We start from the raw sequence: 57,671 nt of genomic DNA on the forward strand, positions 1-57,671 counted from the left end.
TTCGAGGATAAAATTTTTCGTATAACGCCGATATTGGGCAAAACACCTCGTTTCCATGACTTAAATCACGGCCTGCAGTTCCGGTAACATGGGACCCAATTCCCGGGTCTGCGTAACCAGCTCGGCCATAATCTGGGCGAACTCGATGCCGTCGCTGGCACCGATCCAGGTCAGGTGCAGCCGCCGGCTGTCGATGCCGAAGCGGGGCAGGATCTCTTTGAGCAGTTTTACCCGGCGCCGGGCCTTGTAGTTACCGTTGATATAATGGCAGTCGCCGGGATGGCAGCCGCTGATCAATACGCCGTCGGCCCCTTCCAGAAATGCCTTGATCACGTACTGGGGATCGACCATGCCCGTGCACATGACCCGGATCAGCCGGATGTTTTTAGGATAGGCCAGCCGGGAGGTGCCGGCCAGATCAGCGGCGGTGTAGGTGCACCAGTTGCAGACAAAGGCGATAATTGTTGGTTCGAAAGGTTCCATAAAAATCTCCGATTTTTACTCAGTGTTAAGTGTAAAGTTTTAAGTGTTAAGTTAAGGATCGGATCATTTCTATAATCGACAGCATTCCTTCTCTTAAAACTTAACACTTAAAACTTAACACTCTCAGCCTACGGCTGAGAGTGCTTCCATAATCCCATCCAATTCCGCAAACACCTGCTTACCCCTGAAATGTTTCACCTGCGCCGCATTGGACGGACAGGCCGTGGAGCAACTGCCGCAGCCCTTGCACAGGGCGCCGTTGACCACACTGACCTGGCGGCGTTCGTCAAAACTGATGGCGCTGTAGGCGCACAGGCCGATGCACATCTGGCATCCGGTGCAGATTTCAGGATCGATCCAACTGATGGCCGACGGCACCTCGACCACCCCCCGGGTGGCCAGGGAAAGGGCCTTGGCCGCCGCGCCCGAGGCCTGGGCCACGGTATCGGGGATGTCCTTGGGCCCCTGGCAGGCACCGGCCAGAAAAACCCCGTCGGTGGCGGTGTTCAGGGGGCCAAGCTTGGGATGTTCCTCAAGAAAGAAGCCGTCGGCGCCCGGGTTGACGCCGAACACCCGGCCCACCTCCACGGTATCATGCCTCGCCTGCATGGCGCTGCACAGCACCACCATGTCCACGGGCACGCGGATGCGTTCGCCCAAAAGCGTGTCTTCGGCAATGGCCACCAGCTTACCGGCCTCACCGGCCGATTCGACCTGATCGGTGATTTCGGCCACCTTGCCGCGGATGAAGACCGTGCCTTCTTCCTGGCAGCGGCGGTAGAACTCTTCGTAGCCTTTGCCGAAGCAGCGTTGGTCGATGTAAAAATCATACACCTGGGCGTTATGGCCCACCTTCTCCTTGATCAGATGGCTGTACTTGAGCGCATACATGCAGCACACGCGAGAGCAATAGGGGTGGTAGTTGACATCGCGGCTGCCCACGCAGTGGACCAGGGCCACGCTCTGGGGCGGCTTGCTAAACTCGCCGTTTTCATCGCGCATGAGAATTTGCCCGCCCGTGGGGCCGGTGGCATTGCTCAGACGTTCGAATTCCAGGCTGGTAAACACATTGGCAAAGCGATCGTAGCCCAGCGGTTTGATGGGTGTGGGATCCAGGAGATCATAGCCGGTGGCCAGAATGATGCTGCCCACCTGCAGGATCTCCTCGGTGTCCGTCATGGTGTGGTCGATGGCCTTGGCCTCACAGGCCGCCACGCAGGCCATGCACTCGCTGCAGACGCCGCAGTTCAGGCAGCGGGATGCCTCTTTTTGGGCATCGGTCTCGGTCATGGCGGTTTCCACCTCGGTAAAGGTGGTCATGCGCGTATCCATGGGGATATGGGCCGGCTGCACCCGGGTTTGGGCGGGGGCGGACTCGGGAATCGGCGCCCAGTCGGTGCCCGGCTTTGGCGCGGCGGCCATGCTGCGGCTGACCGATTCCATGTCCTCGCCGTCCAGGAAACGCTGGATGGCGGTCACTGCTTTGCGACCGGCGGCCACGGCTTCGATGACCGTGGCCGGCCCGCTGACCGCATCGCCGGCGGCAAACACGTGGGGCAGGGAGGTCTGCATGGTGGCCGGGTCAACCACAATGGTGTTGCGTGCGGTCAGGTTCAGCTCGGGCAGGGATTCGGCCCAGGTGACATCGATCTGCTGGCCGATGGCCGGAATGACTGCATCGCAATCGATCACAAAGGCCGAGCCCTCCACCGGCACCGGACGGCGCCGGCCGGTATCGTCCGGTGGGCCCAGTTCGGTACGCATGCATTCGAATCCGACCACCTGGTCGTTCTCGGCCACAATGCGTACCGGCGCGGTAAGATAGGCAAACTCGATGCCCTCGTCCTTGGCGCCCTGGATCTCTTCGGCATAGGCCGGCATTTCCGTCTCGCTGCGGCGGTAGACCACGGTGACCTTGTCTGCGCCCAGGCGCCTTGCCACGCGGGCCGCATCGATGGCCACATTGCCCCCGCCCACCACGGCGATGCGCCGTCCGGGCGGCTGGCGGTCGCCCAGGTTAACCTCGCGCAGAAAATGCATGGCATCGATCATCCCCCGGGCGGTCTCTTCACCGGGAATGCCAAGGCGCATGGCCTTGTGGGCGCCAATGGCCAGGAACACCGCCTTAAAGCCCTGATCGGTCAGATCGTTTAAAGAAAAATCTTCTCCCAGGCGCACGCCGGTTCGGGTATCGATCCCATGGGCCAGGAGATGATCGATCTCCTGGTATAACACCTCCGGCGGCAGGCGATAGTCAGGGATGCCGACACGCAGCATGCCGCCCAAAACCGGCAAGGCCTCAAAGATGGTGACCTGGAATCCCTGCAGTCGCAGGTAATAGGCCACGGTCAGCCCGGCCGGTCCCGAGCCGACCACGGCGATTTTCTCCTCCCGGTCTTCGATTGCAGGAACCGGCAGTTCAGGTAAGTTGACCTGATCCGCGGCAAAGCGTTTCAGATCGCGGATGGCAATGGCACTGTCCACCTCTTTGCGGCGGCACTTGGATTCGCAAGGATGCGGGCATACCCGGCCCAACACGCCGGGCAGGGGCAGGCGCTGACGGATCAGGTCCACGGCCTCACGGTATTTGCCCTGGCCGATGAGCTGCACATAACCCTGGACGTTGATGCCGGCCGGGCAGGTGGTGGTGCAGGGGGCGCGATCCTTTTTGTCGATGGTGAAGGTGATCGGCACGGCCTGGGGAAATGAGCGGTAGACGGCCTTGCGGTCGGCCAGCCCTTCGTCCCACTCGGATGGCAGGCTCACCGGGCATACTTTGGCGCATTCGCCGCAGCCGGTGCAGACGCCCTCCTTGACATAACGGGCTTTGCGTTTCACGGTCACCTGATAGTTGCCGATGTAGCCCGAGACATCGGTGACTTCGCAATAGGTGAGCAGTTTGATATTGGCGTTCTGGGCCACCTCGACCATTTTGGGGGTGCCGATGCAGGCGGCGCAGTCCAGGGTGGGAAAGGTCTTGTCAAACTGCAGCATATGACCGCCCACGGTGGTCTGACGTTCCACCAGGTAGACGGTGTGGCCGGCGTTGCCGATATCAAGCGCTGCCTGCATGCCGGCAATGCCGCCGCCCACCACCATCACATCGGGATGGACGTCCACGGTGCGAGTGTCCAGCATCTGGTGAAAATTGACCCGGTTGATGGCGCCGGCGGCGAGTGTTTTGGCCTTGCGGGTGGCCTCATCCTCGTCAGTGGTTACCCAGGAAACCTGTTCGCGTACCGAGGCCATCTGAAACAGGTAGGGATTCAGCCCCGCCCGCTGACAGGCGCCCTGAAAGGTTTTCTCATGCAGCCGTGGTGAGCAGGAGGCCACCACCACCCGGTTGAGGCCATAGGTTTTGATGTCGTTTTCGATCATCTCCTGGCCCGGGTCCGAGCACATGAATTTGTAGTCGCGTGAGACAACGACATTTCTCAGCCCCCGGATATAGTCGGCCACCTCTTCAACCCGTACCTTGTGGGCGATGTTGATACCGCAGTGGCAAATGTAGAATCCGATTTTGATTTCCATGGATGGGCTCCCTAATAAAAATTAACAGCTATCTCCTAAACAAAGCCGATTGACGACAGCGAGCAACTCCTCCGCTTCCGGTGGTTTTTGCAAAAATGCTTCGGGTTCGGGAATGTGCCGGCCCGACGGCGTTCGTTTGGTGCCTGGCCAGCTGTAAAATGCACTTTCATCAAAGGTCGAGAGAATGACCACGGGAATATGGCAGAGCCGATCGTTGGTGCGCAGGCTCTGGTACAATCGTACACCTGCTTCTCCGGGCAACATGGCATTGATGATGACCAGATCCGGACACCGGTCAACGGCCATTTTCAGGCCATCGGACAATGTCGCCGCGCAGATGGGACAGAATCCATTGGCCGTAAGCAGGTTGGACATAAAAATACTCATATCCGGTTCATCGTCGACGACCAGAATGGTCTTGGTTTGTTTTTCCGATACCACTATTGCCTCCATGCGGCTTGTCTGAAGGTCAAAGCGAATAGAACTAGCGGCAACCAATTCGTTCGATGGGGCGAGTGCAACCAAACTGCGGGCCAAATTAGCATGGAGTGTGCCAGGGATGGTCAAAGGCGGGTAACTGGTTGTTTTGCCGTTAAAACAGAATAAATCTACACGATCGATGCATCAAATCCGGTTATTCATGTTGCAACATCTGCAACGCTGACGACCGGTACGAATTGATGTAAAGATCAACATTAAAAGAAAAGAAAGTTGACGGTTCTATAAAAAAATCCAAAATTCCAATTTGGCGTCATTCCTTTGCCGGCTGGCATCCAGTGTGTACAATAGGTCCTGGATGCCGGATCAGGTCCGGCATGACGAGGCAGGCCCTTTATACGCGTTCATCAACGTTGATCGGTGGAAAAAGATGTTGCAGAAACGTTGCACGATTGGGGGGCAACGGTTTACCGGACCTTGAACGGGCAAGTCGATAATTCGTGCGAAAGTTATTGTTAATCGGCTTCAATTTCAGGAATTGCAACGTCTTGCTCGCCCATGCGAATGGCCAGGCCATCGGCTCTTTCGATAAGATAATGGGACATGTCCATCAGGGTTCGTTCGGAGAATTTGATGATTTGTTCACCCTGGCGTTGATAGAGCTGGTCATCCTTTATAAAAAGCTGCGTTGGATCGATGGGAAGGGTTTGGCCGGTATTGAGTTGCAGCTGCAATGGATCGCCTTTGATGATACGAAAGACAAAAAGCGGTGTATCCGCGTAGGAAAAGTAGACTTTCTCACGGACCTGATCGCGAATCTGAGTGATGTAATACCCGTTTTTGTCATAAGCAATGGAACGGTTGAAATAATCGATGATGCGTTTGTGCTCGAATCGGCCGTGACGATTGTACCAGTGGCCATGCTCGTCCATCCAGAAAACGGCATTTTCCTTGGGGATGACGATTTCAGGCAGGGCGTTGTTTTCATCTTGGAAGGAATCTTGCTCCATTTTTACTTCCGTTTCTTGTTTAATTTTGGGAAAAACATGGGCACATTTTCCATGTAGATAATGTATTTTTCTCCAAACCGATCCTGCAGGAGTCTTTCTTCGAATTGAGAGATAAACACCAAAAATAAAACGGCGGTAATGAGAACCAACCCGGCAGCAATCGATAAGCTGAGGAACAACAGACCTGCGTAAAATAAGATTTCACCAAAATAGATCGGGTGGCGGACAATACCGAACACACCGTTACTGATGATAGCAGGCGGGTCCTGTTTTTCAAAAAATACCATCTTGAGACCGTTAAATGAGAAAAAACCAGACGCAATCAGAAAAATACCACCGAAGACACCCCGTATGGCGTATGGGATGATCTGATTTAAAAAAACAGTATATTTCAAGAAAAACGAATCAAGGATCCAGGTTGACATAAAAAGCACACAAAAAATCATTTGGCCTACATCGCCGATGGAGTGCTCTCCGGTTAGGTTATCTGGATCATTTATCTGCAGCTGCATCATTCCCTGTCCTCATTCATCCCACTATCCGCGCAATTACAGGCGTATGGCTTCAATAACTGTTATCAGCTAAAAAAAATTGGCAAATGGTACGCCATCCCAGCTTGCCCTGTCAACTGTCAGACTGAATTCACAGCAATTGTAATTATTCCATGTCGAGATTTACGATTACGAGCACCGCTTCGCTGAGCACGAGCACGACCGACGGGCATTTTCGATTTTCGTGCTCGTAATCGTAATCAATCGATGAAATTTCTGCTGAACACCTTCAAAATTACAATTTCTGCTGAATTCATCGGACAATAAAAAGTGACAAATGCGCATCAGACGCCCACACAAGAAACTGGTTAATTTGGCTACAATAGCGATTGCCAGTGATGCAAATGGCTACAATGACTTAACCGCATGATATAATATAGTAAAAAACAAATTAGATCGAGACGGGAATCTAAAACTGTAGCCATTTTAATCGATATGGGGGGCTGGATCAAACGTCGGCCGTATCCAGATGAATTTTGGGAAACAAAGAATTTTCAATGATATCAATATAAAACTATATTGCTGGGTGCGTCCGGAAAGAATGGCAGGCTCCTTGCTATATAAATATAAAAAAATTGAATTGGATTTGAACGAGGGTTTCATCAAGCCAAGGAGGTATTGCCATGAACACCATCGACAAGAACCATAGACGGACGGTTTCTCCCAAGAAACGGGTGGTCGGGTTCAATATTCTAGAGGACCGTTGTATCTGGATGAAGGCCGGGGTGGTTAACTACCGGATTTGTGACAACGCCTTTGACTGCAACGCCTGCACATTCAACAAGGCCATCCGCAAGGCCATGAACATCGACCCGGCTGCCGATAGCCGCACCGTGGCACCGAAATGGGTCGATTATCTGATCGAACGGTACGACGGGGCCAATCGGCCCTGCCGCCATGCGCTGACCGGTCGCATCAGTGCGCCCAAAATCTGCTCCAACAACTACGAGTGCTACCACTGCGCCTTCGATCAGATGCTGGACGAAACCGAATTGGCCGTGGATCTTAAAACACCGGCTTGCCATGAGGTGGCCGGGTATAAAATCGCCGATGACTATTACTATCATATGGGGCACAGCTGGGCACGGTTCGAGCATGGCGGGCGGGTGCGAATCGGTCTGGACGATTTTGCCGCCTGCGTGTTCGGTCATTTGAATCGCGTTGATCTTCCCCCGCTGGGGGCCGAGGTTCAGCAGGATCGGGTCGGGTGGTCGTTCAAACGCGGCGATCATCAGGCCGGGGTCCTGTCACCGGTGACGGGCACCGTGCTTGCGGTCAACCACCCGGCGCGGGAGCATCCCCAACTGGTCAATGAGGATCCTTACGGCAGTGGCTGGCTTTTCATCGTGGAACCGGATCTGCCCAAACGCAATCTGAAACGTCTGTTTTTCGGTCGTGAAGCGGTGCAATGGATCGACCAGGAAAACCGGCAATTGATGCATTTGATGGGCCCGCCTTACGAAAACCTGGCGGCCACCGGTGGATCGGTGGTGCGGGATATTTTCGGGACCATCGAGACCCTCGAGTGGAATGCGCTGGCTTCCCGTTTTCTGCATACGACCCGTAAGAATCGCACCTAACCTACTGCTGATACATACCTTCATGGGGCGATACCGAATCGGTGTCGCCCAAGATCGTATTCGTTGTCGTAATCGATTACGACAACGAATACGACAACGATTATGATGAGGATGGAGCTACCGCCCGGTGCAACGCCCGCCGACAGTAACGACAGAAATTAAACGGGGTCGAATCCAAGTGTTCGACCTGGCCGGAGAAATGCATCAAACAGCGATTGTCATCGCAGTGCAGCAGATTCAAAAGATGTCCCGTTTCATGCAGAGCGATTTTGGCGATCCGTTCCAGGACCTGCTGCTTAAGGGGCGTTTCACCGTCAACCGGCAATTGCAGACGGTAGAGCGAGACCAGGGCCACACGGCCGTTCTGGCGGGCCTCACCAAACACATGGGTAAAAAGGGGAATGAACAGATCCTCTTCGACCAGGGCGATGATCTTGAAGTAATCGGCAAGATCCATGGCCTCGATGCTTTGGATAAGTGTGCCGGCATTGACCTGCAGGCGACCCATGTCAAACGTATGCTGAGGGATCGCTGCACACGGCAGTGTTTCGGCGGCCAGATTCAAATACCCGGACACATGCGCGGCGATGACCTTGGCAGTGGTTTGGGGCGCATTTCCCATGGGAAGTACGCCAACGATCGGTGGCACAAGATGGGATGGCATGATGTTAGCTGTCGTCGACTGTTGGGGAAGGCTGCTGGTCACTGATCGCGTAGCGCTTGATCTTCTTGTGCAACGTGACGCGATTGATGCCAAGGGCCTTGGCGGCTCGGGTAATATTCCAGCCATGCTGCTCCAGGATATTACGGATGTGGTATTTTTCCATTTCGCGCAAGGACGGCCCGGCCGGTGAGGCCGATGGCGGCGGGCGCAAAAAGGCGAAATCCGCCTCACCCAAGGCACGTGAGCGGGAAAGCACCACGGCCCGTTCAATGGCGTTTTCCAGTTCCCGGACATTACCCGGCCAGTCATAGTCCTCAAGGATTTTCAAGGCCCCGGGAAGGAGGCGATCCACGCGCTTGGTGGTTTCATGGCAGAACTTTTTCAGAAAGTGCTCGGCCAACAGCCGGATGTCTGCGCGACGTTCACGCAAGGGCGGCATGGCAATGCGGATGACATTGATGCGGTAGTAGAAATCTTCCCGAAAATCGCCGGCATCGATCTGGTCTTCCAGATCCCGACTGGTCGCTGTGATCAGCCTGAAATCAACACGTACCGGTGTGCGGCTGCCCACCCGGGTGACCGTTTTTTCTTCCAGAACACGAAGCAGGTCAACCTGCATCTTGGGGCTGATGTCGCCCACCTCATCCAGAAACAGCGTCCCTCCGCCAACGACCTCTAAAAATCCTTTTCGATCGCGGTCTGCCCCGGTAAAGGCGCCCTTGCGGTGCCCGAACAGCTCACTTTCTAGAAGGGTGTCGGGAATGGCGCCGCAGTTGATGGCGATAAACGGAAGATTGGCCCGCTGGCTCTTGGCGTGGATCGCTTTGGCGACCAGTTCTTTGCCGGTGCCGGTCTCCCCGGACAAGAGCACCGAGGCATCGGTGCCGGCCACATCGGTAATGATCTCATAGATGGCGGTCATGGCCGGGCTCTGGCCGATGATATTGTCGAAGCGCGTAATTTTTTCCAGGCGGCCTTTCAGGTAGTTGAATTCCTCTTGCCGTTTTTGCTGCACGGCGACTTTTTCCATGACCAGAGACAATTGGTCGGGCTTGAACGGTTTGAGCAGGTAATCGGTGGCGCCGATTTTCATGGCTTCTACGGCGGACTCGATGGAGCCGTAGGCGGTGATGATGATTACCAGGGTTTCGGGATACTTCTCCTTGACCTGGGCCAGCAGTTCAATGCCGTCCATGCCGGGCATCTTGATATCCACGAAAAGCAAATCAAAAGGGGTTTGTCCGAGACGTTCCAGGGCCTCGTTTCCGGAGGCGGCCGTGGTTACCTTATGGCCGCTTTTCTCAAACCAATAATAAAAAGATTCGCGGATAATCCGTTCGTCATCGACAATCATGATATGCATGGCAGCCCCTGGATTTTCTCATTGTTTGTGATCAATTAGCAATAAATTTAGGCGGTTCTCCAGAAAGCTCAAGTTGGAGACGAAAAGCTCTCGTCAAGGTTGTTTTGCAAAAGTGTTAAGTTTCAAGTGTTAAGTGTTAAGTGGTGGATCGGATCTAATTTTATATGGGAATCGATAGGATGCCTTTCCTTAACACTTTAAACTTAACACTTAACACGGGTCCATCGATCAGTTAAATTCATGCTACTATACTGGAACAGATGTCAGCTGGAGCTTTCCGGATAACCGAATAAGCTTATAGCTTAACCCTCGTCTCTGTCACCGCCAGCCGGTGCACAAAGCGGGAACTGGACGATAAATGTCGTGCCCTTGTCGACTTCGCTGTGAACCGTGATTTCTCCCTGGTGATGCTTGACGACCCCGTAAACGATGGATAGGCCCATGCCGGTGCCTTCTCCCATGGGCTTGGTAGTAAAGAAAGGATCGTAAATATGACTCAAATGCTTCTGGGAGATGCCGTGACCGGTATCCTTGATTCGGACATCCGCTGTTTTACGATTATCGTTGAAGCTGGAAGTGATTTCAAGCTGACCGCCGGGTTTCATGGCCTCGATGGCATTGAAGAGCAGATTGAGAAAACATTGTTGCAGCCGGTTCCGATCGCCGTGGACGAAAAGCGGCGTCTGGCTTTGATTCATCTTGAAATAGATGTCCTGCAATTCGAGCCGATGACGGATCAGATCGGCCACCGAGGTAATCACCGCATTGATGTCAATGGTCTTGAAGGCATTGGGCGTCTCCCGGGAAAAGGATAGCAGACCGCTGATGATCTTGCCGCAGCGCTCCAACTCCTCGGCCATGATGCCGGTGAACTCCCGCATTTTGGTGATCTCGGGTTTGTCGATACGGTCCGCTGCCAGCATTTCCTTCATCAGATGGCTGAAGGTCAGCAGGCCCTGGATCGGGTTGTTGATTTCGTGAACACAACTAGCCACCAGTTTGCCCAGGGAGATCAGGCGGTCCTCCTGGATCAGCTTGTTCAGGTCGGATTTGAGTTCCTGTTCACGTTTTTCCCAGCGCGAGGCGATTTCCCGCCCGATACCCATCCAGATTTCGATGACGCGGATGATCTCGCCCCTGGCGTTTCTGACCGGAAAGGTTACGATATCATGGATGGTCGATGCCTGTTGGCTGCCCAGGCGCATTGAATGAAAGGCCTTGGTCGGCTGGCCGGTGCGCAGGGTCTCCAGCATCGGGCAGACGATGCCGTTGCGCATGGCATCGCAGGGGCTTTCCAGTCCGTGAATCACCTGGTAGCAATGGGCGCCGATGACCTCGTCGCGGGTTTTGCTCACGGTTGTCAGATACGCATCATTGACCGCGTCGATGGTAAAATCCGTGTTGATGACCACGATGCACTGTTGGTTCTGTTGAATCAGAAAATCGCGGATCGCTTTTTCGAAAACGATCTGCCGCTCCGCGGATCTGAGCTTTTGATCCACGGTAAACAAATCCTTTAAAAGCCGGCTGATGTTGTGCTCGATGATGCCGATGCGTTCTGGCCGCTGGCGAATCAGCTCGACCAGTAACTCGCGATTGTTGGTCAGCTCCACAATGCCGTCCAAATCTTTCAGGTCAAACAGATCCTTGAAGTTGTCGGTGGTGTAGATTCCCAGTTGCTGGGCCATGAGTAACCCTTCGGCCCGGGGGTTGATATCGCACACCCCGATGATGTCGATGTCAAGGTAGGGCAGGTTGCCCAATCGGACCAGCTTCAGAAAAAATTTGCAGGCCCGGCCACCGCCCACAATGGCCAGTTTGAGGGGCACTTTTCCAGAATAGCGTTGATCCATTGTTTTTTCCAGAATGAAGGTATTGGAATAATAAGTATATGCTGATTTTATTTTTCATGGCCGGAATTGTCAAGCTGACCTTGGGACCGAAAAAAGGAAACCACGAATTACGAACCGAAAATGCCCTTGCTTTGTTTTTGATAGAATCATAATGTGTCTCTTATGATCTATAGCTAATTAGAAAAACAGCATATCATTGTCGTTGTAGCGGTGATGATATTTAGTTTTAGTGTCAGCGTTCACGCAGAAGAAAAGAAAACCTTTTCAATTGCCTATATGGGACATTTCGCGCCGATCAGCCAAAAAACAAAGGGCGGCGGCATGGAGGGGATTCTTATCGATATGATGAATGAGGCGCTGGGTAAACGGTTGGGCCTGTCCATTTCTCATCTATGTTCTGATTGTCAGCAAAAAGTCACCGTTTGCGTGGGTTCTGCCACAATTTGACGCCGTTATCAGGCAAATGAAAGACGACGGCACCTGGAAGGCGATCCTCGATAAGTGGTATGGACACTATATAAATTCCTTGGGTATTACAATGTGGTATGTGGCGTCCTGCCAGGCGCTTCAAGCGATCGCCACTCGCTTTGAGTGAGAAAAATGACCTCCAAAAAAAAATATTAAATTTGTGTTAGTGAGCATTATCCCCTGAATACTAAGGGCTTATTCTAAAAATGGAATCTGGTTTCTTATTGATAATCATTTTCCTAACAAAAGCCTAACATTTCTCGGTCAAAGAGAAATTGTTGCTTGAACGAAAAATACTGCCGACCATTGCTGATCATTGACATGGATTAATGATCTACAATTACTGGTAACCTGCTTTATAATTCAAGGAGGTAGAAATGATATCCAAAGAGTGCAGCATCGAAGCATTCACGGCGTTTTTAAAGGACAAGGATTCGCAGACGGTGATCGCCATGGCTGTTGAAGAGGCCACCGAAGCGGATCGTCTGATCCTAAAAAAAAAGTCAGCCTGCTCAGACGGCGTTACTTCAAACTTACTCCCGGCAGCTCAAGCAGTTGATCGGCTATCACCGCTATGCCGTCAAACCCCGTAAGAAAGAGCAGACAACTTACAATCTGTACATGAAATACTGGGGGCAGGTGGACCCGTTGGATCGGATGCTGCATGAATCCACCCCTACAGTCGGCAAGATCAATTAGCCAAACTGAAAAACGCTGCATGATGGGTGAGGGCCGCATGTTGATTCACCCTATGACATGCGGCCTACGGTGGCGTTGCCATGGGCGCGCCAAAACACATAAAACGCCGAGGCACTGATGCAACCGCCAATTGAACTGAAAAACGCCGGCCGCAATACACTGTCGGCCTGTGCCTATACCGTCACCGAGAATTTCCTGAATGGAATACAGGTGCATCGCCAACCCACCGGGCTGCCGATGGCCTGGCGGGGGCTGATCAAAGAATTACGATCGTGCTGTCCAGGCTTTACTGATATCGAATATGGAATTGAATTGAACCGGGCGTTCATCGGTTCCCATGCATCCACATCACCTGAGCACCCCCATTTTCCCGGCCCCAACTATCAAGACCCCTGCAACTTTTAAAAACCTCGTTTGACACGCCCGAAATGTCATTCCCTGCTGGACCATCGTATCCATGGGTGTTGACAAATGGATAGCCAGTCCAAGGGGGTGTTCAATAAGTATCCTTTCGATCCTAACCAAATTCTAATCAATTGCTAACTTTTATTTTGCATGAATTTTATTATACTAAAGGTTTTAGCTTTATAGGTAAATTAATGGATTTTCAAATCGTCATTTGCTTCCCGTTGTGATATTTTCTATCTATGCCTGTTTGATTTCTGCTGAAAGCGCCCTGATCTCACTTCCCTTCTTCTATAGGTAAACGTCCGAAACCATAAAGGGCGCATACCCGTTGCTGCCAGCTCAAGCGTTTTTTTTTAAACTTATAACAACGCCATCCAGAGGCGAAGTGTTTTCAGCTAAGCGTTGAGTCGGATGCAGGGCGGGGACCAAGCCTGGAATATTAATGTCCGTCAATCAATTACATGCTAAAGGAGGTTAACGATGAAGATTTTTAATGGTAGCCTGAATCCAGGTAGTATTGCTGTCGGCGCCGGTGTCGTTCTTCTCACGCCCGTTGTTCTTCCCATCATTGGCGCGATACTGAAACCCATGGCCAAAGCGGTCATCAAAGGCTCCCTGATTGCCTACGAAGGGGCTAAAGTATCCATCGCCGAAACCAAAGAGGCCCTGGAAGATATCACCGCCGAGGCCAAGGCTGAGGTGGGTACAGAGAAAGCGGCCGAATAAATTTTCATTCCTCTAATCGACCATGCCGTGAGCGCGTTCTGATCGGCATGGCGTGTTGGATACCCTATGCTGCCTGATGCCATTATCCGAAGCCGCCTGACCGGTAGAATACGCCTTCAGGTTCGGTCGCAAAAAGGGAACCTGGAGTACTTCCAAAACATTGAGAAACACCTTAATGCTTCATTGTCGGACCATCGGATCAAGGCATCTGCGCTCACCGGCAGTGTGGTGATTCAGAACACGTCGATCGATTTGAATGAAATAGCGGCCGTCGCCGACCGCCATCGACTTTTTAGACTGCGGTTGGAAGACGAACCGGCCCTACCACTGGCCAAGCGGGTCGCATTTTCCGTTCGGAATGCCAACCATCAGATCCGCAACGTCTCCGGTGGAAGTCTGGACCTGGCCGGTGCCATTTTTCTGGGCCTGATCGCCTTTGGTCTGTGGGAGCTGGCGATCGGTAATTTCAAGCGTCCGCCATGGTACACGGCCTTCTGGTATGCCTTTGGCCTTTTCTCTAAAACCATCGTCGATGAATTGCGTTCTGATACCCAATAGCACTCGATATTCGTATTCTCGCAAGTAATCGCAGATGCCTCACATTTGTGACGGCATAACATTTAAGTGATAGACCAGACGATTCGCTACCGGGCGAGGGGGATGGGTGCAGTGTCGCCAGACGCCTAAGTATCCGTATCTCTTGTTATAATTGATAGATAAAAAAGTAAATACTTCGGATTCGATTAGCGCCGCACCTTGCCGTTTTTCGTTTAGCGCAGCCAATTTTACCTGGCTGAGGCATAACCTGTTTCGTCAGGGTGTTTTTATCCAAAGTGAGGTGCCATTTTCGTTTATCCATAGCTATACAGGAGCCGTGAACCATTATGCTCCATGTTCAACCCATTCACACCAATGTCACCGGTCGGGCACGCTACCGGGTGGCCGGGCTCAAGAAGATGCCGCCCATCAAATCCTACCTCGAAAAGCGGCTGGCCCGGAAATCAGAAATTATTGATTTTTCCGCTTCCACTACGACCGGGACGATCCTGGTTGCCTACAATTCGGGAAATGACCACCAATCCATCGGTAGGATTATCGAGGATATCGTCCTTGAATACGCCCCCACCGACATCCCACGGCATTCGCCCAAATCAGCTTCCGGTAAGGGCGATCGCCGGTGGGGCCGGCATGTCAACACCAATGTCACTGATGCAACGCTCAAGCCGGACGCCGTTGCAGTTGGCTCGGCTGCGGATGATGGCAGTCCCTGGCATTTGATGCCGCGCCAAGCCGTTCTTCAGGCCATGCAAACCGATGAAAAGCTCGGCCTGACTGTTCAACATGCCGACCAACTGCTCGAACAGGCCGGACCCAACCTGTTACCCCAGTCCAAGCCGCGCAGCGGACTGGGCATTTTCATGGACCAGATGAACAGCCTGCCCGTGTACCTGTTGGGGGCGGCAGCCGGTGTGTCGGTGCTCACGGGAGGGGTGTTCGATGCCGCGGTCATTATGGGCGTGGTAGTGGCCAACGCGGTGATCGGTTATTTCACGGAAAGCGCGGCCGAGAAGACCATCCATTCCCTCAAACGCCTGGTACGACCCCAGGCCGAGGTCATGCGCGATGGCAAGACCGTATCCCTGCCGGTGGAAGATGTGGTTGCAGGGGATATCCTGGTCTTGAAGCCCGGAGCCTATATCGCCGCTGATGCCCGCATCCTTGCCGCTTCCCACCTGAGTATCGACGAATCCATGCTCACCGGTGAGAACATGCCAGTCAGCAAGCACGCCCGGGTGTTGAACAAGGCGGATACCCCGCTTGGTGATCGAAACAACATGGCCTATATGGGAACACTGGTGACCGGCGGGCAGGGGCTTGCCGTTGTGGTGGCCACCGGCGAGCGCACCCAGATCGGCCGCATTCAAATTCTGCTCAATCAGACCCGCCCGCCGGAGACCCCCATCGAACGCCAACTGGGAACCATGGGTGATCAACTGGTGCTGATGTGCGGTGGCGTCTGCGGGGTCGTTTTCTTCATCGGCTTGCTTCGCGGCTATGGCGTGTTGCAGATGATGCGTATGGCCATTTCCCTGGCGGCCGCCGCCGTTCCTGAAGGGCTGCCCGCCGCGGCCACGATCAATTTCGCTCTGGGCATTACCCGCATGCGCAAGCACAAAGTGCTGATCCGCCACTTGCAGGCGGTGGAAACACTGGGTGCTGTCCAGGCCCTGTGCATGGACAAAACCGGCACGATTACACGTAATCAGATGACCGTCACGCGGGTTTGCTCAGGCGAGGCGTGCTATGGGGTGGATACCGGTCGGCTTTCTACCGAGGCTGGAACCGTCGATGCGTTGGAAAACGACGCCTTGGCACAGCTGCTTGCCGCGTGTGCGCTGTGCCATGAAATCAAAATCAATGGACAGGATGACAACGGGCAGGTCAAGCTGTGCGGGTCGGCAACGGAAACGGCGCTGGTTCAACTGGCCATTGACGCCGGTCTCGATGTCCGGCAGATGAAAAAGGATTATCCCCGGCTGACCATCAGTCATCGCGCCGAGCGGCGGCTTTATATGAGCACCCTGCATCGCAGGCCGGACGGCGGGCGACTGGTATGCATCAAGGGCAGCCCGCCCGAGGTCCTGGCCATGTGCGATCGCGAGGCCATCGATGATCGCATTCTGGACCTGTCCGACGAAAGACGGCTGGCCATCATTGCCGAAAACGAGAAAATGGCCGCCGGCGCCTTGCGGGTGCTTGGCTTTGCCTACAACCCGCTAAGCGATGGTGAGGACTTGAAGGAATCGGGCATGGTGTGGCTCGGCCTGGTGGGAATGATGGATCCGATCCGGGAAGGGGTCGGCCCCCTGATCGATGTTTTTCATCATGCGGGCATCGATACGGTGATGATTACCGGCGATCAGAGCACCACCGCACTGGCGGTGGCCGAAGAATTGAAGATTGCCGGTGATGATCCGATCGACATCCTCGATTCAGCCGACCTTTCCGCCATGGATCCGGAAGCATTGATCGCCCTGGCCAAGAAGGCCCACGTTTACTCGCGGGTCAGCCCGGCCCATAAGCTGAAAATTGTTCAGGCCCTGCAATCGGCGGGTGTGGTTGTGGCCATGACCGGCGACGGGATCAATGACGGGCCTGCGCTCAAGGCGGCGGATGTGGGTATCGCCATGGGTAAAACCGGCACCGACGTGGCCCGCGATGTGGCCGATGTGGTGCTAGAAGAAGACAACCTGGAGACATTGATCCTGGCGCTGGAGGACGGCCGTACCATTCATGGGAATATCCGCAAGTCGGTCCACTTCTTTCTGTCGACCAATATCAGCGAGATCATGATCATGACCACGGCCCTGGGCCTTGGCATCGGGTTCCCCTTGAATGTCATGCAGTTGATGTGGATCAATATCATTTCCGATATCTTTCCGGGAATGGCCCTCTCCATGGAAGCGGCGGAAACCGGTGTCATGGACAGGCCGCCGCGCGATGCCGGTGCTCCGCTGTTCTCGGGCAGCGATTTTGCGAGAATGACCCGTGAATCGGCGACCATCACCGGCGGGGCGATGGCTGCCTACGGCTACGGTATCGCCCGCTACGGGTTGGGGCGCGCGGCAACCTCCCTGGCCTTTCAGAGTCTGACCATCGGACAGCTGTTGCACGCGCTCAGTTGCCGGTCCGAACACACCAGCATGTTCAAGGGGCGCGATTTGCCGCCCAATCCCTACTTGAATGTGGCCATCGGGGGATCGCTGGCCTTGCAGGCCCTGACCATGGTTTTTCCGCCCCTTCGTGCCGCATTGGGCCTGGTGGCGCCTGGGGTGCTTGATGTGGCCGTCATTGCCGGCACGTCCCTGGCAGCCCTGGTCCTTAATGAGGCGGCCAAAACCGAATCCAACCTTGACCGGAAGAATAACCATCCACCATTGAAAGATGCATAGTAAAGGACAGGAAGGTAAAGATGACTCAGACGGCCCACCGCTATATTTTTACTTCCGAATCGGTGACCGAGGGCCACCCGGACAAGTTGTGCGACCAGATCAGTGACGCTGTTGTGGATCATTTCGTCTCGCTGGAGCCGTACTCGACCGTGCGCTGTGAATGCGCCGTGTCCGGGGCGATCATCTTCATCGCCGCCCATTTCGCCTCTTCCATTACCGTGGATTTTACCCACCTGGCCCGCAAGGTCGTCAAGGAGATCGGCTACGACCAGCCCGACTTCAATCCAAAGTCCTGCAGTATTCTCACGTCTCCCCGCGCCGAGGCCGTAGACCCGGCCACCCATTTTGACGAATACACCCTGACCGATGTGCAAATTGAGGCCATCCCGGCAAAAAACCAGGTGACCGTTTTCGGTTATGCCGTCAATGAAAGCCCGGTGCTCATGCCGCTTCCAATTTACATGGCCAACAAACTCACCCGGCGACTGACCCATGCCAGAAAGCAAAAAATACTGCCCTACCTGATGCCGGATGCCAAGGTACAGGTGGGGGTCCAATACGAGCGCTGGACACCAAAGCGAATTCACAGCCTCACGCTGGAAGTGCAAACGCGCACCATGGGCAAACCGGATGCCGATACCCTGAAGGCGGACCTGATGGAAGCCGTGGTCACTCCGGTGTTTGAAAACTTGCCGGTAACCCCGGATGGGGAGACGGTGGTCCATATCAATCCCAACGGGCCGTACCTGGGCGGGCCGCTGTATCATTCCGGGCTGACCGGTCGCAAATGTGCCGTGGATACTTATGGCGAATACGCCCGGCACAGCGGCAAGGCGCTCAGCGGCAAGGATCCGCTGCGTGTCGATCGTATCGGGGTTTATGCCGCGCGCTATGTTGCCAAAAATGTCGTCGCCGCCGGCCTGGCAAGCGCCTGCGAGATAATGGTCAGCTACGCCACGGGGGCTTCTCAGCCGGTTTCAATATTGGTCAATACGTTTGGAACCGGCACGCAACCGGACGGTGAGCTGGCCGAAAGACTTAGAAGCCGTTTTGATTTCCGTCCCGCCGGCATCCTCAAGCGGTTCGGGCTTCGGCAACTGCCAGGTAAACAGGCCGGTGGTTTTTTTCAAAAACTGTCCGCCAATGGGCATGTGGGCAGAGACGATATGGATTTACCATGGGAGCAGACCGACATGTTTTAAGTGGAAAGGTGTCTAAAAACAGTAAAGGAGGGTGAGAATGGAAAAGGATATCATCGTGGATGCGCTGTATCGTTTTCAGCAGATTGTGGACAGTGACCGGCCCTCCATCCATATGTTGGAATCCGACCGGCGGCTCGCCCGCCTGGCGATCAAGAAATACACCAAAACCGTGGCCTGGCGTGCCAGCCTGCCGCGATTCAAACCCGATCGACAGGAGGTTTGTTCATGATCCACGTACCAATCGAAAGCCTTGCCTCGCTGCCGATATGGGGCCTTCTGGCGATCATCGCCTGTCTGGTGGTGCTTTTGGGTAAAGGTGCCGATCTGCTGGTCGAAGAAGCGGTTGCCCTGGCGTCAAGATGGAACATCCCCACCATCCTCGTCGGGGCCACGATTGTCAGCCTGGGGACCACATTGCCTGAAGCCGCGGTATCGGTCATGGCCGCGGTAAGGGGGGCGCCGGACATTGCCCTGGGCAACGCCGTGGGGTCGATTATTTGTGATACCGGGTTGATTCTGGGGGCGGCAACCCTTTTGTCGCCCTTGCCCTTGAACCAGCGTATCGTCAACCGTCAGGGATGGTTTCAATTCGCCGCCGGCTGCCTGCTGATCCTGTCTTGTATTCCTTTTTATTCCATCCACGATACCTTTACCCGCGGCGGCATGCTGCCACGTTTCATGGGCGTGGTTTTTCTCCTGTTGTTGGTTTTTTACCTGTGGGTATCCATCCGCTGGAGCCGGGACGATAGCGATACATTGACCGAAGCGGACGGTGTATCAAACCATTCTGAGAAAACAACGTGTAGTGGTGCCATTAAACTGGTGGTGGGAATCCTGATGGTCGTGTTCGCATCCCACCTGCTGATCCCGGTGGTTCGCGTCACCGCCCTGCGGCTTAGCATCCCCCAGGGAATTGTGAGCGCAACCATTGTTGCTTTCGGCACATCGCTGCCTGAATTGGTGACCGCCATCGCGGCCGTCAGCAAGGGGCATGGTGAGCTTGCCGTCGGCAATGTGATCGGAGCCGATATCCTGAACGTGCTCTTTGTGGCTGGTGCATCCGCCAGTGTCACCCAGCCAGGACTGGCCGCCCCGCCCCATTTTTTTTCGATTCTTTTTCCGGCCATGTTTTTCATTCTGGTGACTTTCCGTCTGGCGGTTGTCTTCTCCGGGCCGAATCTCAAGCGATCCTTCGGCTTGGTGCTATTGGGATGCTATCTGTTATCAACATACTACAGTTACTCGCATATCCTGTTGTAAAAACATGGGATACAAAAACAGGAGGATGTCATGAATTGGGTATGGTTTTCGGTCGGTGCCATTGGTGGGTTATTCCTGCTTTACGCAAGAGGCGCGCGTCGTGCCAGAGGTAATCGCAACAGATCGATTGAAGCAGCGCCAAAGCGTATCTCATCCAAGGAAAGGGTAGATCAAGCACTTGTGTCGGGTAATGTTGACTATATGATATCGACACTGGATGAAACCCAGGATCCGATCCTGCGTAATGCGCTGCTCAGTCAGATCATTGCCGAGTATTATCGAAATCGGGACGATGCCGATGCAAAAGAGGCATTCTACCGGTATGCGCACCTGCATGTGGAAGAGATTGCCGGCGTACTGGACGCCCTGGAGAAAAACGGGCAAGAGCGGCCGGACCGGATCGAAACCCTCCGGATGATCGCCATCGCCATGGAACAGGACGAGCGATATGACGAAGCCCTTGAAATGTGCCACAAGGCACTTTCTTTTGGGATGCAAAACGGCACCAAAACCGGCTTTGAAGGAAGGATCGAGCGGATCACCCGCAAACTCGAGGCCGTGGAATAATTCTTCAATTCCTGAAATTTCGTGTGTTGTTGCTGGAAAAGGGTATCCCTGCTTTTAGATGAATGCGGCGATAATGGAAAGTCCGTTTGCTTCGAGCACCCTGCCAACGGCCCAACCAAACATCGCTCGACTGACTTTGCGTGCGGCGTTTTCTGATGCCTGCTGCAGTTGTGATTCCATGGTTGTGCTGCGTTCTTCGCAGTACAGGCCGTGTTCTTTCAAGATATCAAGCAGATACTGCTTGTTCAATTTCTGGGGGTCATAGGTAACGATGATGCTACCGGTCAATGAACTGGCAGTGAATGAATGGGTCCCCTCCACTGACAAAAGCGACCTTACCTGTTCAATCCCTTGCGGATTATTTTTCAATGTGGGAATACGAATGCGCAATCTGCCGGGAATATGGTGGATATAGCATTTACCCATTAAATGATCCTATTTCTATTTATTTTTCGATTCTTCCGGGTTTTACTTTCTCAACCCAGCTTCCAAATAATGTATATACATAACCCATGATGGTTAGGATTGTGTTAAGGTTTTGTAAGATGTCTGTGAGGCGTATATAAAAAAGGCCGCTAATATTTTTCTAACCAAAAAGGGATAGAGGGATTTCCAATCGGCGGACTTTATCTTCAGGTCCCTTGCATGAACCCAAAGTGAGCAGTTTCTATGAGGCGCTGATGGAAAATAACGATACCAAAGATGACCAGGCCAATCCGCTTCAGAAAGTGGACCATTTTTACGCGGAACTCGTCGCCCACTACGGCGATGCCGATGACCGCGAAGTTCGGGCTGCCGCAAAGCTTTTGCTGGTCGCGTTGGAAGCGTTTCGGCGCCATGGCGGACCTGGCTGGAGGAGACTGGTGGATGAATATCTTGTTTTGTTGGACCAAGATCCAGACAAGTTCGATCGGATCATCAAGTGCCAGCGTTATCCGGATCGGCCGCAGCGGTCGATGTATTAGTGTTAAGTGAATGTATTCTGTCGATCTTATAGACGATATCCTAACCATATTCGCGCAAAACGCTCATCAACCCCTAACAATTGCCTCGTATTTATTTCTCTCCGATGAACAATCCCATCGAGTTGTCCGGCGCCGGTTTTTCGGCATCGGATAAATGTCATGCGACTGACCCGCATTACAAAATAAAGTCACATTAAAAGAAGCATAGAGGCCCATAATTAGCTTACCTTTACTTTTTTACGGGTATCCCATCCACGCTTATTCTGATTCATTCAGATTGATGCGTTGGTTGTTGATGAAGTGAAACCGAACCTGAATGTAATTTAAGGAGAGAACATGAAAATCAGGACCATCTTGCAGTGTTTAATCAGTATTGCCGTTGTTGCCCTGCTGGCCGCCGGGCCGGCCATGGCCAACACCCGCATCGTCGGCTCGGGTGCCAGCTTTCCGGCACCGATCTACACCACCTGGTTCAAGCAGTTCAGCCGGGCCAACAAGGATGTTCAGATCAACTATCAGTCCAAAGGCTCCGGCGCCGGCATTCGCGATTTTCAAAACGGCGTCGTTGATTTTGCCGCCAGTGACGCGGCCATGAGTGAGGAGGAGATGGCCAAGGTCGACCGCGGTGTTCAGTTGTTGCCCATGACGGCCGGTGAAGTGGTCCTGGCCTATAACCTGAAAGGGGTCAAAGCGCTGAAACTGCCCCGCGACATCTATCCGGCCATCTTCCTGGGCAAGGTCAAGAAATGGAACGACCCGGCCATCGCCGCCGCCAATCCCGGCATCACCCTGCCTGATGAAGACATCACCGTGGTGGTGCGCGCCGACAGTTCGGGAACCACATTCGTGTTTACCAAGCACCTGTGCGCGGTTTCACCGGAATTTAAAAGTGGTCCGGGTTATGGCAAGACCGTCAACTGGCCCGCCGCCGCCAACCTGGTCAAGGGGCCGAAAAACGATGGGGTTACCGCGTTGATCAAACAAACCCCCGGCGCCATCGGGTACATCGAGTATGGATTTGCCCGCATGGCCAAGCTCGACATGGCCAGCCTGCAAAACAAGGACGGCAAATTCGTCGCTCCCGGTCTGGAAGGCGGTCAGGCGGCCTTGGCCGGTGCAACGATTCCGGAAAACATGATTGCCTGGTTGCCTGATCCTGCCGGTGAAAAGGCCTATCCCATCGCCACCTACACCTGGATGGTCTTCTACAAAAAATATGATGATCCCAAAACGGCCGATGCCCTGAAGAAAATGGTGGCCTACTGCCTAGACGAAGGACAAAAAATCGCCGACAAGGCCGGTTACATCCCCTTGCCGACCAACGTGGTCGAAAAGGTTCGCAAGGCCTCGCAAAATATCCAATAGCCGGTACACGCCAGGCACGATAAAGCGTGTGCCGGACCCAGACGTCCCGGTACACGCTTTTTATGGAGCATAATCGATGACATCTCTTACTTCCGCTGAATCCGACCATGCGGCGGGTTATTCCCAGCCGCCCTCATCCGCGGACATCCTTTTTGACAAGGGCTTCCGGGGACTGACCTATGTTTTCACCCTGGCCACGATCCTTCTCCTGGGGTACATCGTCTTCGAGATCGGCGGCAAGGCCCTGCCGGCTCTGTCCGATTATGGACTCGGCTTTTTGACCTCCACCACATGGGATGTGAATGCCGGTGAATTCGGCATCCTGCCCGAGATCTGGGGGACCTTGTACAGTTCCATCCTGGCGCTGGTCATCGGCGGCTTTTTCGGCATTACGATTGCCATCTTCCTGACCCAGGACTTTCTGCCCTACAAGGTGGAGATGATCCTGAAAACCATCATCGAACTGTTGGCTGCCATTCCCAGCGTGGTCTACGGGCTCTGGGGTATTTTTTTTCTGATCCCGCTGATCCGGCCCCTGGCCGATTTCTTTCATGACACCTTGGGTTGGATTCCTTTTTTCTCAACCAGCCTCAGCGGACCCGGGCTGTTGCCGGCCGCTCTGGTGCTGGCCATTATGATTTTGCCCACCATCGCCGCGGTATCCCAGGATGCCTTGAGGGCGATTCCCCATAAAACCAAGGAGGCCGCCTTTGGCATGGGCGCCACCCGCTGGGAAGCCATCCTCAAAGTCATGCTGCCCACTGCATCCACGGGGATTTTCGGTGCATTGGTGCTCGGCTTCGGTCGTGCCCTGGGAGAGACCATGGCCCTGGCCATGTTGGTGGGTAACGCCAACCAGATCAGCCTGTCCCTGTTTTCGCCGGCCAACACCCTGGCCGCCCTGCTGGCGCTCAACTTTCCCGAAGCCGGCGAACTGGAAACACCGGTGCTCATGTACGCCGCTTGCGTTCTGCTTCTGATCACCCTGGTGGTCAACATTGCCGGTTCGTTGATCATGGCCAGCACCGGTTCTGGAGGTAAACGATGAATTCACTCGCCACTGTTGCTCAAGCCGTTCAACTGCCGAATTTGGAGCGGCAACCCATGGAGCCGCGGGCCCTCAAATCGATCATTTTGAGTGCCATTACCATCACTGCCGCCGTTACCGCCTGCGTTCCGCTTTTTTCCGTTCTGATCATGCTGATTTACCGGGGCGGAAAGCGGCTGAGTCTGGAAATCTTCTACGCCTTGCCGCCCACGGCCTTTGAGATGGGCGGCGGTTTCGGCAATGCCATATTAGGGACCCTTTTCATGGTGGGGATCGCCTCGTTGATCAGCGTGCCCTTCGGTGTCCTGGCCGCCATTTATCTGGCCGAGCTGGGGCCGTACAGCAAGGTGTCCCAGATCGCCCGTTTTTGTGCCAAAACCATGACCGGCCTGCCTTCCATCCTGGCTGGTGTGTTTGCCTATGCCGCCGTGGTCCTGGCCATGGGCTCCTATTCGGCCTGGGCCGGGGGCATTGCCCTGTCCCTGTTGATGATTCCGGTGGTCATGCTGACTGCCGAGGAAGCCATCAAGATGGTACCGCAAGCCATGAAGGATGCGGCTTTCGGCATGGGCTGCACGCCATCTCAAAGCATGGTCAAAGTGGTTTTGCCGGTGGCCATGCCAGGGATCATCACCGGTGTCGTCCTGGCCGTGGCCCGCGCGGCCGGTGAGACGGCGCCCCTGCTGTTCACGGCCCTGTTTAGCGATTACTGGTTGCAGGCCAACGAACCCACCGCTTCACTGGCGGTATTGATTTACAATTATTCGGGCATGCCCTTTGACAATCAGATTGAACTGGCCTGGACCGCTTCACTGGTTCTCGTCCTGATGGTGCTGGTACTCAATGTCATCAGTCGCATCATCGGCGGGCGTAAGAAAATTTAACTTCAAGTCAACGAATGGAATGATAATGCTTATGGATACCGCCACCCAAGCCACCCATGATCAACCCACGACCAACGACGCTTCCGGTAATGTGGTCCTCGACTGCCTTGCCGAGCAGATCCACTATGGCGATTTCCTGGCGGTTCGTGACAGCCATGTGCCCATCTGTAAAAACCAGATCACCGGCTTCATCGGTCCGTCGGGATGCGGTAAAAGTACGGTGCTGAAAAGCATCAACCGCATGAATGACCTCATTCGCGGGTTTTCTTTCAAGGGCCGGGTCCACTTTCACGGCATGGACATCTACGATAAGAAAGTCGACCCGGTGTCCGTGCGGCGCAACATCGGCATGGTGTTTCAGCAGCCCAATCCCTTTTCCATGTCTATTTATGACAACGTTGCCTTTGGCCTGCGACTCAACCGTTTCAAGGGCGACATCCGTGAGAAGGTAGAAAAGGCCTTAAGAGGCGCGGCGCTTTGGGATGAGGTGAAAAACAAGCTCAAAAACAACGGCCTTTCCTTGTCCGGCGGTCAACAGCAGCGGCTTTGCATTGCCCGGGCGATTGCCACCGAACCCCAGGTGCTGCTCATGGACGAGCCTTGCTCCGCCCTCGATCCCATCGCCACCCGCCAGATCGAAGAGCTGATGGTGCAGCTCAAGGAAAAATATACCGTGGCCATTGTGACCCATAACATGCAGCAGGCCCAGCGGGTTGCCGATCAAACCGCCTTTTTCGCCGTGGATATTTCCAAGGGCGGACGCACCGGATATCTCGTTGAAATGGCACCCACGGCACAGCTGTTTGAAAACCCACAGCAGAAACTCACCAAGGAATATCTCCAAGGCGAATTTTCCTGATCTGGAGGCGTTTGGCATGAAAAAGGGCAATCCCCTGTTTTGTCTATTATTGTTTACCGTGTTGGTGGTCGGTGTTCCGTCAACCGGTCCGGCCAGGCAACAACCCATCAATGCCGACACGGCAGATCTTATCGGTGCGGGGGCAACTTTTCCGGCACCGCTCTATCAGCGGTGGATCAAAGCGTTTTCCCGGACTTCGAATGCATTCACCGTATTCTACGACGCCGGTGGCAGCGGCGATGGAATCCGCCGGTTTATGGCTGAATCGGTCGACTTCGGGGCCAGTGATGCGGCCATGAGCGACGAGCAGATCTCCCGTGTCGGGCGCGGCGTAAAGCTGATTCCGGCAACAGCGGGGATCATCGCTTTGGCCTACAACCTGCCCGGCATCGAAAAGCTCCGCTTGAGCCGGGAGGTTTACAGCGAAATATTTCTGGGAAACATTCGCTCTTGGGACGATTCACGCATCCAGGCCCTCAACCCGGATGTGCGGCTGCCCCGGTTGACCATTGTTACGATTACCCGTAGCGATGCCTCCGGTACCACCTGGGCCTTTACCAACCACCTTAATACGATCAGTCAAAAGTGGCGCAGAACGGGTCCCGGGGTGGGCAAAAAGGTCGATTGGCCGGCCAATTCCATGGCCAGCCGATACAATGAAGGCGTGGCCGCCAAAATCAAATACGCCAAAGGCAGCATCGGTTATGTTGAATACGGCATCGCCAAACGGTCCGGGCTTGCCATGGCCGGTCTGGAAAACAAAGCGGGGGGCGTTGTTACCCCCAGTGACAACGCTGGAACCATTACCCTTGCCAATACATCCACCCAGATGCCGCCCAACCTGCGGATGTTCATCCCTGATCCCGATGGTAATGACTCCTATCCGATCATTACCTACTCCTGGATTTTGATTTATCAATCCTATGCCGATCCGGACAAGGCCGACAGGGTTAAACGATTCTTGAATTGGGGCTTGGTCGAGGGACAGAAATTCGCGCCGGAATACGGCTATGCGCCCCTCCCGCAGCCGGTCGCCGCGCTGGCCCTGGATGCACTCACAGACGTGCAATGATTGATATAAGGGTGCAGGCAAAGCATGCCGTGTCGATACAAGATAAACATTGTCCTGGTCGAGCAGTCGTTGCGCGCTGTCCAAATGCGGTTTGACGAAATCAACGAAACGCTGGAGATGCGTCGTGAAGCCATGCAGGACGAAATTGTGGCCAACATGCTGGCGGGATACGGCTATGTGAACATGCTGCTCGAACGGAACATCAATCCACTGCACCCAAAGCAGCTACACCACATCTTGGAGCTGAACAATATCGTTCTTTGCGGTACCAGTCAAAAGGCCCGTATCGATTACCGGGGATACATAGAGGCTACCAAACATCGGTTTTACAACCAGGCGCATTTTTCCATCTCCAACATTCGGGCCTGGGCCGAGAAACACAAAAAGGATGGGCCCTACAAACAGGCGGCCGGCGTTTACATTCTGCAGATCAGCAGGCCGCAACTGTTCGAGGAGGGCAATCACAGAAGTGGTGCACTGCTCATGAGCAGTATTCTTGTGCGCAGTGGGAAAGCCCCGTTTGTGCTCACGGTGGACAATGCCAAGGCGTATTTCGATCCATCGAGTCTTGCCAAGGAGACCCACAAAAATCTGTTTGGCAAGTATTACAAACTGCCAAAAATAAAGAAAAAATTCTCCCGATTTCTACAGCGGGAATCGAATTCAAAATTGCTGTTGAAATGCTGACTAATCTCAATGCAACATACAGACATTCCAAGAGGAGACGAGTTTATGGCAGGCGAAAGAATGAAAAAGGAAAGGGATTTTTTCCTGAATTTGTTAGGTGATAACAACGATGCGATGCTAAAAAAGGCTGGAGAAACGATTGTCAATGTTGGACAGCCAGGGGACTTGACCTACTTGTTGAAAAGCGGCACCGCCCGGATTGAACTGTTTGGTGGCCGGCATGTCGTCGAGGTTGGTCCTGGAGATTTCATCGGGCTGATGGGCTCCATCGATGGGCGTGATTATGAGGACACCACCGTGGCAGTCACGGACTGCGAGCTGATTCCGATTGACCACAAACGGGCTGAATATCTTTTTCGTGAACATCCGACCTTTGGTTTTCATATCATGAAAGTGATCATCGACCGCTTTTATTATGTGATGGGTCTGCTTAAAGATTACTGTGCGGAAGCGGACGCCTTGGCAGGTAAGGAAAAATGATAAGAATCGATGACGAAATTTTTTTCCTGGGTTGTAAAACGTAAAGACAATGATTAATATTATAGGTATGAAGCAGATGTGGGGTCTGATTCACCTTTTCCAGTGAAGTGAGGTTGTCCTTTCTCCGTTCGTTTTAAGTTCAGTTCAAGTGAATGGTTGGCGTGCTAACCGTTTAAAGTGTTGATAAGCTATCTGATTTCTCTTTCATCTTATCTGCTGAGCCATCTTGTGGATGGATCGGCCATTGTAAGGAGGTTCGTCATGAACGAATATCCAGAAAGAGACGATTTGTTAGATGATCGGCACGACCCAGTACTCAGCAACCATTTCGAAGACCGGGACGTGGAAGATCGTCGCACCATGCCGAGCGAGGGGTTCGCCTACATCAGCACCGTGGGAATGATTGATCGTCGCGAAAGGATTCGCAGAAAAGATGATCCCTTTGTCTTTTAAGTGGTGCGCTTGGCAACTGAAACGAATGAATAGGCTTTTTTACCTGTTGCCGCGTTGATGCAGGTAGCCGAGAAAATATGGCCTGCGGTTCGGGCAACGGTAACCAGCATACTCCCATATCTGCGACCTAAATGCTTTGAAACGTCCTTATCTTTCCCACCTTTGTTATAAGAATCGCAATAAATTGAAAATTTATCGACAGACAACCCGGCGTTGCCGGTTTGTAAAAAAATAATCGGATGGAGAACATGTCCGCGGGTTTAATAGAAACATCGCTTCGCATAGTATCTGTTGCTTAACACAATCCTTGCCGTTTTCCCCTTGAACGCCTATTGACAAACGACACCATGATTGACATGTTTACATCATTGGAAATCAAACGCTATCTCCACGCGCCCTATTGATCAGGCTGGTTTCGCGGAGCTCTATCTCATTTCGGTCGCCTATTTTCATACAGTATTTCCAATACGATTGCTGCTTCTTCGGTGGATCTCTCCCTATAGATCAATCAAATATAATTGGCGTAGTATGATCGATTTACCAGCATTGGGTATGCCGGACACGTGACATCATTGGATCAGGCACTGCCTTTTTAAATGGCATTTGGAGGAGGCTCAATGAGCAACAGCAATAGCGCCACGCTGGGGATTGAATTGTTGGTGGAAAAATGCCGCAATGAATTCAGACGTCAGGAAAATACAAATTATTACACACAGGACGATTACAAAGAGGCCGAACGAAAATATGTCAAATTTTGTTTGAACGGTGATGTTGATCGTTGAATCCGGATAAAACAATCAATAACCCACATCAATCGGGGTGGACCAACGCTGGATACTCCCAGGCATTACGCACCGGATGATTGATGGAAAAACGTACACTTTCAAGATGAGCCGCCTCGACGGCCAAGATGGGCTCCTCGTTGCGATTAGCTGACCAGACTGTCGTCGTATAATCGAACGGCTGTCTGGTCCACACATTGGCGTGTCCGTTGCCTGTGGTCCATTCCACCCCATAAAACAGTACGGTATCGTCCGATGCATACGCCTGATCAGACCAGTTGACAGGATTTCCGTCCATTCAAACAAAGACAATAAAAAACATCTCCATTAGTTTTTGACGCATACCTCAATTCCCTCCTCGATTAATTATAGTCAAATGATTTCAATTATGAAAACAACAAGTGTTCGCGATAGTGCCCATCCACGAATGACCAATTTGCCCGATATCGGCGTTGCGCGGAAAATTTTATCCTCGGAATATAAACCATATGCACCCCAAGGGCACTTCCTTCGGGCGCCTGTGATAAATTTTTTCTCGCGCCTTGATCTCATCCAAACGTCCCCTCGCCCCATTGGGGAGAGGGACAGGGTGAGGGGGATCGATCTATTTCCGATATCATGGTTTAAGATACGATGCGAACCGGGTGACTGTTTACATGCGATTGCCCTGTATTTTGTGCGGAAGCAATGTGTCGTTTGGTAGTCTTGACAAACCGGCAGAAGAGCATAACTGTCATGCAGTGTCTGTTTGCCATGTTGAAGCGGGCTTTCCGATTCATCTGCTGTTGAACAGTGACCATGGAAATGAAACCTTACTGCTGAGAAAAGAAAAACAAAGTGAAAAGATTTGTCTTGATTCTTGCTGTATTGGGCTTATTTGGAGTTGAAAGTGTATATGCACAAAATTTCACATTGGAAAGTAAAGATCTAAGCGGGCAGTTGACAGCGAACCAGGTCTTTTCAGGATTTGGTTGCAGTGGCAAAAACATATCACCATCCTTGAAATGGATGAATGCGCCGGAAAATACAAAAAGCTTCGCCGTCACGGTATATGATCCTGATGCGCCAACCGGAAGTGGGTGGTGGCATTGGGTGATGTTTAACATTCCTGCTAACATCGACAAACTAAAAGAAGATGCCGGGAATGTAGCAAAAGGGTTGGCGCCAAAGGGAAGCATCCAGAGTGTAACCGATTTCGGAGCACTTGGTTTTGGTGGCGCCTGTCCTTCCCCGGGAGATAAACCGCATCGCTATGTATTTACCGTATATGCGCTCGATGTTGAAAAACTGGACTTGGATGAAAAAAATGCCCCCGGCAATGGTTGGTTACTATTTAAATCAGCACCTTATATCCAAAGCATCGCTTGTCGCCTACTATGGGCGATGATGGACGTCAGATATGTTTTTGATGGAGAGAATAATTACGCCGACTTCACTGATATGAATACATATGATCGTTTCAGAGTGGAATGGGTGGAAGATGCAGACGGCCTAATCATGATCGTCAATCCGTTTGGCGAGGCACCGACACAACACACTTGCGTATTGACCGACAGTGAGTTGCTTTAAAAAAGCGGTCAAATTCAATGATGAGTGAAATGCTACGAACGGGCTGCCTGTGGGCCGGTTGAGTGAATGCCTGGGCGATCGCTTTGGTTGCCAGTCAGCGATAGATGTTCAGCCGGTTGCAGATGGTAGTCTCTATTTTTTCTTCTTTTTTGGGGCTTTCTTTTTCGCCCCATTTTTTTTGTCTTTTGACGACGGTTGCTTCTCTTTTTTCTGTTTGCTCTTTTTCTTTTTATGGGCCTTTTTGTCCGATTTTGTCTTCTTCTTTTTCCCTGCTTTTTTCTTGGACGTGGTTTTGTCTTTTTGAGCGTCGGTTCTCTTTTCTTCTAACGCTTCGGTTTCTTCGACAGGAACCACAATATCCGCCGTTTGGTCGATTGCCGATATGGCCAGACGCGCATTCTCAAGGATCTGGCCCGCCCTTAAAGGGCCGAATCCGGGGACCGCGGCCACTTGTTCGGGCGTTGCCGCTGCAAGCGCTTCGGCAGTCGGAATGCCGGCGGATGTTAATTTCTCGGCACTGGCCGGGCCGATCCCTTTCACGCGAGTCAGAGGAGTAGGCATGGAAGATCCTTTCAATGGGAACAATGATTGCGATTTTCAGGCAAGTCTGAGGTCTAAAAATTGGTGCGAGACAGTGTCCATTCAGTAAATAGCAAAAGAGGCGTCAACCAGATGCAAGGAAACGCCTCTTTCTGCTTTTACCGCTTAATTTTTAAAAATGTCAAAACAAAGCGTTAGGCCGCTTTCTTGAGCGCTTTCTTCAACTTTTTGACTTTGCCTTCCTGCTTGGCGATTTTTGTTTTTCTGGCTTTCAGCTCTTTTTTGATTGCTTTGGCTTTCTTGGTTGCTTTTGCCATTGGACTCTCCTTTTACGGTTTAAAGTGGTTTGAAAGGACGCTAAACAATTAAAACTCATCGGTGGTTTGATGCGATTTTAAAAAACGATCGATGAATTTTCGTATCTCTCTGGCAGCGCTGGTGTCCAATTCTTCACAAAGTGACACGAACCGATCGCGCTGCTCACCATTGATACGAATCAACAGCTGGCTATCCTTCTTTGCCTTCTTCTTTTCTTTTTTTTTGGCCATTGGATTATTGCCTGAATTGACGTCCGTCATTAAAATATGCATATGCAAAGCATATACATTGTATATACACTAAAGTCTGGTGTCAAACAGTTTTTCAAATTTTTTCGGGATGCAAATGAGCAGGGATCAGCTGTTTCGCATTCGATGACCGTTGACGGTCCCCATTTCAGCATCCAGCAACGGTATCCATTCAAACACGCACAACTAACCGATATATTGATTGATTTGGGCGTATATGGGGCCGGGTCGTTTAATGATGGGTTGTCAGGAGAGAAGTATTGACGGGAGTCTAATTGATCAATTCATTTGTCGTGCTGTTGCAGATTGTGTCCCTGCGGTGGTGTAATGCTTTCCTCATGGCGATGCCGATTTTTTCAATGGAATAGGGCTTTCGTATGTATGCTGAAGCGCCCATGCGCAATGCATGTTGAACGCGTCTTGTCTCCGAATACCCACTGACGATGATCGCCTTCTGCTCAGGGCGCACCTCAAGGATGTGCTTATATGTCTCCAGTCCGTCGATTCCAGGCTCCATGATCATATCCAGGAGAAGCACATCGAATGGCTTTTTGTCGGTCAACTGCAGTGCCTCTTCGCCACTTTTTACCGTTGTTACCGTATAGCCCAACCGTTTGAGCATGATCTCGGCAATTTGACGTTGCTCGACAACATCGTCAACCACCAGAATGGACTCTCCCTGCCCCATGTAATCCTCAAGTTTCATCATTTGTTCGCCAGAGCCATTTGCCTGGTCCGTCTTCGGGAAGTACAGGCTGAAGATCGTGCCGCGATCCTTTTGGGTGCGAATATCGATAAAGCCTCCATGATCTTTGACGATGCCCCATACCACAGCCAGCCCCAGCCCTGTTCCACTGTGACCCATGTTCTTTTTCGTATAAAATGGTTCGAAAATTCGTCCCATATCATTTACGTTGATTCCGGTCCCAGTGTCGGTAACGTCGATTACCGCATAGTGGCCGGGTGGAACGTCCTCATAGCCAGAGTGAGCCTCAGGCAGATGACTAAGCGTTAAGCTTACCTTTACATCGCCGGATGGGGCCGTTGCTTCTGCGGCATTGCTGACCAGATTCATGACGACTTTGGACAGCTGATGTCTGGCGCCCAAAATTCTTATTTCGGGTGACTGATTATGATAAGATAAATGCACTCCCGGATGATTGGCTTGTAGTTTGATAAACTCCGGACTTTGAAAATAATCATCGATCACTGCCGCCAGTGTAACCGGTGTCATGGTTTCCACAGCACGTCGGGCCATGGTCAACAGATCGTGAACGATGGCAGCGGCCCGTTCTCCAGACTGCTGGATTTGCTGTAGTGGTCTGAAAAATGGACTCTTTTCAGGAAGGTCCAGCAGCAGTATCTGGGGATAGCTTACCACACCGGAAAGAATATTGTTCAGATCGTGGGCGATTCCGCCGGCCAGTGTGCCAATGGCTTCCATTTTTTCGGCCTTCCTCAGTTGGGCCTCCAACGCTGCCTTTTCCTGTTTGCCCAGCACCTTTTCGGTGATATCCGCATACATTACCAACAGACCATCAACGCGATCGTTGTCGTCGAACAGTGGAATGCGGCTGACATCAAAATAGAGTCGTCCGCCATCCGGTTTCATTTTCGGTTCGATCACATGGAAATCCGCCAGACCGGTCTGGACAACACGGCGGTCGTTTTCATGGGAAAATTTGGCTTCATCACTGACTCGGGACAGTTCAAGGTCGGTTTTGCCAATCAAGTCAGATTCATGCTTCAGACCTGAATCACGTAAAAAGATTTTGTTGAATCCAACATACGACAATTTCCGATTTTTCCAATAAATGGCCTGTGGGATCGTATCGATCACCAGGCGAAGTCTGCTTTGGGAATCAAGCAAGTCCTTTTGGATTTGTCGCTTTTCCCTGATTTCTTGTTCCAGAACACGATTGCCGGCCTTCAGTGCTTCTACGCGGACCTTTTCCAGAGATGTCATCCGCCTTAAAATGGCATGCACCGAAACGACACCACGGTATATTCCGTTTGTATCTGTGATGATAATATTATCGTAGATTTTTTCTTCTTCGCGCTGCATCGCCAGAGCCGCCACATTTTCCAGATTCATCGTGGTCGACACGATCAGTGGCGCGGCATCCATCAGTTGTGACACCGATTTTTTCAGAAATAGGGATTGTCCGTATTGAAGGCTCAACAACTGATTGAGATGATGGCTCATCACCAGCCCGACAGGACGCTGCTGCTTCACGACGACAGCCGTTCCCAGCGGACCTCTGTCCGCCAATACTTTCTTAAGATGGGCAACGCTGTCCCGGGGACAGACCGTAGGCGAATCGGTAGTTAGCGAACCAATGGTTATAAACGGTTTCATTTTCTCATCAGTATAAGCGACCGGGTCACTCGAGTAGCGGTTTGGTTGAACGCTGAGCATTTGGCCACAAATGTATTCATTTCAGTTTTGGAACAATATCCACCCTCTAAATTATCGGTAACTTCACTGAATATCTAATGTTAGTTTTTTGTTAATTGAAAGCTTGCCAGACTGCCCACCTGGCTTGAAGGAAGGCGACTTCTTGCGGCCGGATTAATAATTTTCAATCTTCACATAATTCCTGCATTCAGGATAGTCTTTGCACCGAAACCGGGTAAACGTTTTTTTCGCTGATGCACATGCATCGGCTTTTTGCACTTGGGACAATTGGGCCGATCGGGTATATTATCAAAAGATCTTTTTTCGATGAACTGCCGACCACAGACGATGCATAAATATCTTTTCTTGTGATTCTTGGTTTTTCCATAGCGGTAGAAGGCGTCCGACCCACACGCTGGACATTTTGTTGTTTTATCACTCATCCCGAGCCAACGTTCCTATTAAAAACCTGAATTTTTCCTGAATGGCATCATCACGTAAGATGGTCCGATCCTGATTCAAGAAGAGGGGGATAAGGGAAAATCGCTTCGATTATTCATGTCCAAACAAAATTCGCTGCGAATTCAGATTCGCATGACCATCAATCGCTTTTGTAATATGCCTGCCCGATAAGATTACACATTGAATTGTTAGGAAAATGTTAGGGATGCATAAGCTTTGCCTCCAGTGACAGTAATCCGCTTTTGCAAATATACAGCTAATCAAAATCTTACTTGCCAGTATCTTTGATTTGGCATAATTGTACAGCTATCTGAAAGCTGATCGGCTCAATGCCAACGATACTCACCTCTCCAGAATTGCTGAAGTGCGCAACACCGTCGCTTAATACTCCCGTATGCTAAATAAAAAAGTTATTTCTTCAAATATCGAGGAGGTCGATTGTGGGTAGGTATCCAAATTTTCAAAAAGCGAACCATAAGTTGTGTCAACAGGATTTGATGAAGAATATCTGGTGCCCGTTTTATGAAGATTGTCTTTATGAGGCTGCTGATCTTCATTGCCTGTTGGACTGCAGCCAGTGTGAAAATGCCAATGTGAATTTCGAAGAGGATTGGAGAAATAGGAATGTTTATTGCCTGCTGTAGTGGCTTTACTGGCAGACGCGTTCAATAATCAAAGGCTAACACAAAGATACCATATCGTTTTAACCCACATGGACAACAAACGCATCCAAAGCGTTTTCTGGTGAGCCGGGCCGTCATTTACCCATTGGCGCCCCGGTTTCATTTTGCTCAATCAAAAGATTTTTTTCAGAACGTGTCAATGCTGACGGATAAATTCACCAATTTCAGCAATCGCCTCGGCAGCCGTTGGCAGAAAAGGTACAAAGCCCTGGAATACATGGGGCATCTTGTCCCAGATTTGAAGGGTTACCTCGCAGCCCTGCTTGGTGGCATGTTTGGCCAATCGCGTGGAATCATCCAGCAGCACCTCAAAATCACCGACCTGCAACAAAATCGGTGGCATTTCGTGATAATCACCAAAAAGAGGCGAGACGTACGGATGGGTTGGATCCGTATGCGCGTCCAGATAAACCGGGGCGAGTGCCTGATACACGGCCGGGTTGATGATCGGGTCGGCTGTCGCGCGAGATTCTATTGAAGGGCTGTTACCGGTAAAATCCGTGGCCGGGGAAATGGCAACCACGGCTGCCGGCAGGGGCAGCTTGGAATCGTTGCATTTTAACAAGGTGGCCAAAGCTAAATTGCCTCCGGAGGAGTCACCCATCAAAAAGCTGGCGGTGGCCGGCGCTTTGCCGTTGGGGCCGTTTTCCCGCATCCACTGGTAGGCCAGGGTGCAGTCCTCCAGCCCGGCCGGGAATTTGTGCTCCGGTGCCAGACGATAGTCCACGGCAAGGACCGCCGCTCCGGTTGCCTGGGAGATATGGGACATGAAGGCGCGATAACCGGCAAGAGAACCGGAAATCCAGGACCCGCCATGCAGATAGAGAATCCGGCGATGGGGATCCACACCGTTGGCGAGTATCCATTGCATGGGAATATGGCCGGCTTTTACGGCAAACCACCGGCCATGGACGGTCGCGGTTGACGGATGCACGCGGAAATACTGATCGATCAGTTCGCGCCTTGCTTTAAAATCATTGATCAGCTCGAAGGCACGTGCTGATATTGCCCGCAAATGGTCCATGACTTTTTGGGTGGGGTCATCCACGGATATCTCCTCATCATTTGGCAAACAGTGTAAGTATGTTAATTTAATCGAGGGGTAAATACAAGCCTGGCTGACCAACAGGCAGGGTAACCGCATTTATAATATTCCATGCCGACTCAGATGATAGAAAAAATAGGCCGAAAATTCAGATGGATATAACGAATTGAAATGATTTAAAATATGCGGTCCATCAGGTCGTAGGGGCAGGCCCCTGTGCCTGCCCTGGTTTTTCAGGCCCCTGCGCCTGCCCTGGTTTTGAAGTCGGGCCAAAATCTTATTGTGTGGATCGGCGAACAAAATCGATGGGAGGGGTAAAGGGCAACCACTGGGGGGTGCCCCTACGGTGGCCGTGATAACCACAATGCCGTGAATGGGCTTCAACCGGGTATCACCATGTCATCAAAGAAAAAGCAGGTCTAACGGCTGATTGCTGAAAGCCGACCTTGGGTTTCTTAAACCTCCCTTTTCAGACTCAAAAACAGCGGGCAAATCCGTGCATTCAGAAAAAATAGAAGAGAAATTCCAATTACTCCATTTCCAAATAAAGAGGCAAGGCCGGCGTGACAGACTGACTGTCGGTGGACAGATTGAGATTGATATCGGTTATAAAATCTACATTTTCAATGTCAGCGTTGATAGTGACGGTTGCGGGCTGATCAAGGGAAAGATACGATCCACAGGCCTCGCCGTCCTCACAGATATACCGGTCGCCATCAGGATTGGTGCCGGCGTAGATCGCATAGGTATCGCCATAAGCAAGTCCGGTAAACGTGTAGGTGTAGACGCCGTTTTCTCCGGCATTGTCAACCTGCGCGACGGTTTCATAGGTTTGTGTGTCCAGCAGCAAAATATAGTGATATCCGCCATCCGAGGCCGCCTCATCCGATCCCACCTGCATGGTCACCGCAACCTGGGCCTGATTGGCGCTGGAGGTGAACGTCAGTGTCCCCGTATAAGTACCATCGGCCAAACCGTCTCGATCGACCGTTATGCCATAAGAGCCCAGGCCGTTGGCATCCGTATCCATGGGGACCACGTCAAGCCAGTCGACATCGGCCGTGTATGCGCTGATGGTCAGGGTTGCATCGGCATTGCCGCTGTTCTCCAGGGTCACCTCGGCGCTGGACAGGGTGCTGGCAAGGCTTATCGTGCTTGGACTGACGGACAGGATTGCCGGAATTCCACCATTCTCACCACCTTGCTGGGCGATGCAAACGGCTTTGTAAGCATCAATGAGGCCCCAGCCAAACTTCTCATCCCAGTCCGCGTCACCCAGATCGCGGGTCAGGTATTCGGACTGCAACAACGCATCGAACGTGTCCGGGGTGAGGCCGGGATAAAGGGCTTTCATCAGCGCCACGACCCCGGCCACGTGGGGGGCGGCCATACTGGTGCCCATGGAGAAGGCATAGCTCATTTCGATGCTGTCGCTGCTGTCATCGCCGATCGTGCTGAGAATGCCGTCCACGTATCCGTCGCCGTTGGTGTCCGAGGAAGCCCCCCCGGGGGCGGCCACATCGACGCTTTCACCATAACTGGAATAGGATGCCAGATCCTCGTCGATGGTGGCGGCACTGACCGATATGACCCCGTCATAGGCCGCCGGATACATTGCGTCCGTGGTTGCATTGTTACCTGCCGCGGCAACCACAATCACTCCCTGTTCCCGGACTTCCTGATAAACCGCCGCCTCACTCTGAGAATACGTGCTGCCGCCCAGGCTGAGGTTGATCACATCCACCGGTGCATCTCGCTGAACGCCTGAGTAATCGGTTGACAGGCCGGCGGCGTAACGGACCGCCTGGATGATGTCATAACTGGTTCCACCGCCATAGCCAAGCACCCGCAGGGGCAGAATCCGGGTGTTCCAGGCCACGCCGGCCACGCCGGTGGCGTTGTTTGATGCCGCGGCAATGGTTCCGGCCACATGGGTGCCATGAAAGGAACTGCCGTCCACATCGTCCTGGTCGCCGGGATCATCCGGGTTGTCATCGACACCGTCGCCGTCCAGGGAAATGTCGGTGTCGGAAATAAAATCGTAGCCGTCCAACAGTTGACCGGACAGGTCAGGATGATCAACCAATACGCCGGTGTCGACCACGGCCACAACAACATCGTTGCTGCCCGTGGTGATGTCCCAGGCATCGGGCAGGTTGATGAGCGGATAGTGCCATTGGTAGGTGTAATAGGTATCGTCGGGTACGCTGAAGGCCTGCCGAATATAATTGGGTTCGGCAAATTTTACGCCGGACTGCTTGGCCAGTGCCCGTACCATCCACAAGGTCTCCATTTTGGCCTGGGTGGCGCTATCCATGGTTCCCGGTGCCGTGCTGCGGGCCAACGCTTCACTGATACCCAGATTGCTGAACAGCGTCGCTTTGTCTATTGTATCGGCACGCCGCAACAACCGTTGACGTCCGGATGCCTGGACCGGAGCGCTCAATCCCATGCTCGAGACGCTGCCCCCTTCGCCGGCCAGCCGGGCGATCGTATCTGCTGTCGCTTGATCATCAAAGTAGACCAGCACTTCTCCCGGTACGAATGCATCGCTCAGCGTTAAGGGCGCTTTGGCGGCGGCTAAGCTGGTTTGGCCGATACTCAGGGCGTAACCGCTGGCGGTGCGTGTAAAATAATCTGCCACAGCTTCGACGCGAACATAGTAGGTGCCGTCAGAAGGCGCAGTCAGTGAGTCGATGGTATCCCCGGTGGTCAGCGATGCATCCACCTGGGTTTGATCCGCATCATAAAGGTAGAGGTTCAAGTCGGCCCAGCTCGGATTTTCCGTCATGGCAAGGGTGATGGTCGCTCCTTCGGTGAGGGTGACCAGAAAATAATCGTCGGGATCACCCGCCGTTTTGCTGTTGCCGTCTTTTCCAGCGCCAGCCACGTTGACATAGCCGCTGATCGTGATCGGTGCCGTGACCGACTGGGCATCGTCGAACGAGTCGTTGGCCACCGGAGTGGTATTGGTGTCATTGACATCGCTGTCGACCACTGCATAGGTCGCCGAGGTCACCGTTCCGCTGATGGAGTAGGTCTGCGACGTTGGAACCTCGACACTGATATCGTGTGAACTCGAACTGCTGAGTCCCTCATCGTCCGTGACGGTCAGTTGGGCGGTATATGTGCCGGCATCGGCATAGGTGTGAGTGATCGTTGCCGTATCGCCGGTCTCACCGTCTCCAAAGTCCCATGCATAGGTGGTGATGGTACCGTCGTCGGTGGAAGGGGAGCCATCAAAGGTGACGGACAGGGGCGCGCTTCCCTGATCCGTGGAAGCTGTGAATTGGGCGTCAGGCGCTTTGCTATCCGCTTCTGTCTCCGTCGTATCCCCGCCGTCGCTATTTCCACAACCCTTGAGAAATACAAATGAAATGATGAGAAAAATGCAGAGAAAGATTTTTTTCTGGTTTTGAAGCCTTGATTGATTTTTTCCGTCCATCTTTATCTCCATCGAGAGTAAGTCGTTGGGCGAAAAAAATCTACATACAATTTATGGTACTTTCAATTCAGGATCGTGTTGTTCATAAAAATACCATTATTTCTTCACCATTTCTCCACATTTTGATTGGGTAGCGCTACCCGAACGAGTATCTGAGTTGTTCGATATGTGCACTGATCTGGGCCACCAAGTCATTTTGAAGTGTTGGTATATACCCCAACGCTTTCAATTGCTCTGCAGCTTCATTTGAGTCAATTGCGCCATACCCAAATCCAGCCACAACGGCAAGAAGGTCGGCTTCGTGGAGCGCTTGCATGACGGGGGAGGGTGAAGATTCCACCTTGACCCGGTGGTGTTGGATCAAGGCTGCAAAGGCTTTGGAATAACCCCATTTTCTCAAAATCCGCATGCCGATCTGACCATGATAATCGGTGAGCATGGATTGCAGTGCCTCAGGCTCGATATCCATGCCGGATTTCTTGGGCATCTGTAAGTTGCTGGCCGCCTGAATCAAAATCAGTTTTCCGATGTCATGGAGCAATCCCAACGCAAAAAGATCTTCTTCGACATCAATCTTTTTGTGACCGGCAATCCGTGTTGCCGCATGGGCACAGGCCAGACTGTGCCACCACAGGTCTTCCACAAGCTGTTTATAGTCCGGGTGATTGGTGACAAAATACCCGCGGCAACAAATGGCCATGACCACTTCCACGCTACGATCGATCCCTAAGCGCCGGACCGCTTGGCCTGTGGAGAGATTTTTTTCAAAGCCGCCGTAAGCCACGGAATTTGACGTGCGTATCAATTGGGTCGAAATGGAAAGATCATGCTTGAGAAGCTTGACGACTTCATCAATATCCGCGTTCAAGTCCACGAGTTGTCGGATTCGGATGGCGATTTTGGGTGCAGGCGGCAACTCTAAATCACCCCGATCGATACGCTTGATGATGCTATTGGACAGTTCTTTGGCGGTGATCCGCTTCAATAGACTGTTATCCGGTGGTTGCGGGACGCCGGTTAAATTGAGTTGGCTCAATTTCTCAAGGACTTGGTCGGGGTCGACCGGTTTGCCGATGATGCCATTGCTCCCACTGAAGACACAATCCGTCAGCAATTGTTGGCTGTGCGAGGCGGAGATGACAATCAGGCACGCCAATTTTTCAGGGGCCACCCGATGCTTTTCTTCAATCTGTCGAAGTTCCACAATAATCGAATCATCTTGTATGCCGGGCGTATCGATATCCACAACGACAAGGTCAAAAAAATGCTTGTCAGCCAGCGATCCTTCAAACCGCTCGAGCGCAGATGCTCGGTCCGAGGCCTTTTCCCGGTCCTTGAAATCTTTCAAGGCCGTTTCCAGGGCTGTGCACACGGCTGGATCATTTTCAATGATTAAGGCGCGCAATGGACAATTCTCTCAATGTGTTTGTATGGACTTTAACAAATTTGCCATCAACAAATCAAACACTAAGCTTGTATCCCACCCCGTAAATGGTTTGAATAACGTCCTTGCCAGGCAACAATTCGGAGATTTTTTTGCGTAGATTTTTAATATGGCTGTCGATGGTACGGTCGTACCCTTCAAACCGGTAGCCTTGAACCCGGTCCAACAGCTCACCGCGAGAAAAAACACGCTCGGGAGAGGCGATCATTACATTGAGCAGACCGAATTCGCTGGGCGTCAGGATCAAGGGGCTGCCCTCGATGGTGACCTGGCGGGTATTTTCGTCCAGAACAATGGGACCGAGAGTCAGACGCTGCGGCACGTCACTGGGTCTTGCCCTGCGGAGCACCGCTTTGACCCGTGCCACCACTTCTCGTGGACTGAAGGGTTTGCAGATGTAATCATCAGCACCGATTTCCAGGCCAATCAGGCGGTCGATTTCTTCGACCTTGGCCGTCACCATGATAATGGGGAGGTTAGAGACTTTGCGGATTTCCCTGCAAATGCTGATTCCATCGAGGCCAGGCAGCATCAGATCGAGCAGCATGAGGGCCGGACTGATGCGTTTAACTTCCTCTATGACTTCGTCTCCACGACCCACCAAAGACACCTTGAACCCTTCTTTCGTTAGGTAGTCATTGAGAATGTCGGCAATTTTTTTCTCATCTTCTACTACCAGGATATGCTCTGCGGTCATCTTATTTCCTCATAATCCAATGGTCGGGCGCGCGATTAGGCGTGTCCCTTGTCCATGGGCAATCGGATGCCAATGGATAGCCCGCCGAGCGGGCTGGATTGGGCCCATATCCGGCCACCGTGTTTTTCAATAATCTGCTTGCAGATGGAAAGGCCCAGTCCGCTGCCGCCGGTTTCCCGATTTCGGGAGGGATCGACCCGGTAGAGCCGGTCGAACAAGCGAGGTCGCGTTTCGGGGGGGACCCCGGGGCCGGAATCTTGAAAATAAAGGACCACGAAACGCTCTTGGGGTGCTCCCGTAATTTCGAGACGGCCGGGGGACTGGACATATTTTAACGCATTATCCATTACATTGGTAAATACCTGTGCCAGGCGGTCGGCATCACCTTTGATGGTTGTGCCGGTAATTGCACCCGTTCGAAGGATCGGTTGTATCCCCGATTGGGCAAAGCTGGCCTGATATCCCTGGACGATTTTTTCCAGAAGGTCGGCAAGCGAAATCCGGTTACTGTTCAGGTGAATCGTGTCGGAATCCGCAACGGAAAGCAGATGTAAATCTTCAACCAATCGGCTGATCCTGAGAATCTCCGCGTGCAGGGACGCCAGATTCTCAGGCGTTGGCTCGCGAACCCCGTCCTGGATGGCTTCAATTTCGCCACGCAAAACGGAAAGGGGGGTGCGCAGTTCGTGGGAGATGTCGGTCAACCACTGGCGCCGCAGCTTCTCGGATTCTTCCAGGGTGCTGGCCATGGTATTGAAATGGTCGGCGAGCTGGCTGAGCTCATCACCGGTCGTGGGGGTGATGCGCACACTGAAATCACGCGATGCCAATCTGTGCGTTCCCAGAATCAGGTGTCGAATAGGTTTTAACAGGTGGCGCGAGAAGAGAAACGAAATCAAGGCGGTCAGGGCTATCACCACACCGCCCAGAAGATAGAACTGCCGGGCCTGTCGCTGAAACAGTTCGGCCGGCGGGCCTGATTTGAAAGGGGCATGCCGCTTCAGTCCCAGCCAGCCGACAATTTGTCCGTCAACATGGATGGGGACCAACTGGTCTTGTTCGCCGGGACCCGGCATGCCGACCAACGGCTGCCGGTTCGCGTCCATCAACACGACACGCGGAGGGCCGCCGGGTGGGCCCTGTTGATTCCTGGGCGGCGGCGGATCATGGCGATCAATGGACAGCATGTCACGCATGATGTGCTCCCAGCGCATTCTGTCCTGCTTGATATCCATCCAATTGTGGTGAACCCGATAGGCGGCCTGAAGGGCTGGTATAAGACGCTGGAGCCTTTCCATTTCCATCTGGTGAATATAATTCTCAAAATTGCGTGCAAAAAGATACCGTGAGAAAAACATGGCACCGACAACGATGGCCAGGATGAGAAAAAATGCACCAAAGAGTTTGATGGACAATTTTATTCGCATGACGCGATAACAACCTCCGTTGCCGCATTGAATCGGGGGAGGATGGCGCCGGTGACGGATTGAACGCGGGTCGACAGGCCAAGGTTGATGTCGGTGGAAAAATCAAGGTCGGTCATATCTGATTCCACGTTAATGATTACGGGTTGATCAAGGGACCGGAACGCCCCGCAGGCTTCTCCCACACTACAAATTTCCCCGTCGTAGTCGGGATCCGTACCGGCATAGATGACGAACCGGTCTCCATAGGAGAGCCCTGAAAAGGTATAAGGATAGATTCCGTCTTCCCCGTCGCTGCCGACTTCCCAAATGGTTGCAAGGGTGTCCGGGTTCAGCAGGCGGATATAATGATAGCCGCCGTCCAATGCATCGGCAACAGTTGTTCCCACCTGCATGGATACCATTACATAAGCCTGGTTGCCATCAGATGTAAAGGTTACTTTGCCTGAATAGGTCCCATCGGCAAGGCCCTGACGATTCACCTGCACACTGTAGGTTCCCAGTCCACTGGCATCCACATCCTCCGCTGTTAGGCTGAGCCACGCGGCGTCCGTGGAAAAATCGGTAATGGTCAAGGACTCGTCCGGATTGCCGCTGTTTTGGACGGTCACATCGTGGCGGGTAAGGGTGGTTTCGAAATTCAATGTGGACGGACTGACGGATAGTACGGCTGGAATCGTGCCCGTTACGCCACCTTGCTGGGCAACCCGTACCGCCTGATACGCATCGATCAGGCCCCAACCGAACTGGTCGTCTCGGCCGGTGTCTCCCAGGTCCTGGGTCAGGAAGCCACCTTCCAATAGTGCATCGAATTCATCCGGCGTCAGTGCCGGATAAAGGGCTTTCATCAGCGCCACTACACCGGAAACATGAGACGCCGCCATGCTGGTACCCATGGCGAAAACATAATTCATGCTGATTTCGCTACCACTGTCATCACCCAGTGTGCTCAGGATACCATCCGCATATCCATCCGCGTTGACGTCCGTGGCAGACCCGCCCGGAGCAGCCACATCGATGGTGTTACCATAGCAGGAATAGGATGCCCGTTCTTTGTCAATGGTCACGGCGTTTACCGATATCACGCTATCGTATGCTGCCGGGTAGAATTTTTTATCGGTCCCGTCGTTGCCGGCTGCAGCGATGATGATCACCCCCTGATCCCGGGCCTGTTCAAAGACGATTTCCTCAAGGCCCGAGGGGCTTTCACCACCCAGGCTCAAATTGATGATGTCGACCGGCTGATCCAGCCGGATACCGGCATAAGCCGTCGAAAGGCCCGACGCATACTTGACGGCCTGGATCACATCATAGCTGGATCCGCCACCATGTCCCAACACCCGCAACGGCATGATGCGGGTCTGCCAGGAGACACCTGCCACGCCTAAACCGTTGTTGGTGGCAGCGGCAATGGTGCCGGCCACATGGGTGCCATGAAAAGAACTTGTGCCATCCACGTTATCCTCGTCTCCGGGATCATCCGGATCGGCATCGACCTTGTCGCCATCCAGCGCAACGTCCACGGAAGAAATAAAATCGTAGCCGGCAAGCAGTTGACCGGTCAGATCCGGATGATCGAAAAGCACGCCGGTATCCACCACCGCCACCACTACATCACTGCTGCCTGTGGTGATGTCCCAGGCATCGGGCAGATTGATCAGCGGATAATGCCACTGGTAGCTGTAGAAGGTATCGTCTGGGTCCATCAGGGGCATGCGGATATAATTCGGTTCGGCCAAGGTCACACCCGGCTGTTTTTCAAGGGCCCGGACCATCCACAGGGTTTCCATTTTGGCTCGCGTAGCCGCATCCATGGTTCCTGGGGCAATGCTGCGATCAAAGGCGGCCTTGATGCCCAGGTGTTTAAAAATGATGTCCCGATCTGCATCCGCATCCAGCCGCAGGCGCCGCTCACGGCCTTGATCGCCTGACAGTGCACGCAACCCCAGGGCCGATACTCCGGCCAAGCCGCCGGTCAGCCCGGAAATGGATGCATCGGCGACCGGGTCTTCAAGCCGCACCAGCACTTCTCCGGGGATGAAATCAGCGCTGGTGCGCAGGGTTTTACCGGCAGGTGTGCTTGCCGAGCGGGTTTGACCCACACTGAGTGTATAGACGGTAGCGGTCTGGAGGGTCGTATCCGCTGCGGCCTCCACGCGAACATAATAAGTGCCGTCACTTGGCGCGGTCAATGTGTCCCTGGCATCCCCGGTGGTCAAAGACGCGTCGATCTGGGTTTGGCTCTCGTCGTACAAATAAAGATTCAAATCCGCCAGGTTAGGATCCGCGGTCATCACCAATGTGATGGCGGTTGCCTGGGTGAGATCGATCCGGTAGTAATCGTCTGGGTCACCATCCATTTTTGAATGCCCTGCTTCTCCTGCGCCGGCTACGTTAACATAACCACTGACCGTTACCGGTACCGGAAGGGCCTGCGCCGTATCGAATGTGTCGTTGGATACCGGTGTGGTATTGACGTCGTTCACATCGCTGTCTGTTGTCGCATAGGGGGCGGCGGTAACAATGCCGCTGATGCGATAATTTGATGTTTCAACAACGATACGCCGGGTGGCGGTATCCGTCAGATTGTCATTGTCGGTGACCGTCAAAAGGGCCGTGTATTCACCAACACCCGTGTAGGTATGGCTGGTGCCGGCACCGCTTCCCGTGTTGCCGTCGCCGAACTGCCAGGCGTACTGGACAATCCGGCCATTGATGTCGCTTGATCCCGATGCATCGAATGTTACCGACAAAGGGGCCGTGCCTTCAGATATGGAGACGGAGAACGCCGCGATGGGGGACGATCCCCCGTCGGGTGCATCACTGCCCCCCCCGCCGCATCCAACCATTCCCAGGATAAGCCAGAGACAAACAAATCGAATCAATCGCATAGGTTTATGAAAGACCATTTTTCTTATGATTTCAATTGCTATTCAAAATGATTACAAAAATACACAATTCCTTCACATTTTCTCCACGATTGGACGCTACAATCCAATGCACAACGGTCTTTGGGCTGTTATCGACAGTTCGCGCATAAAAAATAAGACCTGCGGAAGGGCGTGGAAGGCTTGACGGACTCCAATTATTCTCGAAGTTAAAGGGGCGTTTTGAAATTACACATGCTTTCGACAATCTCTCCCGATTTTCTCCATATTTTGTTGGTAGACAGCAGCCGCAGGTAACAATCATACAACCCCTTTAACAAAGGATGAAACAAATGCAACACAATGGTATCGGAAAAAGGCTGGCCATGGCAGCCATGGTCGTCGGACTGAGTGTCTCGCCGGTGATGGGCGGGACCGCAGACAGTGATGCGGTTTCAGGCGCATCGTCTTTTATTGAACAATTTGATGCCAACGGCGACGGCCTGGTGTCGGTGAGCGAGTTTCCCGGTGACGAGACCATGTTTACCAGCCTGGATGTGGATGGGTCCGAGTATATCGATGAATCGGAAGCCCCCCAAGGCGGACCGCCCCCCCATGGCAGGCCAGATCCCGAAGCTATGATCGAAGAATTTGACAGTGATGGCGACGGACGCTTGTCATCGGCCGAGTTTCCCGGGCCGGCAGACCATTTCGATCGCTTGGATACCGATGTGGACGAGCTGCTCAGTGCCGACGAACTGCAGGCCGACCGGCCCGGCCCCGGACCGGCGGGTAAGGACGGATTCGCCAATGATGATGCGGATCAGGACGGCTATGTGACCCGGGCTGAATTCAGTGGTCCGGAAGAACTGTTTGACCAGTTGGATGCCGACGGCGACGGATCGATCAGTAAAGCGGAAGCCAAAGCCGTTCCTCCGCCAGACGGGCCTTTTGCCGATTCGGGAACGGATCAATAGTCACTCGAAGAGAGAACACCCTTAAGTTCAAGAACCAATAACGAGGCAGCGGTCGGGGGTTAAGGTTCCCACCGCCCGCTGCCCCGACTATACGGCGGGGATTCAATCGCAAGGCATCTTGCACCCCTGACCTTGCGGTTGAATCCCCTGCCGATCGAATGGAGCTTCAATGCTGCCGCCCACAGATGACCTGACCGGGTCGATCCCCATGCCCGCTAAAAACCCTGTGTTTCAACGATTTTGTCCACAACTGCTCGTCTTTGTATCGATTTGTTTATTGATCGGCGGGTTGTTGGGATGTTCGACCCCGCAGGTCGCCGGTGGCTGGAAGCAGGTTGAGATTGTCACCAATGGGATGGACAGCGAATGGCCGACCAATCCCCAGTTCGTGGACGATGACCTTAACATGGCGGCTTATGTGCTCAATGACCATCAATCCCTGGCCCTGTGCATCAAGACAGCTGTGAAACAACCGTTTTTAATGGATGGCCTGACGGTCTGGATCGATGCCACGGGGGGCAAAGAAAAAATCTTGGGGATTCATGTGCCCGGTGGATCGCCCAGGGGACCCGGTCACCGTCCCCCATCGGCAGCGGGTGCGCAGCCACCTGCTGAAAAGACCCCCCAGACCAATGGAAAAAAGCCGCCCATGGCGCCCATCGAGCCAATCAAGCACGTGGCCGTTACCTACGGTGACGCCACCGGGCCGTTGACCATGACCATGGAGGAAATCCGGCGCACCGGCATAGATATCGGTGTGGGACAGGCCAAGGGGCGGTCCCTGGTGTATGAATTCAGCATTGCCTTCAAGGCTGCCCCCTCACTGGCGGATCTTGCACCGGGGGGGATGGTTGGGATCGGTATCATGAGCGGCGGGGCTGACGGCGAGGATCGAAAACCCCAGCGCACCGATGGTGACGCGGGGCAGGGGGGGCCTCCTGGCGGGGGTGGTGGGCCGGGACCCGGCGGTTCCATGGGGCGGCCGGGCGGGATGATGGGCGGCCCACAAATGGAAAGCGGCCATGGTGGGCCCTCCCCGGGTGAAAAGAAGGACCAACGCGGTGTGTGGCTGCAGGTACGATTGGCTGATCAGGCAAATGGTTAAGGGGTTTTTGAAAATGGTGATGCCATATCCACAAGACATTCAAAGCTGCGGCCATCGTGCATGGCATTGGTGGCGGGTTGTCATCGTGGCCGTGCTGCTGGGGTTGACCGGTTGCGCTGCGGTGGGCCCGGATTATGTGCCGCCGACTACGGCCTTGCCGGAGCAATGGCACAGTGTTTCTGCAAATGCAACCGGCTCCCCGGACCTGACTGTAGAAGAATGGTGGCAGTGCCTTAAAGACAACGATACGGTAGAGGCGAGCCAGCCCCTGGCCTACCTGGATGATGCCAAATACAAGGCGGCCGTTATGAAATCAAGGGCCGAGGTGGCCTCGGCCAAGGCCAACTATCAGGAAGCCCTGGCCACCCGTCATGCCAATCAAAAAACCCTGGCGCGCTACCGGAAAACCCGTGAACTGACCGGCGGCAAACTGCCCTCCCTTGAGGATCTGGAACAGGCCGAGGCAGACCTGGAGCGCGCCATTGCCGCGGTGCAGGCTGCGGTCGCGGCCATTGATATAGCCAGTGCGGCACTCAAGGAAAATGAAACCGAGCTCAAAAAGACGGTCATTTACGCCCCCATCAGCGGGGTCGTACTCAGCCGGGATATGGAACCGGGACAGACCATGGCGGCCTCCCTGGAGGCGCCGGTGCTGTACACCCTGGCCGAGGATTTGCGCCATATGGAACTGCAGGTGGATGTGGACGAGGCCGATGTGGGCGCGGTCAAGGACGGACAACAGGCCACATTTTCCGTGGACGCCTATCCGAACCGGATCTTTTCGGCCACCATCACCCAGGTGCGATTCGGGGCCGAAGAGACCGACGGGGTGGTGACCTATAAAACCGTCTTGAAGGTTGAAAACCCGGACCTGTTGTTGCGGCCGGGGATGACCGCCACGGCCAATATCATTGTCCAGCGTGACGAAAAGCAGTTGCTGGTGCCCAACACGGCCCTGCGGTTCACCCCGCCCCAGCCGCCTGCCATCCAAGCCGACAAGAAAAGTCTGCTGGGCCGTTTGATGCCGGGGCCGCCGCCGCATAACGCACCGAAAAAAAACAGCGGCCAGGCAGGTGCGCCGAATCCACCCGGAGGTGCTGAAAAACCGGCCACGGTGTGGGTGTTGAAAGCCAACCGACCGGTACCGGTGCCGGTGACGCCCATCAGCACGGACGGCATCCTGACCGCCGTGAGGTCGCCTGAACTAGACGCGGGCATGCCGCTGGTCATCAGTGTGCTGACGCCAAAAGGATGAGACCATGCAAAGATCGGAGGCAACAACAGGACATCTGATCGCATTGAATGCGGTAACCAAGATTTACGGCAAAGGCCCGACGGCCATGCGGGCCCTGGACCGGGTCACGCTGAGCGTCGGGGCCGGTGAATTTGTGGCCATGATGGGTCCCAGCGGGTCCGGAAAGTCAACCTGCCTGAACATTCTGGGCTGCCTGGATACGCCCACCCAGGGCACCTATGTCTTCGATGACGTGGCCGTGGGCGGTCTGAGCCGGGACCAGCGCGCCATGCTGCGGCGCTTTTATATGGGATTTATTTTTCAGGGGTTCAATTTACTCAGCCGTACCTCGGCCCTTGAAAATGTCGAATTGCCGCTGGTTTATCGCCGGATGCCGGCCAGGCAGCGCCGCACCCTGGCCATGGATGCGCTGTGTGCGGTGGGACTGGATGATCGGGCCACCCATACGCCGGGGGAGCTGTCCGGCGGACAACAGCAACGGGTGGCCATTGCCAGGGCCATTGTGGGGCGGCCGCGGGTGCTGCTTGCCGACGAGCCCACCGGTAACCTGGATTCCCAGCGCAGCCGGGAGATCATGCAAATGCTCGTGGATTTCAACCGCCGAGAGGGGATTACCATCGTGATGGTGACCCATGAACCGGAAATGGCGGCCTATGCCGATCGTCAGATTCATTTCGTGGATGGCCGGCTGACCGGCGATGTGGAGAAAGGCATGGCCGCCTGATGCTCCTGGATACGATTTTGCTGGCCCAGCGCACCATCCGGCGCAATGTGCTGCGCTCATTCTTGACCATCCTGGGCATCGTGATCGGCGTGGCCGCGGTGATTTTAATGGTCACCCTGGGCAGCGGGGCCACGGCCAAGGTAACCGATGATATTTCCAAGCTGGGCACCAACATCCTGCATGTGCGTCCCGGCCAGGGCATGCGGGGGCCGGGCGGGGCAAGGTCGCGTGCGGACGAATTCACCCTTGCCGATGTCAAGGCCATCGAAAATACCGTTGCCGGTCTGATCGCCGTTGCCCCCATGGCGCAAACGTCCAGTCAGGCCATTCATGGCAGCGCCAACTGGTCTACATCGGTGACCGGCGCCACCAACGCGTTTCTTTCTGTCCAGGGATGGACCCTGACCGACGGCCGGCAGTTCAGCGAGGCGGAGCTGAGCGCCGGCAAAGGGGTTTGCCTCTTGGGGCGCACCGTGCAAACCGAGCTTTTCGGAACGGCGTCGCCCATTGGCCAGGCCATCCGCCTGGGGGCCATTTCCCTTAAAGTCATCGGCGTGCTCAAGGAGAAGGGCCAGTCCAATTTCGGTGATGATCAGGATGATCTGGTGATTGTTCCGTTGCGTACCCTGCAGCGGCGGATGACCGGTACAACGGATGTCGAGACGATTCTCGTGGCGGTGGCCGACGGGGTGTCCACCCAAACCGTCAAGTCCACCATCGAGGGGCTGATGCGTGAGCGGCGCGGGATCAAACCCGACCAGGAAGATGATTTCCACGTGCGCGATATGAAAGAACTGATTGATACACTGACCGGTACAACGACTGTGCTTACCGCCCTGTTGGGCGCCGTGGCCGGGGTCAGCCTTCTGGTGGGGGGGATCGGCATTATGAACATTATGCTGGTTTCGGTGACTGAGCGGACCCGTGAAATCGGTACCCGTCTGGCCATCGGTGCCCTGGCGCAGGAAGTGTTGATGCAATTTTTGGTGGAAGCGGTGGTGCTGGCGGCTTTTGGTGGTCTGATCGGTATTACCTTGGGATTGTCCGCCGCCTGGATGGGCAGCCGGTTGATCGGCGTGCCTTTTGTTTTCAAACCGGGAATTGTGCTGGCGGCGTTTGCTTTTTCGGGGGCTGTGGGGGTTGCCTTTGGTTATTTCCCCGCCAGAAAAGCGGCCCACCTGGATCCCATTGAAGCATTACGGTATGAGTAAAAAAGGAGATATTCCAATGACGTCGGATATGCTTAAAAAAAGGTCTACGATTTTTCTTTGTGAAGCCAACCTAAGTGCGATCCCTTCGCTGGCCGATTATCTGTCAGCCAAGGAGTTTGATGTCCATTGCCTTGAGGAAAGCAGCAAGGCGATCGATGAAATCATCACGCGTGCACCGGATGTGGTGCTGCTTGATGCGGATCTGCCGGTGGCCGGTGGCTATGATGTATGCAGCATGGTCCGCCCGTATTACAATGGTCATATCCTTTTTACCGGTAAAGACGGCGACGACGCGTCCCAATTGCTGGCCTTTGAGCGGGGCGCCGATGATTATGTTCAGACGCCGGTATCGCCGGGCCTGTTGACTGCCCGCATCATTGCCCATTTGAGGCGCAGTCACAGTTCGGCTGGAAATGGAAACGGCCGGCAGATCCGGATCGGGGATCTGGTGGTGGATGCCTCACTGAGAACGGTATCGCTGGGCGGCCGGTCAATCGATTTGACCACCATGCAGTTTGAATTGCTCTGGTATCTGGCCAAGCGCTCGGGACGGGTGGTTTCCCGGGATGAGCTTTATGAAGCGCTGTATAATGAAAAATACAATGGATTTGATCGCAGCGTGGATGTGTATATCTCCCGAATACGTCAACAACTAAGCGATAGTGTTGATAATCCGAGTTTTGTGAAAACGATCAGAGGAGTCGGGTACCTGTTTGTGGGCCGCGATGGGAGGCAATGCTAAGAAATTATTTTTGGCTGTACCCTAAGTACTAAATATCCTTTTTCAGGTTGATGAAACGGCTACGGTCAAACCCTAAAGTTTTGAAAAAGGAAAGCAGGTCAGTGGAGTCCCAGCGCACCGAGGTATAGACCCGCGTGATGCCCATACGCTTGTAAATTGAAAAGATCTGTCTGGCCAGGTGGTCACCGATTCCCTGCCCCATGAATTCAGGGTCAACGCCTAACGACGCGATCCAGGCACTTTTTTCGATACCAAAGCCAAATGTTAAAATATAGCTGATCATAAATCCGATGATTTTGCCGTTTAACTCCGCGACATAGCAGATATCGTTTTGGTTTTGCGCATGCTGTTCGATCAGGGCTTTAAAATCCACTTCCACGGGTTTGCGGACGATGGAGGCATAGATAACGGCGATATCGTCCGCATCTTTTGCCTCAAGTTCTCTGACTCGAATGTCTTCCACGGAAAGGTCCTTTTACTGATGATAATGGGTTGGTTAATCGACTCGAATGATCTTCACGTGACGGCCCACCCAGTCTGGTGGTAAATACACACGACCGCTGTTTCCGCTGGATTTGACCAATTTTTCGATCATCTCTTCCCCATATATCTCAAATTTGACTTTCGTAGGGGGATAACCCGGCGGCAGTTCTTCCGTCTGGTTTTTTCGATCGTCTGTCATAATGAATGTCCGTCCATTTCAAATATCTGTCTTAAAGTTAATTAGAGGAACGTTTTTTCCACTTTTTAACAACAGTCAGGGAAGGGGTCAAGCGAGTTTAGCTAAAATGTTGCTATTTTTTAGCTACATCGTTGATGCCTTGTTTTTCCATTTGAAAATGTCTATTGAATACTTGACCTAATTTTTAAACCGATTGACTATACTCAATTTAAGGTGATTGTCTGGCCTCATCACAAAGGACCACAGCGTATGTGTGAATCGACCAACCTTGAACGCAAGATTGCATTATTCAGTCGGGCCGCGGTGATGAAAGGCCTCTCTCCTGACGCGCAAAAAGAGATTGCCAACGCCGCGGTTATCAAACGATACACAAAAAACCAAGTGGTTTTTAGGTCTGATACGCCCTACGATAATTTTGCCCTGGTGGAGTATGGGCTGATCCGCGTATCCAGGTACTCTGCCTTAGGCAAACGGCTGACCTACCTTCTGGCGGGACCGGGCGAGCCGATCAATCTGGTCAGCCCGTTTACGAAGGCTTCCCGTGCGAACATGGCCGAAGCCGCGCGGGATACGACAATCGTCAGCGTTCAAAATAAAATATTTATCGAATTTGCCTTTGCCCACCCGCAGTTGATCATCAATATCATCGATACCCTCGGGCAGGCGGTTGACAGTTCGAACAGCCGTATTCTGGATATGCTGGAAAAAAAGGTCATCGAGCGGCTCAAACGGACGCTGCATACCCTTTCAAAAAAATTCGGACCGGTTTTGAACTTTACAGCGGTGGAAATTGCGGAATTGGCCGGCACGACAACCGAGACGGCCCTGAGGGTTCTGGGCAATCTGCGGCAAGTGGGCACCATTGAAAAACGCCGGGGGCAGATTCATATCATCAACCCCGAAGCGTTGATTGATCCTGAAACAGATGAGTTGTGGATTTAAGGGCGCAGGCAAGCAATAGATGCCACCATCTTGCTTGTCCCTGCGTCCGTATAGGGCGTTCCGTCCACTGGCACATGTCCTTATATGCACCGGCAAATAAACCTTGTCGACGAACACAAATCCGGCGCCATCAGGAGCAATGATTGCTTGCCTGCGCCCTAAAAAAAGCCGGCCATCTGGCCTCTCAGGGACCACGAAAACCGGCTCTTAAGCATTCACAAACACACAAGAAAATTATCGTTTTTATCGTTATTGGGTCCAGATATAGACGGGGACTAGCTGCTCCAGCTGGACAAATCGGGTAAATCTTTTTTTTCCTTGGGATCGACCGGCACGACAATGACCGGTACCTTTGACTTTTTCAGCACCGTTTTGGTGGCGTAACCAATGGATTTTTTCAGCAGTCGGGTCTCCGGTGCACCCATGATGATCACATCGCATTCATGGACTTTTGCGTTGACAAGGATGGATTCAACAACATCACCGTCATCGATCACGACCTCTCTTGCCTGGTAGCCACAGGCGTCATCATCAATGCCGGCTTCGGCACAGAAATGTTCCAGGGCTTTTTGAATGAGCACGTTGGATGACCGTTTGCCGATTAATTTCTGGCGAATTTCATTTTCGTGCGAATGCATCATTTCTTTCCACTGCTCCTCACCCAAGAGCCCCTCTAACCGACCTTCAACGTAATCTGGAATTTTTTCGAGTACATGCAGAAGTATAATTTTAGCTTTAAACTGCATGGCCAGCATCACGGCGACATCGAACGCGGGCACACAGTTTTTGGATAAGTTGGTGGTAAACAGAATGTTCTTAATCCCTTTAAACATAATTTTGCCTCACTTTTAAATTATAAGGGCAACGCCTTGTGGTTGATGGGGGATAGTCGGCATGGTGCACGCCATGGCATCCGGAAAACAGCTGCTGGTAAAAACGAACACCCTCGAAATATACCCACGATGATAAAAACGACAACTTCTCAAAATCACTGGGCCCTACCATCAACCGCCCATGATTTGGTTAATACTGATCCATTGACGAGAATAATGTGTATCGTCTATATAACACACTGCAAACACTGTCAATACAAAAAAAGTGTTTTGATGCCGAGCGGTACCACCATGCCCTTGCTCACAAAAAAAAGAGGGGTGTATGGCACAGGGAGGAAATTGAATTTTTATATGATGCGGATCATATACACACGCTGATGGCGTCCTTTATGATCGATACCAACAAGCTGCAGTATGGATGACGCGTGGGTTGGTATCACCGGCGGTGCAGATACGATTTGGAATGGTTTTTCTCAACATTGATGAACTCGTAAAAAGTCGCTGTTCGGACGGATTCGTAAAAATTAACACCAGAAGGAGGCCGATATTAAATGGAAATGGAATTAATAACAAAAGAAATCAATAACATAAAGGCATCTGTGAACAGCCTTCGGCAGATCGGCAAGGATGTTCCGGCCCTTGACCGGAATTTGCAGCGTATTTCAGCCAACATTAAAATGCTGGAGCTCAACTTCCTCGATCCAGAAAAGTACTGTCAATCGAAATAGATTCCTTCCCTATTATCGACATTAAATGATTTCAAGCAAAGAGGCTGACAATGGACAACACTCCTTTTTGGAACCCTGTTTTGGAAACCATGCCCCTTGAAAACTTAAAAAATCTTCAATTGCAGAAATTTAAACGAATTTTTAAATGGGCCTTTGATCATTCACGGTTTCATCGACGGCTTTACGATCAGGCCGGCATCACACCGGAGGATATCCGCAGCATGGATGATGTTCGGCGGGTGCCGACGGTGGAAAAAGAAATGATGCGTGATGTCCAACGCAAAGATCCGTTCCCCTATGGTGATGCGTTGTGTGTGCCCCTTCGTGATGTGACCGCCTTCAGGCAAACCAGTGGCACCACCGGCCAGGCGATCTATCAAGCGGACAGCTGGCAGGATTGGGAGTGGTGGGCCGAATGCTGGTCGGTGATTCTTTGGGCCCAGGGCTATCGGCCTACGGATCGGGTATTTCTTCCGTTTGGTTATAATGTGTTCGTGGCATTCTGGGCGGCCCATTATGCCGCAGAAAAATTGGGCTGCGAAGTCATTCCCGGCGGGGTCCTCGATACCAAAGCCAGAATTCTCAAAATTCAGGAGTTGAAAGCCACTGCCATCATGGGGACGCCGACCTATATTTTAGGGATGGCCGACACAGCGCAAAATAAAATGGGCATCGATCCCAAAGAACTGGGAATTCAAAGAATTACTTGTGCTGGGGAACCGGGCGCCAGTATTCCGGGAACAAAAAGAAGAATGGAAAATGCCTGGGGGGCCAAGGTTTTTGATCATGCCGGGGCAACGGAGATCGGTGCGTGGTCGTACGAGTGCAGGGCGCAGTCCGGTGGCATCCACGCCAACGAGGCCATGTTTCTGGTTGAGATTGAAGATGTGGAAACTGGGGAAATCATCGAGACGCCCGGCAGGCCCGGCAAAATGATCATTACCGCCCTGGACCGCATGGCCCAACCCTGTATCCGCTTTGATTCAAAAGATATTATCGAGTGGGCCCCGGATCCCTGCCCGTGCGGTTCGACATTCAGGCTGATTCGCGGCGGCGTACAAGGACGGGCCGATGACATCACCAAGGTCAAAGGGGTTCTGCTCAGTCCGGCGGCGATCGAGGAGGTGGTGCGCAGTATCGATGGCCTGGGTGATGAATACGAGGTCGTGGTCGATAAATTGGGCGATATTGATCGCATCAAACTCAAAGTTGAAACCGTACCGGGGTGTGAGGACCGGGTGAAAGCACTTGAGGCGCAGCTAAAGGATCAACTGCGCTTAAAAACCAATCTTGGATATCGAATCGAATTTTATGACTATGGCCGCCTGCCGCGTTATGAGGTCAAGGCCAGGCGCTTTAAGGATTTAAGAAAGGCCCATTAACCAGTTTTTTTAATCACCGATCGAAAAGGGACCTCAGGGTCCCTTTTCGTGGTTTGGGGGAATTTTTCTCCTTGCCTATTTTTCCAAACAAGTTCATTATGATGAACTTGTATGTTTGTTTGTCCATCATGCTGAAAAAGCTGACGGCAACCAGAACACCTTTTATTATTTAAAATAATCCTATTTAAAAGTATGGCAATGTGTTAACTGTATTGAAGGCGTGTTGACCAAGAACTATGGAATCAGATAGTTATTCACTATAGTAAACCAATTTGGTGCTTTTGATGGAACGATGCGATTATTAATATGGGAAAAACAACAGCAAATGGAAAATTGACCGGATACAAGGCGCCTGCGGTCCATCGTGCATTTGAGCTGTTGCGCACCGTCGCCCAATCCCGCAAAAGCCTTTCGCTGACCGAGCTGTCAATCCAGTTGGGATACAGTAAGAGCACGACCCACGGTCTGGTTCACGCCCTGCTGCGGGAAGGTGCCCTGGCCCAGGATCCGGACGGACACAAGCTGTATCTGGGACCGGCAGTGGTTGATCTGGCTTTCTCGAGCTGGAATTACCTGAAACTGGTGGAATCGGTTCAGGC

Annotated in this window: 56 protein-coding genes (1 of these 56 only partly in view); 32 read left to right on the forward strand and 24 right to left on the reverse strand. The window is 52.9% G+C overall.

What is annotated here, in order from left to right:
* Positions 1-60: 60 nt before the first annotated feature.
* The 5 genes from Dvar_RS10940 to Dvar_RS10960 all read right to left on the reverse strand — a co-directional run bounded on the left by Dvar_RS10940 (position 61) and on the right by Dvar_RS10960 (position 5,977).
* On the reverse strand, positions 61-483 hold the full coding sequence (locus tag Dvar_RS10940; protein WP_419661729.1) for a hydrogenase iron-sulfur subunit: 423 nt from the start codon (positions 481-483) through the stop codon (positions 61-63).
* Between the two features lie 123 nt (positions 484-606).
* Complete coding sequence (locus Dvar_RS10945) at positions 607-4,014, reverse strand: NAD(P)-binding protein (RefSeq protein WP_419661731.1); 3,408 nt, start codon at positions 4,012-4,014, stop codon at positions 607-609.
* A 21-nt stretch (positions 4,015-4,035) separates the two neighbouring features.
* Positions 4,036-4,455, reverse strand: a complete 420-nt coding sequence (locus tag Dvar_RS10950; RefSeq protein WP_419661732.1) for a response regulator — start codon at positions 4,453-4,455, stop codon at positions 4,036-4,038.
* A gap of 512 nt (positions 4,456-4,967) precedes the next feature.
* On the reverse strand, positions 4,968-5,462 hold the full coding sequence (locus Dvar_RS10955; RefSeq protein ID WP_419661733.1) for an MFS transporter permease: 495 nt from the start codon (positions 5,460-5,462) through the stop codon (positions 4,968-4,970).
* A gap of 2 nt (positions 5,463-5,464) precedes the next feature.
* A complete protein-coding gene (locus Dvar_RS10960; RefSeq protein WP_419661734.1) occupies positions 5,465-5,977 on the reverse strand; it encodes a methyltransferase family protein in 513 nt (170 codons plus the stop codon).
* A 659-nt stretch (positions 5,978-6,636) separates the two neighbouring features.
* On the opposite strand from Dvar_RS10960, the gene Dvar_RS10965 reads away from it, so the two are divergent.
* Complete coding sequence (locus tag Dvar_RS10965) at positions 6,637-7,593, forward strand: glycine cleavage system protein H (RefSeq protein WP_419661735.1); 957 nt, start codon at positions 6,637-6,639, stop codon at positions 7,591-7,593.
* Between the two features lie 100 nt (positions 7,594-7,693).
* Here the strand turns inward: Dvar_RS10965 and Dvar_RS10970 are convergent, their stop codons facing one another.
* The 3 genes from Dvar_RS10970 to Dvar_RS10980 form a co-directional block, all read right to left on the reverse strand.
* Positions 7,694-8,257, reverse strand: a complete 564-nt coding sequence (locus Dvar_RS10970) for a zinc metallopeptidase (protein ID WP_419661736.1) — start codon at positions 8,255-8,257, stop codon at positions 7,694-7,696.
* Positions 8,258-8,261: 4 nt separating this feature from the next.
* On the reverse strand, positions 8,262-9,620 hold the full coding sequence (locus Dvar_RS10975) for a sigma-54-dependent transcriptional regulator (protein ID WP_419661737.1): 1,359 nt from the start codon (positions 9,618-9,620) through the stop codon (positions 8,262-8,264).
* 302 nt (positions 9,621-9,922) lie between these two features.
* On the reverse strand, positions 9,923-11,473 hold the full coding sequence (locus Dvar_RS10980) for an ATP-binding protein (protein ID WP_419661738.1): 1,551 nt from the start codon (positions 11,471-11,473) through the stop codon (positions 9,923-9,925).
* 213 nt (positions 11,474-11,686) lie between these two features.
* Between Dvar_RS10980 and Dvar_RS10985 the strand changes: the two genes are divergently transcribed.
* The 10 genes from Dvar_RS10985 (at position 11,687) to Dvar_RS11030 (ending at position 20,756) form a co-directional block, all read left to right on the forward strand.
* The gene (locus Dvar_RS10985; RefSeq protein ID WP_419661739.1) at positions 11,687-11,920 is read left to right on the forward strand and encodes a hypothetical protein; all 234 of its coding nucleotides are present in this window, start codon (positions 11,687-11,689) and stop codon (positions 11,918-11,920) included.
* Positions 11,921-12,318: 398 nt separating this feature from the next.
* Positions 12,319-12,534: a hypothetical protein gene (locus tag Dvar_RS10990; protein ID WP_419661740.1), complete on the forward strand. Its 216-nt coding sequence runs from the start codon at positions 12,319-12,321 to the stop codon at positions 12,532-12,534.
* A gap of 223 nt (positions 12,535-12,757) precedes the next feature.
* The gene (locus Dvar_RS10995) at positions 12,758-13,045 is read left to right on the forward strand and encodes a hypothetical protein (protein ID WP_419661741.1); all 288 of its coding nucleotides are present in this window, start codon (positions 12,758-12,760) and stop codon (positions 13,043-13,045) included.
* Positions 13,046-13,528: 483 nt separating this feature from the next.
* Complete coding sequence (locus tag Dvar_RS11000) at positions 13,529-13,774, forward strand: DUF5132 domain-containing protein (protein WP_419661742.1); 246 nt, start codon at positions 13,529-13,531, stop codon at positions 13,772-13,774.
* A gap of 66 nt (positions 13,775-13,840) precedes the next feature.
* Positions 13,841-14,332, forward strand: a complete 492-nt coding sequence (locus tag Dvar_RS11005; RefSeq protein ID WP_419661743.1) for an HMA2 domain-containing protein — start codon at positions 13,841-13,843, stop codon at positions 14,330-14,332.
* A 326-nt stretch (positions 14,333-14,658) separates the two neighbouring features.
* Positions 14,659-17,727: an HAD-IC family P-type ATPase gene (locus tag Dvar_RS11010; RefSeq protein ID WP_419661744.1), complete on the forward strand. Its 3,069-nt coding sequence runs from the start codon at positions 14,659-14,661 to the stop codon at positions 17,725-17,727.
* 20 nt (positions 17,728-17,747) lie between these two features.
* The gene (gene metK, locus Dvar_RS11015; RefSeq protein ID WP_419661745.1) at positions 17,748-18,929 is read left to right on the forward strand and encodes a methionine adenosyltransferase; all 1,182 of its coding nucleotides are present in this window, start codon (positions 17,748-17,750) and stop codon (positions 18,927-18,929) included.
* Between the two features lie 37 nt (positions 18,930-18,966).
* Entirely contained in the window at positions 18,967-19,158 is a 192-nt protein-coding gene (locus tag Dvar_RS11020) for a hypothetical protein (RefSeq protein WP_419661746.1), read from the forward strand.
* Positions 19,155-20,189, forward strand: coding sequence for a calcium/sodium antiporter (locus tag Dvar_RS11025; protein ID WP_419661747.1), 1,035 nt, complete (start codon positions 19,155-19,157; stop codon positions 20,187-20,189). Before Dvar_RS11020 ends, Dvar_RS11025 begins: the two co-directional genes overlap by 4 nt.
* Before the next feature lie 30 nt (positions 20,190-20,219).
* A complete protein-coding gene (locus Dvar_RS11030) occupies positions 20,220-20,756 on the forward strand; it encodes a hypothetical protein (RefSeq protein ID WP_419661748.1) in 537 nt (178 codons plus the stop codon).
* 54 nt (positions 20,757-20,810) lie between these two features.
* Here the strand turns inward: Dvar_RS11030 and Dvar_RS11035 are convergent, their stop codons facing one another.
* A complete protein-coding gene (locus Dvar_RS11035; RefSeq protein WP_419661749.1) occupies positions 20,811-21,182 on the reverse strand; it encodes an HMA2 domain-containing protein in 372 nt (123 codons plus the stop codon).
* A 254-nt stretch (positions 21,183-21,436) separates the two neighbouring features.
* On the opposite strand from Dvar_RS11035, the gene Dvar_RS11040 reads away from it, so the two are divergent.
* The 10 genes from Dvar_RS11040 to Dvar_RS11085 all read left to right on the forward strand — a co-directional run bounded on the left by Dvar_RS11040 (position 21,437) and on the right by Dvar_RS11085 (position 29,351).
* Complete coding sequence (locus Dvar_RS11040) at positions 21,437-21,721, forward strand: hypothetical protein (RefSeq protein WP_419661750.1); 285 nt, start codon at positions 21,437-21,439, stop codon at positions 21,719-21,721.
* A 336-nt stretch (positions 21,722-22,057) separates the two neighbouring features.
* Entirely contained in the window at positions 22,058-23,086 is a 1,029-nt protein-coding gene (pstS, locus tag Dvar_RS11045) for a phosphate ABC transporter substrate-binding protein PstS (protein WP_419661751.1), read from the forward strand.
* Positions 23,087-23,162: 76 nt separating this feature from the next.
* Positions 23,163-24,134: a phosphate ABC transporter permease subunit PstC gene (gene pstC, locus Dvar_RS11050; protein WP_419661752.1), complete on the forward strand. Its 972-nt coding sequence runs from the start codon at positions 23,163-23,165 to the stop codon at positions 24,132-24,134.
* Positions 24,131-25,018 (forward strand): phosphate ABC transporter permease PstA, encoded by an 888-nt coding sequence (gene pstA / locus Dvar_RS11055; protein ID WP_419661753.1) that lies wholly within the window; start codon positions 24,131-24,133, stop codon positions 25,016-25,018. The genes pstC and pstA overlap by 4 nt, the downstream gene beginning before the upstream one ends.
* 31 nt (positions 25,019-25,049) lie before the next feature.
* Positions 25,050-25,877: a phosphate ABC transporter ATP-binding protein PstB gene (gene pstB, locus Dvar_RS11060; protein ID WP_419664102.1), complete on the forward strand. Its 828-nt coding sequence runs from the start codon at positions 25,050-25,052 to the stop codon at positions 25,875-25,877.
* Positions 25,878-25,893: 16 nt separating this feature from the next.
* Complete coding sequence (gene pstS / locus Dvar_RS11065; protein ID WP_419661754.1) at positions 25,894-26,949, forward strand: phosphate ABC transporter substrate-binding protein PstS; 1,056 nt, start codon at positions 25,894-25,896, stop codon at positions 26,947-26,949.
* Positions 26,950-26,973: 24 nt separating this feature from the next.
* On the forward strand, positions 26,974-27,636 hold the full coding sequence (locus Dvar_RS11070) for a hypothetical protein (RefSeq protein WP_419661755.1): 663 nt from the start codon (positions 26,974-26,976) through the stop codon (positions 27,634-27,636).
* Between the two features lie 45 nt (positions 27,637-27,681).
* Positions 27,682-28,116: a Crp/Fnr family transcriptional regulator gene (locus tag Dvar_RS11075; protein ID WP_419661756.1), complete on the forward strand. Its 435-nt coding sequence runs from the start codon at positions 27,682-27,684 to the stop codon at positions 28,114-28,116.
* A gap of 261 nt (positions 28,117-28,377) precedes the next feature.
* Entirely contained in the window at positions 28,378-28,569 is a 192-nt protein-coding gene (locus Dvar_RS11080; RefSeq protein ID WP_419661757.1) for a hypothetical protein, read from the forward strand.
* 617 nt (positions 28,570-29,186) lie between these two features.
* Positions 29,187-29,351: a hypothetical protein gene (locus tag Dvar_RS11085; RefSeq protein ID WP_419661758.1), complete on the forward strand. Its 165-nt coding sequence runs from the start codon at positions 29,187-29,189 to the stop codon at positions 29,349-29,351.
* Positions 29,352-29,379: 28 nt separating this feature from the next.
* Here the strand turns inward: Dvar_RS11085 and Dvar_RS11090 are convergent, their stop codons facing one another.
* Positions 29,380-29,649 (reverse strand): hypothetical protein, encoded by a 270-nt coding sequence (locus Dvar_RS11090; protein ID WP_419661759.1) that lies wholly within the window; start codon positions 29,647-29,649, stop codon positions 29,380-29,382.
* A 539-nt stretch (positions 29,650-30,188) separates the two neighbouring features.
* Between Dvar_RS11090 and Dvar_RS11095 the strand changes: the two genes are divergently transcribed.
* A complete protein-coding gene (locus Dvar_RS11095) occupies positions 30,189-30,920 on the forward strand; it encodes a YbhB/YbcL family Raf kinase inhibitor-like protein (RefSeq protein ID WP_419661760.1) in 732 nt (243 codons plus the stop codon).
* A 132-nt stretch (positions 30,921-31,052) separates the two neighbouring features.
* Here Dvar_RS11095 and Dvar_RS11100 read toward each other — a convergent pair whose 3' ends face one another.
* The 11 genes from Dvar_RS11100 to Dvar_RS11150 form a co-directional block, all read right to left on the reverse strand.
* A complete protein-coding gene (locus Dvar_RS11100) occupies positions 31,053-31,481 on the reverse strand; it encodes a helix-hairpin-helix domain-containing protein (RefSeq protein ID WP_419661761.1) in 429 nt (142 codons plus the stop codon).
* Between the two features lie 173 nt (positions 31,482-31,654).
* Positions 31,655-31,777, reverse strand: coding sequence for a hypothetical protein (locus Dvar_RS11105; protein ID WP_419661762.1), 123 nt, complete (start codon positions 31,775-31,777; stop codon positions 31,655-31,657).
* 48 nt (positions 31,778-31,825) lie between these two features.
* Positions 31,826-32,008: a hypothetical protein gene (locus Dvar_RS11110; protein ID WP_419661763.1), complete on the reverse strand. Its 183-nt coding sequence runs from the start codon at positions 32,006-32,008 to the stop codon at positions 31,826-31,828.
* A 289-nt stretch (positions 32,009-32,297) separates the two neighbouring features.
* Positions 32,298-34,385: an ATP-binding protein gene (locus tag Dvar_RS11115; protein WP_419661764.1), complete on the reverse strand. Its 2,088-nt coding sequence runs from the start codon at positions 34,383-34,385 to the stop codon at positions 32,298-32,300.
* 230 nt (positions 34,386-34,615) lie between these two features.
* Positions 34,616-34,867: a transposase-like zinc-binding domain-containing protein gene (locus tag Dvar_RS11120; protein WP_419661765.1), complete on the reverse strand. Its 252-nt coding sequence runs from the start codon at positions 34,865-34,867 to the stop codon at positions 34,616-34,618.
* 838 nt (positions 34,868-35,705) lie between these two features.
* Positions 35,706-36,617, reverse strand: coding sequence for an alpha/beta hydrolase (locus Dvar_RS11125; protein ID WP_419661766.1), 912 nt, complete (start codon positions 36,615-36,617; stop codon positions 35,706-35,708).
* 526 nt (positions 36,618-37,143) lie between these two features.
* Entirely contained in the window at positions 37,144-40,059 is a 2,916-nt protein-coding gene (locus tag Dvar_RS11130; protein ID WP_419661767.1) for a S8 family serine peptidase, read from the reverse strand.
* 136 nt (positions 40,060-40,195) lie between these two features.
* Positions 40,196-41,464, reverse strand: coding sequence for an HDOD domain-containing protein (locus Dvar_RS11135; RefSeq protein ID WP_419661769.1), 1,269 nt, complete (start codon positions 41,462-41,464; stop codon positions 40,196-40,198).
* Between the two features lie 55 nt (positions 41,465-41,519).
* Positions 41,520-42,200: a response regulator gene (locus tag Dvar_RS11140; RefSeq protein ID WP_419661770.1), complete on the reverse strand. Its 681-nt coding sequence runs from the start codon at positions 42,198-42,200 to the stop codon at positions 41,520-41,522.
* 35 nt (positions 42,201-42,235) lie between these two features.
* Positions 42,236-43,627, reverse strand: coding sequence for an ATP-binding protein (locus Dvar_RS11145; protein ID WP_419661771.1), 1,392 nt, complete (start codon positions 43,625-43,627; stop codon positions 42,236-42,238).
* On the reverse strand, positions 43,618-46,473 hold the full coding sequence (locus tag Dvar_RS11150) for a S8 family serine peptidase (RefSeq protein ID WP_419661772.1): 2,856 nt from the start codon (positions 46,471-46,473) through the stop codon (positions 43,618-43,620). The genes Dvar_RS11145 and Dvar_RS11150 overlap by 10 nt, the downstream gene beginning before the upstream one ends.
* A gap of 371 nt (positions 46,474-46,844) precedes the next feature.
* Between Dvar_RS11150 and Dvar_RS11155 the strand changes: the two genes are divergently transcribed.
* The 6 genes from Dvar_RS11155 (at position 46,845) to Dvar_RS11180 (ending at position 52,505) form a co-directional block, all read left to right on the forward strand.
* Positions 46,845-47,468 (forward strand): EF-hand domain-containing protein, encoded by a 624-nt coding sequence (locus tag Dvar_RS11155; RefSeq protein WP_419661773.1) that lies wholly within the window; start codon positions 46,845-46,847, stop codon positions 47,466-47,468.
* Positions 47,469-47,637: 169 nt separating this feature from the next.
* Entirely contained in the window at positions 47,638-48,573 is a 936-nt protein-coding gene (locus tag Dvar_RS11160) for a hypothetical protein (RefSeq protein ID WP_419661774.1), read from the forward strand.
* 19 nt (positions 48,574-48,592) lie between these two features.
* Entirely contained in the window at positions 48,593-49,828 is a 1,236-nt protein-coding gene (locus tag Dvar_RS11165; RefSeq protein WP_419661775.1) for an efflux RND transporter periplasmic adaptor subunit, read from the forward strand.
* Between the two features lie 4 nt (positions 49,829-49,832).
* On the forward strand, positions 49,833-50,552 hold the full coding sequence (locus Dvar_RS11170) for an ABC transporter ATP-binding protein (RefSeq protein ID WP_419661776.1): 720 nt from the start codon (positions 49,833-49,835) through the stop codon (positions 50,550-50,552).
* Positions 50,552-51,763, forward strand: coding sequence for an ABC transporter permease (locus Dvar_RS11175; protein ID WP_419661777.1), 1,212 nt, complete (start codon positions 50,552-50,554; stop codon positions 51,761-51,763). Before Dvar_RS11170 ends, Dvar_RS11175 begins: the two co-directional genes overlap by 1 nt.
* Before the next feature lie 16 nt (positions 51,764-51,779).
* Positions 51,780-52,505: a winged helix-turn-helix domain-containing protein gene (locus Dvar_RS11180; RefSeq protein WP_419661778.1), complete on the forward strand. Its 726-nt coding sequence runs from the start codon at positions 51,780-51,782 to the stop codon at positions 52,503-52,505.
* A gap of 28 nt (positions 52,506-52,533) precedes the next feature.
* On the opposite strand, the gene Dvar_RS11185 is transcribed toward Dvar_RS11180, so the two are convergent.
* The gene (locus tag Dvar_RS11185) at positions 52,534-52,968 is read right to left on the reverse strand and encodes an N-acetyltransferase family protein (RefSeq protein ID WP_419661779.1); all 435 of its coding nucleotides are present in this window, start codon (positions 52,966-52,968) and stop codon (positions 52,534-52,536) included.
* A gap of 33 nt (positions 52,969-53,001) precedes the next feature.
* Entirely contained in the window at positions 53,002-53,187 is a 186-nt protein-coding gene (locus Dvar_RS11190; RefSeq protein ID WP_419661780.1) for a DUF2080 family transposase-associated protein, read from the reverse strand.
* A 249-nt stretch (positions 53,188-53,436) separates the two neighbouring features.
* Between Dvar_RS11190 and Dvar_RS11195 the strand changes: the two genes are divergently transcribed.
* Positions 53,437-54,129, forward strand: a complete 693-nt coding sequence (locus Dvar_RS11195; protein WP_419661781.1) for a Crp/Fnr family transcriptional regulator — start codon at positions 53,437-53,439, stop codon at positions 54,127-54,129.
* Positions 54,130-54,404: 275 nt separating this feature from the next.
* Here the strand turns inward: Dvar_RS11195 and Dvar_RS11200 are convergent, their stop codons facing one another.
* Positions 54,405-54,962: a universal stress protein gene (locus Dvar_RS11200; protein WP_419661782.1), complete on the reverse strand. Its 558-nt coding sequence runs from the start codon at positions 54,960-54,962 to the stop codon at positions 54,405-54,407.
* Between the two features lie 551 nt (positions 54,963-55,513).
* Between Dvar_RS11200 and Dvar_RS11205 the strand changes: the two genes are divergently transcribed.
* The 3 genes from Dvar_RS11205 to Dvar_RS11215 form a co-directional block, all read left to right on the forward strand.
* Positions 55,514-55,690, forward strand: coding sequence for a hypothetical protein (locus tag Dvar_RS11205; RefSeq protein WP_419661783.1), 177 nt, complete (start codon positions 55,514-55,516; stop codon positions 55,688-55,690).
* A gap of 50 nt (positions 55,691-55,740) precedes the next feature.
* Positions 55,741-57,072 carry a phenylacetate--CoA ligase family protein gene (locus Dvar_RS11210; RefSeq protein ID WP_419661784.1) on the forward strand — a complete coding sequence of 444 codons (1,332 nt, stop codon included), beginning with the start codon at positions 55,741-55,743 and terminating at the stop codon, positions 57,070-57,072.
* Between the two features lie 306 nt (positions 57,073-57,378).
* Positions 57,379-57,671, forward strand: the beginning of a protein-coding gene (locus Dvar_RS11215) for an IclR family transcriptional regulator (protein ID WP_419661785.1). 502 nt of this gene lie beyond the right edge of the window; the window shows 293 of its 795 coding nt (coding positions 1-293); the start codon lies at positions 57,379-57,381; its stop codon lies off the right edge, out of view.

Source organism: Desulfosarcina variabilis str. Montpellier, from assembly GCF_048565275.1.
Lineage (GTDB): Bacteria > Desulfobacterota > Desulfobacteria > Desulfobacterales > Desulfosarcinaceae > Desulfosarcina > Desulfosarcina variabilis.

Coding starts and splice junctions, on each gene's coding strand:
- Dvar_RS10940 (WP_419661729.1), bottom strand. CDS start 483: ATGGAACCTTTCGAACCAACAATTATCGCCTTTGTCTGCAACTGGTGC.
- Dvar_RS10945 (WP_419661731.1), bottom strand. CDS start 4,014: ATGGAAATCAAAATCGGATTCTACATTTGCCACTGCGGTATCAACATC.
- Dvar_RS10955 (WP_419661733.1), bottom strand. CDS start 5,462: ATGGAGCAAGATTCCTTCCAAGATGAAAACAACGCCCTGCCTGAAATC.
- Dvar_RS10960 (WP_419661734.1), bottom strand. CDS start 5,977: ATGATGCAGCTGCAGATAAATGATCCAGATAACCTAACCGGAGAGCAC.
- Dvar_RS10965 (WP_419661735.1), top strand. CDS start 6,637: ATGAACACCATCGACAAGAACCATAGACGGACGGTTTCTCCCAAGAAA.
- Dvar_RS10970 (WP_419661736.1), bottom strand. CDS start 8,257: ATGCCATCCCATCTTGTGCCACCGATCGTTGGCGTACTTCCCATGGGA.
- Dvar_RS10975 (WP_419661737.1), bottom strand. CDS start 9,620: ATGCATATCATGATTGTCGATGACGAACGGATTATCCGCGAATCTTTT.
- Dvar_RS10980 (WP_419661738.1), bottom strand. CDS start 11,473: ATGGATCAACGCTATTCTGGAAAAGTGCCCCTCAAACTGGCCATTGTG.
- Dvar_RS10985 (WP_419661739.1), top strand. CDS start 11,687: ATGATATTTAGTTTTAGTGTCAGCGTTCACGCAGAAGAAAAGAAAACC.
- Dvar_RS10990 (WP_419661740.1), top strand. CDS start 12,319: ATGATATCCAAAGAGTGCAGCATCGAAGCATTCACGGCGTTTTTAAAG.
- Dvar_RS10995 (WP_419661741.1), top strand. CDS start 12,758: ATGCAACCGCCAATTGAACTGAAAAACGCCGGCCGCAATACACTGTCG.
- Dvar_RS11000 (WP_419661742.1), top strand. CDS start 13,529: ATGAAGATTTTTAATGGTAGCCTGAATCCAGGTAGTATTGCTGTCGGC.
- Dvar_RS11005 (WP_419661743.1), top strand. CDS start 13,841: ATGCTGCCTGATGCCATTATCCGAAGCCGCCTGACCGGTAGAATACGC.
- Dvar_RS11010 (WP_419661744.1), top strand. CDS start 14,659: ATGCTCCATGTTCAACCCATTCACACCAATGTCACCGGTCGGGCACGC.
- metK (WP_419661745.1), top strand. CDS start 17,748: ATGACTCAGACGGCCCACCGCTATATTTTTACTTCCGAATCGGTGACC.
- Dvar_RS11020 (WP_419661746.1), top strand. CDS start 18,967: ATGGAAAAGGATATCATCGTGGATGCGCTGTATCGTTTTCAGCAGATT.
- Dvar_RS11025 (WP_419661747.1), top strand. CDS start 19,155: ATGATCCACGTACCAATCGAAAGCCTTGCCTCGCTGCCGATATGGGGC.
- Dvar_RS11030 (WP_419661748.1), top strand. CDS start 20,220: ATGAATTGGGTATGGTTTTCGGTCGGTGCCATTGGTGGGTTATTCCTG.
- Dvar_RS11035 (WP_419661749.1), bottom strand. CDS start 21,182: ATGGGTAAATGCTATATCCACCATATTCCCGGCAGATTGCGCATTCGT.
- Dvar_RS11040 (WP_419661750.1), top strand. CDS start 21,437: ATGGAAAATAACGATACCAAAGATGACCAGGCCAATCCGCTTCAGAAA.
- pstS (WP_419661751.1), top strand. CDS start 22,058: ATGAAAATCAGGACCATCTTGCAGTGTTTAATCAGTATTGCCGTTGTT.
- pstC (WP_419661752.1), top strand. CDS start 23,163: ATGACATCTCTTACTTCCGCTGAATCCGACCATGCGGCGGGTTATTCC.
- pstA (WP_419661753.1), top strand. CDS start 24,131: ATGAATTCACTCGCCACTGTTGCTCAAGCCGTTCAACTGCCGAATTTG.
- pstB (WP_419664102.1), top strand. CDS start 25,050: ATGGATACCGCCACCCAAGCCACCCATGATCAACCCACGACCAACGAC.
- pstS (WP_419661754.1), top strand. CDS start 25,894: ATGAAAAAGGGCAATCCCCTGTTTTGTCTATTATTGTTTACCGTGTTG.
- Dvar_RS11070 (WP_419661755.1), top strand. CDS start 26,974: ATGCCGTGTCGATACAAGATAAACATTGTCCTGGTCGAGCAGTCGTTG.
- Dvar_RS11075 (WP_419661756.1), top strand. CDS start 27,682: ATGGCAGGCGAAAGAATGAAAAAGGAAAGGGATTTTTTCCTGAATTTG.
- Dvar_RS11080 (WP_419661757.1), top strand. CDS start 28,378: ATGAACGAATATCCAGAAAGAGACGATTTGTTAGATGATCGGCACGAC.
- Dvar_RS11085 (WP_419661758.1), top strand. CDS start 29,187: ATGAGCAACAGCAATAGCGCCACGCTGGGGATTGAATTGTTGGTGGAA.
- Dvar_RS11090 (WP_419661759.1), bottom strand. CDS start 29,649: ATGGACGGAAATCCTGTCAACTGGTCTGATCAGGCGTATGCATCGGAC.
- Dvar_RS11100 (WP_419661761.1), bottom strand. CDS start 31,481: ATGCCTACTCCTCTGACTCGCGTGAAAGGGATCGGCCCGGCCAGTGCC.
- Dvar_RS11105 (WP_419661762.1), bottom strand. CDS start 31,777: ATGGCAAAAGCAACCAAGAAAGCCAAAGCAATCAAAAAAGAGCTGAAA.
- Dvar_RS11110 (WP_419661763.1), bottom strand. CDS start 32,008: ATGGCCAAAAAAAAAGAAAAGAAGAAGGCAAAGAAGGATAGCCAGCTG.
- Dvar_RS11115 (WP_419661764.1), bottom strand. CDS start 34,385: ATGAAACCGTTTATAACCATTGGTTCGCTAACTACCGATTCGCCTACG.
- Dvar_RS11120 (WP_419661765.1), bottom strand. CDS start 34,867: ATGAGTGATAAAACAACAAAATGTCCAGCGTGTGGGTCGGACGCCTTC.
- Dvar_RS11130 (WP_419661767.1), bottom strand. CDS start 40,059: ATGGACGGAAAAAATCAATCAAGGCTTCAAAACCAGAAAAAAATCTTT.
- Dvar_RS11140 (WP_419661770.1), bottom strand. CDS start 42,200: ATGACCGCAGAGCATATCCTGGTAGTAGAAGATGAGAAAAAAATTGCC.
- Dvar_RS11145 (WP_419661771.1), bottom strand. CDS start 43,627: ATGCGAATAAAATTGTCCATCAAACTCTTTGGTGCATTTTTTCTCATC.
- Dvar_RS11150 (WP_419661772.1), bottom strand. CDS start 46,473: ATGGTTGGATGCGGCGGGGGGGGCAGTGATGCACCCGACGGGGGATCG.
- Dvar_RS11155 (WP_419661773.1), top strand. CDS start 46,845: ATGCAACACAATGGTATCGGAAAAAGGCTGGCCATGGCAGCCATGGTC.
- Dvar_RS11160 (WP_419661774.1), top strand. CDS start 47,638: ATGCTGCCGCCCACAGATGACCTGACCGGGTCGATCCCCATGCCCGCT.
- Dvar_RS11165 (WP_419661775.1), top strand. CDS start 48,593: ATGCCATATCCACAAGACATTCAAAGCTGCGGCCATCGTGCATGGCAT.
- Dvar_RS11170 (WP_419661776.1), top strand. CDS start 49,833: ATGCAAAGATCGGAGGCAACAACAGGACATCTGATCGCATTGAATGCG.
- Dvar_RS11175 (WP_419661777.1), top strand. CDS start 50,552: ATGCTCCTGGATACGATTTTGCTGGCCCAGCGCACCATCCGGCGCAAT.
- Dvar_RS11180 (WP_419661778.1), top strand. CDS start 51,780: ATGACGTCGGATATGCTTAAAAAAAGGTCTACGATTTTTCTTTGTGAA.
- Dvar_RS11190 (WP_419661780.1), bottom strand. CDS start 53,187: ATGACAGACGATCGAAAAAACCAGACGGAAGAACTGCCGCCGGGTTAT.
- Dvar_RS11195 (WP_419661781.1), top strand. CDS start 53,437: ATGTGTGAATCGACCAACCTTGAACGCAAGATTGCATTATTCAGTCGG.
- Dvar_RS11200 (WP_419661782.1), bottom strand. CDS start 54,962: ATGTTTAAAGGGATTAAGAACATTCTGTTTACCACCAACTTATCCAAA.
- Dvar_RS11205 (WP_419661783.1), top strand. CDS start 55,514: ATGGAAATGGAATTAATAACAAAAGAAATCAATAACATAAAGGCATCT.
- Dvar_RS11210 (WP_419661784.1), top strand. CDS start 55,741: ATGGACAACACTCCTTTTTGGAACCCTGTTTTGGAAACCATGCCCCTT.